This window comes from Photorhabdus machadonis, assembly GCF_052657765.1.
In genome coordinates, this window is record NZ_CP199761.1 from 4035741 (window position 1) to 4093411 (window position 57671).

General features: G+C 43.1%; 58 protein-coding genes, 6 tRNA genes and 8 pseudogenes (2 of these 72 cut by a window edge). 22 read left to right on the forward strand and 50 right to left on the reverse strand.

Annotated elements, in window-relative coordinates; all coding sequences use genetic code 11:
• The 11 genes and pseudogenes from ACUN2T_RS19165 to ACUN2T_RS19215 form a co-directional block, all read right to left on the reverse strand.
• Positions 1-451, reverse strand: a pseudogene (locus ACUN2T_RS19165) (SDR family oxidoreductase); it reaches 125 nt to the left of the window's first position.
• Positions 424-552 (reverse strand): hypothetical protein, encoded by a 129-nt coding sequence (locus ACUN2T_RS19170; RefSeq protein ID WP_445494582.1) that lies wholly within the window; start codon positions 550-552, stop codon positions 424-426. The pseudogene ACUN2T_RS19165 and the gene ACUN2T_RS19170 overlap by 28 nt, the downstream one beginning before the upstream one ends.
• Positions 553-606: 54 nt before the next feature.
• Positions 607-1056 (reverse strand): cupin domain-containing protein, encoded by a 450-nt coding sequence (locus ACUN2T_RS19175; RefSeq protein WP_445494583.1) that lies wholly within the window; start codon positions 1054-1056, stop codon positions 607-609.
• Positions 1057-1161: 105 nt separating this feature from the next.
• Positions 1162-2859 carry an FAD-dependent monooxygenase gene (locus tag ACUN2T_RS19180; protein ID WP_445494584.1) on the reverse strand — a complete coding sequence of 566 codons (1698 nt, stop codon included), beginning with the start codon at positions 2857-2859 and terminating at the stop codon, positions 1162-1164.
• A gap of 56 nt (positions 2860-2915) precedes the next feature.
• Positions 2916-4583 carry an FAD-dependent oxidoreductase gene (locus tag ACUN2T_RS19185; RefSeq protein ID WP_445494585.1) on the reverse strand — a complete coding sequence of 556 codons (1668 nt, stop codon included), beginning with the start codon at positions 4581-4583 and terminating at the stop codon, positions 2916-2918.
• 246 nt (positions 4584-4829) lie between these two features.
• On the reverse strand, positions 4830-5318 hold the full coding sequence (locus ACUN2T_RS19190; protein WP_445494586.1) for a methyltransferase: 489 nt from the start codon (positions 5316-5318) through the stop codon (positions 4830-4832).
• A gap of 21 nt (positions 5319-5339) precedes the next feature.
• Positions 5340-6638 (reverse strand): AMP-binding protein, encoded by a 1299-nt coding sequence (locus ACUN2T_RS19195; protein ID WP_445494587.1) that lies wholly within the window; start codon positions 6636-6638, stop codon positions 5340-5342.
• On the reverse strand, positions 6613-7371 hold the full coding sequence (locus ACUN2T_RS19200; RefSeq protein ID WP_445494588.1) for a TenA family transcriptional regulator: 759 nt from the start codon (positions 7369-7371) through the stop codon (positions 6613-6615). The genes ACUN2T_RS19195 and ACUN2T_RS19200 overlap by 26 nt, the downstream gene beginning before the upstream one ends.
• Positions 7372-7426: 55 nt before the next feature.
• Positions 7427-8215 carry a class I fructose-bisphosphate aldolase gene (locus tag ACUN2T_RS19205; RefSeq protein ID WP_445494589.1) on the reverse strand — a complete coding sequence of 263 codons (789 nt, stop codon included), beginning with the start codon at positions 8213-8215 and terminating at the stop codon, positions 7427-7429.
• A gap of 9 nt (positions 8216-8224) precedes the next feature.
• Complete coding sequence (locus ACUN2T_RS19210) at positions 8225-8605, reverse strand: 3-dehydroquinate synthase II (protein ID WP_445494590.1); 381 nt, start codon at positions 8603-8605, stop codon at positions 8225-8227.
• Positions 8580-9533, reverse strand: coding sequence for a 3-dehydroquinate synthase II (locus tag ACUN2T_RS19215; protein WP_445494591.1), 954 nt, complete (start codon positions 9531-9533; stop codon positions 8580-8582). The genes ACUN2T_RS19210 and ACUN2T_RS19215 overlap by 26 nt, the downstream gene beginning before the upstream one ends.
• Before the next feature lie 479 nt (positions 9534-10012).
• Here ACUN2T_RS19215 and ACUN2T_RS19220 point away from each other — a divergent pair.
• From ACUN2T_RS19220 to ACUN2T_RS19235, 4 genes and pseudogenes are all read left to right on the forward strand, one after another.
• Positions 10013-10746 (forward strand): annotated as a pseudogene (locus ACUN2T_RS19220) (IS982 family transposase); the annotation flags it as partial.
• Positions 10747-11221: 475 nt separating this feature from the next.
• Complete coding sequence (gene ltrA / locus ACUN2T_RS19225) at positions 11222-12571, forward strand: group II intron reverse transcriptase/maturase (protein ID WP_445494378.1); 1350 nt, start codon at positions 11222-11224, stop codon at positions 12569-12571.
• A gap of 25 nt (positions 12572-12596) precedes the next feature.
• Complete coding sequence (locus ACUN2T_RS19230) at positions 12597-13172, forward strand: group II intron maturase-specific domain-containing protein (protein ID WP_323840595.1); 576 nt, start codon at positions 12597-12599, stop codon at positions 13170-13172.
• Positions 13173-13251: 79 nt separating this feature from the next.
• Positions 13252-13419: pseudogene (locus ACUN2T_RS19235) on the forward strand (IS982 family transposase); the annotation flags it as partial.
• Positions 13420-13431: 12 nt separating this feature from the next.
• Here ACUN2T_RS19235 and ACUN2T_RS19240 read toward each other — a convergent pair.
• From ACUN2T_RS19240 to ACUN2T_RS19255, 4 genes and pseudogenes are all read right to left on the reverse strand, one after another.
• Positions 13432-14817 carry an MATE family efflux transporter gene (locus tag ACUN2T_RS19240; RefSeq protein WP_445494592.1) on the reverse strand — a complete coding sequence of 462 codons (1386 nt, stop codon included), beginning with the start codon at positions 14815-14817 and terminating at the stop codon, positions 13432-13434.
• 1227 nt (positions 14818-16044) lie between these two features.
• Positions 16045-16269: pseudogene (locus ACUN2T_RS19245) on the reverse strand (transposase); the annotation flags it as partial.
• Positions 16252-16458, reverse strand: a pseudogene (locus ACUN2T_RS19250) (recombinase family protein); the annotation flags it as partial. The pseudogenes ACUN2T_RS19245 and ACUN2T_RS19250, both read right to left, overlap by 18 nt.
• Positions 16455-16610 carry a hypothetical protein gene (locus ACUN2T_RS19255; RefSeq protein ID WP_445497993.1) on the reverse strand — a complete coding sequence of 52 codons (156 nt, stop codon included), beginning with the start codon at positions 16608-16610 and terminating at the stop codon, positions 16455-16457. The gene ACUN2T_RS19255 and the pseudogene ACUN2T_RS19250, both read right to left, overlap by 4 nt.
• Between ACUN2T_RS19255 and ACUN2T_RS19260 the strand changes: the two genes are divergently transcribed.
• On the forward strand, positions 16545-17399 hold the full coding sequence (locus ACUN2T_RS19260) for a reverse transcriptase domain-containing protein (protein WP_445494593.1): 855 nt from the start codon (positions 16545-16547) through the stop codon (positions 17397-17399). The two genes, ACUN2T_RS19255 and ACUN2T_RS19260, sit on opposite strands and share 66 nt — an antisense overlap.
• A 508-nt stretch (positions 17400-17907) precedes the next feature.
• Positions 17908-18387, forward strand: a complete 480-nt coding sequence (locus ACUN2T_RS19265; RefSeq protein WP_445494594.1) for an Hcp family type VI secretion system effector — start codon at positions 17908-17910, stop codon at positions 18385-18387.
• Positions 18388-18650: 263 nt separating this feature from the next.
• On the opposite strand, the gene ACUN2T_RS19270 is transcribed toward ACUN2T_RS19265, so the two are convergent.
• From ACUN2T_RS19270 to ACUN2T_RS19285, 4 genes are all read right to left on the reverse strand, one after another.
• Positions 18651-19457 (reverse strand): hypothetical protein, encoded by an 807-nt coding sequence (locus tag ACUN2T_RS19270; protein ID WP_445494595.1) that lies wholly within the window; start codon positions 19455-19457, stop codon positions 18651-18653.
• A complete protein-coding gene (locus ACUN2T_RS19275; RefSeq protein ID WP_445494596.1) occupies positions 19432-19632 on the reverse strand; it encodes a hypothetical protein in 201 nt (66 codons plus the stop codon). Before ACUN2T_RS19275 ends, ACUN2T_RS19270 begins: the two co-directional genes overlap by 26 nt.
• A 191-nt stretch (positions 19633-19823) precedes the next feature.
• Positions 19824-20570, reverse strand: coding sequence for a replication initiation protein (locus tag ACUN2T_RS19280; RefSeq protein ID WP_445494597.1), 747 nt, complete (start codon positions 20568-20570; stop codon positions 19824-19826).
• A gap of 952 nt (positions 20571-21522) precedes the next feature.
• A complete protein-coding gene (locus tag ACUN2T_RS19285; RefSeq protein ID WP_445494598.1) occupies positions 21523-22092 on the reverse strand; it encodes a recombinase family protein in 570 nt (189 codons plus the stop codon).
• A 170-nt stretch (positions 22093-22262) separates the two neighbouring features.
• On the opposite strand from ACUN2T_RS19285, the gene ACUN2T_RS19290 reads away from it, so the two are divergent.
• From ACUN2T_RS19290 to ACUN2T_RS19315, 6 genes are all read left to right on the forward strand, one after another.
• Positions 22263-22523 (forward strand): type II toxin-antitoxin system Phd/YefM family antitoxin, encoded by a 261-nt coding sequence (locus ACUN2T_RS19290; protein WP_023043807.1) that lies wholly within the window; start codon positions 22263-22265, stop codon positions 22521-22523.
• A gap of 25 nt (positions 22524-22548) precedes the next feature.
• Positions 22549-22755 carry an arylsulfatase regulator gene (locus ACUN2T_RS19295; protein WP_445494599.1) on the forward strand — a complete coding sequence of 69 codons (207 nt, stop codon included), beginning with the start codon at positions 22549-22551 and terminating at the stop codon, positions 22753-22755.
• Between the two features lie 42 nt (positions 22756-22797).
• Complete coding sequence (locus tag ACUN2T_RS19300; protein WP_445494376.1) at positions 22798-23964, forward strand: ISAs1 family transposase; 1167 nt, start codon at positions 22798-22800, stop codon at positions 23962-23964.
• A gap of 131 nt (positions 23965-24095) precedes the next feature.
• On the forward strand, positions 24096-24410 hold the full coding sequence (locus tag ACUN2T_RS19305; RefSeq protein WP_023043805.1) for a type II toxin-antitoxin system RelE/ParE family toxin: 315 nt from the start codon (positions 24096-24098) through the stop codon (positions 24408-24410).
• A gap of 31 nt (positions 24411-24441) precedes the next feature.
• Positions 24442-24624, forward strand: coding sequence for a hypothetical protein (locus tag ACUN2T_RS19310; RefSeq protein ID WP_445494600.1), 183 nt, complete (start codon positions 24442-24444; stop codon positions 24622-24624).
• A 5-nt stretch (positions 24625-24629) separates the two neighbouring features.
• On the forward strand, positions 24630-25187 hold the full coding sequence (locus ACUN2T_RS19315) for a hypothetical protein (RefSeq protein WP_445494601.1): 558 nt from the start codon (positions 24630-24632) through the stop codon (positions 25185-25187).
• Here ACUN2T_RS19315 and ACUN2T_RS19320 read toward each other — a convergent pair.
• The 3 genes and pseudogenes from ACUN2T_RS19320 to ACUN2T_RS19330 all read right to left on the reverse strand — a co-directional run.
• A pseudogene (locus ACUN2T_RS19320) lies at positions 25149-25310 on the reverse strand (IS982 family transposase); the annotation flags it as partial. The gene ACUN2T_RS19315 and the pseudogene ACUN2T_RS19320 sit on opposite strands and share 39 nt — an antisense overlap.
• An 85-nt stretch (positions 25311-25395) precedes the next feature.
• A complete protein-coding gene (gene ltrA, locus ACUN2T_RS19325) occupies positions 25396-26715 on the reverse strand; it encodes a group II intron reverse transcriptase/maturase (protein WP_149617172.1) in 1320 nt (439 codons plus the stop codon).
• Between the two features lie 474 nt (positions 26716-27189).
• Positions 27190-27924: pseudogene (locus ACUN2T_RS19330) on the reverse strand (IS982 family transposase); the annotation flags it as partial.
• A 330-nt stretch (positions 27925-28254) separates the two neighbouring features.
• Here ACUN2T_RS19330 and ACUN2T_RS19335 point away from each other — a divergent pair.
• Positions 28255-28845, forward strand: a complete 591-nt coding sequence (locus ACUN2T_RS19335) for a LysR substrate-binding domain-containing protein (protein ID WP_445494602.1) — start codon at positions 28255-28257, stop codon at positions 28843-28845.
• A 75-nt stretch (positions 28846-28920) separates the two neighbouring features.
• Here ACUN2T_RS19335 and glnS read toward each other — a convergent pair whose 3' ends face one another.
• Complete coding sequence (glnS, locus tag ACUN2T_RS19340) at positions 28921-30588, reverse strand: glutamine--tRNA ligase (RefSeq protein ID WP_445494603.1); 1668 nt, start codon at positions 30586-30588, stop codon at positions 28921-28923.
• 186 nt (positions 30589-30774) lie between these two features.
• A complete protein-coding gene (gene nagE / locus ACUN2T_RS19345; RefSeq protein WP_445494604.1) occupies positions 30775-32799 on the reverse strand; it encodes an N-acetylglucosamine-specific PTS transporter subunit IIBC in 2025 nt (674 codons plus the stop codon).
• 347 nt (positions 32800-33146) lie between these two features.
• On the opposite strand from nagE, the gene nagB reads away from it, so the two are divergent.
• The 9 genes from nagB to ACUN2T_RS19390 all read left to right on the forward strand — a co-directional run bounded on the left by nagB (position 33147) and on the right by ACUN2T_RS19390 (position 37188).
• Positions 33147-33959, forward strand: coding sequence for a glucosamine-6-phosphate deaminase (gene nagB, locus ACUN2T_RS19350; protein ID WP_445494605.1), 813 nt, complete (start codon positions 33147-33149; stop codon positions 33957-33959).
• 76 nt (positions 33960-34035) lie between these two features.
• Positions 34036-35196: an N-acetylglucosamine-6-phosphate deacetylase gene (gene nagA / locus ACUN2T_RS19355; protein ID WP_445494606.1), complete on the forward strand. Its 1161-nt coding sequence runs from the start codon at positions 34036-34038 to the stop codon at positions 35194-35196.
• 15 nt (positions 35197-35211) lie between these two features.
• Positions 35212-36435, forward strand: coding sequence for a DNA-binding transcriptional regulator NagC (gene nagC, locus ACUN2T_RS19360; RefSeq protein WP_445494607.1), 1224 nt, complete (start codon positions 35212-35214; stop codon positions 36433-36435).
• Between the two features lie 152 nt (positions 36436-36587).
• A tRNA-Met gene (locus tag ACUN2T_RS19365) sits at positions 36588-36664 on the forward strand.
• A gap of 5 nt (positions 36665-36669) precedes the next feature.
• Positions 36670-36754, forward strand: a tRNA-Leu gene (locus ACUN2T_RS19370).
• 29 nt (positions 36755-36783) lie between these two features.
• A tRNA-Gln gene (locus ACUN2T_RS19375) sits at positions 36784-36858 on the forward strand.
• A 44-nt stretch (positions 36859-36902) separates the two neighbouring features.
• A tRNA-Gln gene (locus tag ACUN2T_RS19380) sits at positions 36903-36977 on the forward strand.
• Positions 36978-37032: 55 nt separating this feature from the next.
• Positions 37033-37109: transfer RNA gene (locus ACUN2T_RS19385), tRNA-Met, on the forward strand.
• 4 nt (positions 37110-37113) lie between these two features.
• Positions 37114-37188: transfer RNA gene (locus tag ACUN2T_RS19390), tRNA-Gln, on the forward strand.
• Between the two features lie 203 nt (positions 37189-37391).
• Here ACUN2T_RS19390 and ACUN2T_RS19395 read toward each other — a convergent pair.
• From ACUN2T_RS19395 to gpW, 26 genes and pseudogenes are all read right to left on the reverse strand, one after another.
• Positions 37392-38018: a tail fiber assembly protein gene (locus ACUN2T_RS19395; protein ID WP_445494608.1), complete on the reverse strand. Its 627-nt coding sequence runs from the start codon at positions 38016-38018 to the stop codon at positions 37392-37394.
• A complete protein-coding gene (locus tag ACUN2T_RS19400; protein WP_445497930.1) occupies positions 38018-38818 on the reverse strand; it encodes a phage tail protein in 801 nt (266 codons plus the stop codon). The genes ACUN2T_RS19395 and ACUN2T_RS19400 overlap by 1 nt, the downstream gene beginning before the upstream one ends.
• A gap of 162 nt (positions 38819-38980) precedes the next feature.
• Positions 38981-39283 (reverse strand): annotated as a pseudogene (locus tag ACUN2T_RS19405) (tail fiber protein); the annotation flags it as partial.
• 50 nt (positions 39284-39333) lie between these two features.
• Complete coding sequence (locus ACUN2T_RS19410) at positions 39334-39930, reverse strand: YmfQ family protein (RefSeq protein ID WP_445494061.1); 597 nt, start codon at positions 39928-39930, stop codon at positions 39334-39336.
• Positions 39927-41066, reverse strand: a complete 1140-nt coding sequence (locus ACUN2T_RS19415; protein ID WP_445494060.1) for a baseplate J/gp47 family protein — start codon at positions 41064-41066, stop codon at positions 39927-39929. Before ACUN2T_RS19415 ends, ACUN2T_RS19410 begins: the two co-directional genes overlap by 4 nt.
• Positions 41056-41502 (reverse strand): phage GP46 family protein, encoded by a 447-nt coding sequence (locus ACUN2T_RS19420; RefSeq protein WP_445494059.1) that lies wholly within the window; start codon positions 41500-41502, stop codon positions 41056-41058. Before ACUN2T_RS19420 ends, ACUN2T_RS19415 begins: the two co-directional genes overlap by 11 nt.
• Complete coding sequence (locus ACUN2T_RS19425) at positions 41499-42086, reverse strand: phage baseplate assembly protein domain-containing protein (RefSeq protein WP_445497898.1); 588 nt, start codon at positions 42084-42086, stop codon at positions 41499-41501. Before ACUN2T_RS19425 ends, ACUN2T_RS19420 begins: the two co-directional genes overlap by 4 nt.
• The gene (locus ACUN2T_RS19430) at positions 42086-43162 is read right to left on the reverse strand and encodes a phage baseplate assembly protein (protein ID WP_445494058.1); all 1077 of its coding nucleotides are present in this window, start codon (positions 43160-43162) and stop codon (positions 42086-42088) included. The genes ACUN2T_RS19425 and ACUN2T_RS19430 overlap by 1 nt, the downstream gene beginning before the upstream one ends.
• On the reverse strand, positions 43159-44559 hold the full coding sequence (locus tag ACUN2T_RS19435; RefSeq protein ID WP_445494057.1) for a DNA circularization protein: 1401 nt from the start codon (positions 44557-44559) through the stop codon (positions 43159-43161). Before ACUN2T_RS19435 ends, ACUN2T_RS19430 begins: the two co-directional genes overlap by 4 nt.
• A gap of 88 nt (positions 44560-44647) precedes the next feature.
• Entirely contained in the window at positions 44648-45442 is a 795-nt protein-coding gene (locus ACUN2T_RS19440) for a hypothetical protein (RefSeq protein ID WP_445494056.1), read from the reverse strand.
• Positions 45442-45648, reverse strand: a complete 207-nt coding sequence (locus ACUN2T_RS19445; protein ID WP_445494055.1) for a hypothetical protein — start codon at positions 45646-45648, stop codon at positions 45442-45444. Before ACUN2T_RS19445 ends, ACUN2T_RS19440 begins: the two co-directional genes overlap by 1 nt.
• 229 nt (positions 45649-45877) lie before the next feature.
• Complete coding sequence (locus ACUN2T_RS19450; RefSeq protein WP_445494054.1) at positions 45878-47029, reverse strand: hypothetical protein; 1152 nt, start codon at positions 47027-47029, stop codon at positions 45878-45880.
• A gap of 103 nt (positions 47030-47132) precedes the next feature.
• The gene (locus tag ACUN2T_RS19455; RefSeq protein WP_445494609.1) at positions 47133-49040 is read right to left on the reverse strand and encodes a hypothetical protein; all 1908 of its coding nucleotides are present in this window, start codon (positions 49038-49040) and stop codon (positions 47133-47135) included.
• A gap of 114 nt (positions 49041-49154) precedes the next feature.
• The gene (locus tag ACUN2T_RS19460) at positions 49155-49448 is read right to left on the reverse strand and encodes a phage tail assembly protein (RefSeq protein ID WP_052739458.1); all 294 of its coding nucleotides are present in this window, start codon (positions 49446-49448) and stop codon (positions 49155-49157) included.
• A 14-nt stretch (positions 49449-49462) separates the two neighbouring features.
• Complete coding sequence (locus ACUN2T_RS19465) at positions 49463-49831, reverse strand: phage tail tube protein (protein ID WP_445494051.1); 369 nt, start codon at positions 49829-49831, stop codon at positions 49463-49465.
• Between the two features lie 9 nt (positions 49832-49840).
• The gene (locus tag ACUN2T_RS19470; protein ID WP_445494050.1) at positions 49841-51340 is read right to left on the reverse strand and encodes a phage tail sheath subtilisin-like domain-containing protein; all 1500 of its coding nucleotides are present in this window, start codon (positions 51338-51340) and stop codon (positions 49841-49843) included.
• A complete protein-coding gene (locus ACUN2T_RS19475; RefSeq protein WP_445494049.1) occupies positions 51340-51519 on the reverse strand; it encodes a DUF2635 domain-containing protein in 180 nt (59 codons plus the stop codon). Before ACUN2T_RS19475 ends, ACUN2T_RS19470 begins: the two co-directional genes overlap by 1 nt.
• A 16-nt stretch (positions 51520-51535) precedes the next feature.
• Positions 51536-52081, reverse strand: a complete 546-nt coding sequence (locus tag ACUN2T_RS19480; protein ID WP_445494048.1) for an ATP-binding protein — start codon at positions 52079-52081, stop codon at positions 51536-51538.
• Positions 52078-52422, reverse strand: a complete 345-nt coding sequence (locus ACUN2T_RS19485) for a head-tail joining protein (RefSeq protein ID WP_445494047.1) — start codon at positions 52420-52422, stop codon at positions 52078-52080. Before ACUN2T_RS19485 ends, ACUN2T_RS19480 begins: the two co-directional genes overlap by 4 nt.
• 5 nt (positions 52423-52427) lie before the next feature.
• Positions 52428-52796 (reverse strand): hypothetical protein, encoded by a 369-nt coding sequence (locus ACUN2T_RS19490; RefSeq protein WP_445494046.1) that lies wholly within the window; start codon positions 52794-52796, stop codon positions 52428-52430.
• Between the two features lies 1 nt (position 52797).
• Positions 52798-53856, reverse strand: a complete 1059-nt coding sequence (locus ACUN2T_RS19495; protein WP_445494045.1) for a major capsid protein — start codon at positions 53854-53856, stop codon at positions 52798-52800.
• 107 nt (positions 53857-53963) lie between these two features.
• Positions 53964-54365 (reverse strand): head decoration protein, encoded by a 402-nt coding sequence (locus tag ACUN2T_RS19500; RefSeq protein WP_445494044.1) that lies wholly within the window; start codon positions 54363-54365, stop codon positions 53964-53966.
• Positions 54365-54970, reverse strand: coding sequence for a hypothetical protein (locus ACUN2T_RS19505; protein WP_445494043.1), 606 nt, complete (start codon positions 54968-54970; stop codon positions 54365-54367). Before ACUN2T_RS19505 ends, ACUN2T_RS19500 begins: the two co-directional genes overlap by 1 nt.
• Positions 54971-54973: 3 nt before the next feature.
• Complete coding sequence (locus tag ACUN2T_RS19510; RefSeq protein WP_445497897.1) at positions 54974-55822, reverse strand: S49 family peptidase; 849 nt, start codon at positions 55820-55822, stop codon at positions 54974-54976.
• Positions 55823-55824: 2 nt separating this feature from the next.
• The gene (locus tag ACUN2T_RS19515) at positions 55825-57465 is read right to left on the reverse strand and encodes a phage portal protein (RefSeq protein WP_445494042.1); all 1641 of its coding nucleotides are present in this window, start codon (positions 57463-57465) and stop codon (positions 55825-55827) included.
• A protein-coding gene (gpW, locus tag ACUN2T_RS19520; protein WP_445494041.1) for a gpW family head-tail joining protein crosses the window boundary here: on the reverse strand, positions 57465-57671 show its 3' portion. It continues 57 nt past the right edge of the window; the window shows 207 of its 264 coding nt (coding positions 58-264); the start codon falls outside the window, past its right edge; it ends in the stop codon at positions 57465-57467. Before gpW ends, ACUN2T_RS19515 begins: the two co-directional genes overlap by 1 nt.

The window sequence follows — 57671 nt, forward strand, 5'->3', positions numbered from 1 at the left end:
TTGCGGGACACAGCCTAATATTATTAACCCGAATCTGACTATCTAAAAATTCCGCCGCCAAAGCACGCCCCAGAGCCAATAAAGTGCCTTTACTCGCAGAATAAACCGCACTTGTACCACTCTTACCAATATGACCGCTGACCGAACCGCATCAAATGACGGAAGATGGGTTGGCAAGAAGAGGAAGCAACGATTGCAAGAGGAAAAATGGTCCCTTCAAATTAATAGACATAAGACGATCAAAACTTTCCTCACTTTCTTCTTCTAATTTATGACTCGTCACAATTCCAGCATTGAGAAAAAGAGCGTCAATCCGTGACCAACGCGCTTTAATTGTATCCCTTAAGATAGTTTGTGCCGCAAAAGATCCTGCGTCACTGGATATAACCCAAACATCCTTGCCAAAGAATTTCTGCGCAAAATCTAATGTCTCCGGGTTGTTTCCCGTAATGGCAAATGAGCCCCCTCAGCATGGAATTTTTTTGCCGTTTCAAAACCAATACCGGTAGTTCCTCCGGTAATTAATGTATATTTCCCCGATAATCTAAACATAATAGTGCCATTCCTCTTAAAAAATAGCCTTAATTGATGTATATCCTGCTAAATTTAAAGTTCTTCACGAACCGCCAGCCCCAGGTTTTGCAACATGGGAGCATTCTCACATGCAATATAGAATGCTTCATCAGTGGTACTGCTATTTGTATGTTGATGCCATGCCCATACTGGCACATATATCGCATCACCTGCTTTCCATGAAACATGTTGTTCACCAATGAGTGAATATCCTTTACCATTGACGATATATATTATGGTTTCATAACTATGCCTGTGTTTACGCGTGGATTGTCCAGGCTGTAATCCCCCCAGTGTCATACTGAGAACTTTACTGGGTAAATTAACCATGGCGACCTTATGGTGCCTTTCATTTGAGAAACTCACATCTTGACTGACTTCAGAATTCAGTACATTTTCATGAATTAATTGAGCCGGCTTATCTTCAATTAACTCTCCGGGAACGCTACCGAAATCGCTAGATGAAAAGAAAGTCTTTTTCATTATAATTACCTCTAATATCACACCTTATTTTACAGTTTGCATTCTTTATCTATTTTAAAATGGCATTCAAGATATTTTATCTTAAAAGTATTTTAATCATTGTTTCTACCAAAAGTTTTTATGTTCTTTATTATCCTGACAATACCATGCTATATGCCCATCAGGTCTGACAAGAATACAAGCGGTTTCATCGAAATGACAGCGGCCATAAAAATCACCATAAATATCGTCAACATCTTCACCGGTGCCAATAATATAAGCATTGATTTTACAAACATGTTCTTCGTTGTATTTTTCTACTGCGTTGATCCATTTTCTTCCACCTATCCCGGTAAATAATGAATATTGCCCATGACCAACCAAATTAATTGAAGAGATAATTTTTCCTTTTAGACTTAACCAAACATGTGGAATCCGCGCACCCGGTATAAATGTCGAGTGATACATGAAATGCAGATCGTCACTTTTTTTCCCTTCGTCAACAATATCTCTTCTCAAAATAGCTGCCGATTTATAAAGTTGATTTAATTCAACTCCATGACCGTTAAGCTCATAATTCTTTAATCTGAGTGCCTTATAAAACCGATCTCTTCTCGCTATACCAATAATATCATCATCAGAGGAAAGAAATTCCGCAGTAGATATTGCCCGCTTATCCAGTCCTAATGAAAGACTCAGTTCTTGACTTTCGCTTATGCTCTGTATTGCCCTAGCAACGACGGCTTTACCTATCGGAACTCGCTCTTGACTATACGTTTCTAACAAGGCAGTCCCTGCATATTGTTTAAGAACATAGGCAAGTTTCCAACATAAATTATAAGAATCTTGAATAGATGTATTCGACCCCAGACCATTATTGGGCGGATGACGATGAACTGCATCCCCAACACAAAATATTCGCTGATTAGAATACGTTTCAGCATACATATTATTTACCGTCCAGGTCGATATTGACTTAATATTGATATCCACATCATAATTGCCGATGAGTTTCTTAAGAATATTAACCACATCGTTCTCTGTAATAACCGGTGGAGGTTGAGCTATATCGTAATTCCACACCCACAACCACTCTTTCCACAGGCGTACCATTCTTAATGCCCCAACACCAATTCCGCCAGAAATAGCCTCGTTATTAAAAATGAGAAATAATGCACCAGGCCGATGAGAAACTAAAACAGATAAATCAGCGTCAAAGAAAATATTTATACAACCCGCAAGATTTAACTCTCCTTTCATAGGCAGTTTTGCATCAGAACAAACTTTGCTTTTGGCACCGTCAGCCCCAATGAGATATTTAGTGCGGATTTGATATTCACGTTTTTCTAAACGATCAAACACAATCACTGTAACACCATGCTTATCTTGTATCGCTTTTATGTATTCTGACGAAAATTTTACGTGTGCTCCGTTTTTAACCGCACGACCAATCAATATTAGCTCAAGGTAAGTTTGTGGTATATCGCAGATACTAAACGGGCTAGCTATGGTGTAATCACTTAAACGCTCTGGGTGCGCTCCCCATGATTTTATTCTGGCAATTTCTTTCCCTGCCAATGTATCGCAAAATATACTATTACCCATGATATCATTTAATACAGAACTCGCCATCAACTCATCACCAACACCAAACTCCGATAATATTTCTATTGTTCGCTGATTGGTTATATGTGCGCGAGGTGTATTAGCCAGCCATTGATGTTTCGTGATGACCAGTGTATTAATTCCGTAGGTACTCAGAAACAGGGCCGCTGCTGAACCAGAAGGGCCGCTACCTACGATAAGAACATCCGTCTCAATCATAATATTGTGTTCCGTCTTTAATTAGCATGAGTATCCTATTTATAGGAACTATTTGCTTACTTACCAATAATTCTATCCAGTATCGAGCCTGCGTTGTCAGGCACCTTATCGCCTTTCCAGGCAATATATTGATCAGGTCGTACTAAAAGGAGCCTTGCCTGATATAATTGCCAAGCGTCATAACCAGGAAGATCAATAACCTTTATCGGAATTTTACGTTGATATGCCTGATCTAATAGTTCGGATACATCTGGAAGATGCTCTCCTACTCGAAGCAAACTAAATCCAGTGCCCAAAATATCAAACAGGGATATTCTTGCGCCTAGAACAGGCGTTATCCATAAGTGCGGCAATCGTCCTCCCGGCACATTACTCGGCTGATAATTCAGAAAGTCATCATCCGGTATTGGAGCACTGTTAATGATATGAGGAGAATTATCGTATCGGGCACCCAGTTCAACGCCGATCGAACTAAATTGACTGCGAAATACCTTAAGCTCGGCACCTAATTTTTGGCGAACCAAATCACCAGCAGAATCTGCATTTTCCAGATTTTCAGGTATAGATAACGCTGATACTCGCTGAGTCAAAAAACGGGCGGCAGAGGTATTTCTAAATGCAATTGGACGACGCTCGCTTTCATAAGAATCCATTAACCTATCGCCAGCCCAACCATTTATAGACGCGGCAATTTTCCAGGCTAAATTACTCGTATCGTCGATTCCCGTATTCATTCCGAAACCACCGGTAGGCGCAAATAAATGCGCAGAGTCACCTGCCAAATATATCCGACCGTCAGAAAACCGTTCTGCGACAAGAGCAACGCCACCTTTCCATAGCGAGTTACCCAAGACTGATACTTCCATATCTGTACCTATCCCTGCCTGCGCTATACGAATTAATTCCGCATCATCAATAGTCTGTCCAAATTTACTCTGAGTCACAAATAAAAAATCATCTTTACCATCCAGACTGATAAATAACATTCTCAGCATGGGTGAGATAATATTGTACATCCAGGCCGCTTTATCTTGTAATAATCCCTGATAAATTCCAGGAACACGGATATAACTGGAAATCATGCCGCCAGTCAGAAAACCGGTCTTAGCTTCAACCGTTCCTTCATATGCAATACCCAGTTTGGAGCGAATAAAACTTTGTCCACCATCACATCCGATCATATAGGTTGCATGCCAAACTTCATCAAAATGTTTTCCCTCAATATGCTCCGCATAAAGTTTTACTTCATCTTTATATTGGATAAAATCTCTAACACGCCAGCCATATCTTATTGTGATATTTGGACGACTGCTTGCATGTTGAAGCAAAAACTTTTCAACATACGTTTGATTTACACGTAGTATCGGCTCTGGAACAGAATCTGTCGCAGCAGCATTTTGGACCCTAGACATTTTTTCCATTTCCGACGGCATATCGATGCGTGCCAGCTCCCATGCATTAAGCTTGGTAAAATAGGCTATATCCAGAGGAAACGCTTTCGGCAATCCTAAATCCCGAATAGACTGAGATATACCCAAACGACGATAATGTTCCATAGTGCGGGCACTATGGGTATTGCCTTTAGGATGTAACCGTGTCAATTCATCCAAATTAAAAATAACGGAACGAATACCATATAAATCCAGAAATAAAGCCAACATTAAGCCAACGGGTCCTCCACCAACAATGGCAACTTGCGATACAGAAATATTTTCTGAAGTCAAAATATACTCTCCTTAATAATTACTTATAAAAATAAATATTTTAGATCAAAGATACCAGTTGAAAAATTTTGTATATCTGTGAACTTCCGCCTTTCCCTCTTGCTTCATATAAAACAAAATAGTTATAATCATGCTCCATAAGTAATTCACTAAACGCCGCCTCATTTCCCTGGCTGTTAAACCCAATGAGTATCTTACCCTGTGGATTAATATATTTTTTTGCCTCCTGAAAGAAACGTTTGTGTGTTATATACCCTGGATCATAAAACGCGTGATAAATTTTTTCCTGAAAAGAGTAATTTTCAGGAACAAATAGAAAGTTAGAATTCCAAAAATGACATCAAAACTTTCACCCTCTTCTAATGTGTCAAATAAATCGCCATGTCTTACAGAAACGAAATTATTTACATTATGACGTATTACATTAAACAAGGTATTTTCCACTGCTTCCCCACTAATGTCAGAAGCCACAACCGGATAACACCCCTCCAGTGCCGCTGTGACAGCGGTTACTCCTGCACCACAACCTAATTCCAAAAAAGAGGTATTTTGAATATAAGGAATATTATTAGTGAATATACCCGTGGACTGAAAATGAGTGGGTGGGAATACATTTTTATGAATGTTAAATAACCGTCCCATACATTCAAACTCAGAGATATAGGAAGATTCAGCAAGGATCATTTTTTGTTTTATAGCTTCGACAGCAGGACCTTCATGAGAAACTTTGCTCACAATACTTCACCTTCTTTATAATCAATTATAATTAGCTGATATAGCGTTAACGATTGTTAAAATTCCATTGGGGAGTTGTTTATTTCTCTCATATTCCTCAAGAATTTTAGGGAGAATATCCTTTAATCTGCGTTTCAAAACTTTACCTGTTGCGCCGGTGGGAATTTGTTCGAAGCTATTAACAACGATGATCGCATGTTCTCTAATATAGTATTTCCTCCCGATTTTTTCCAACATAATCTGAATAATTTGTTCTACAATAATATTTACATCCGAAGTTAATTTCTCATTTAATAAAAGTAATATGACTAATTTCGTTTCTCTATTCTTGGCATGAGATAAATCCAATCCAATAATTATTGCATCATAGATACTTTCGATCGTCTGTATCGCTTCTTCAAGTTGAAGTGTATACAAAGAACCACCAGGGGTATGAATAACATCAACCACCCGATCAATTTGATAAAAAACACCGTCTTTGCAATATCCGATATCTCCGGTCAGAAAATATCCATTGCGCCAGGCATCAGAAGTCTTTTGACTCTGTTTCCAATAACCAGACGTGATCGTTGGTGAACATACCGCGAGTAATCCAACACTCCCTGCCGACATTTCATCACCAGAATCCACATCAAGTATTTTAGCTGTCACTATATCAACAAAACGCCCAAGTCTTGCGCATTTTCCCATAAAGAATTGACGATGTTCAAATTTTACCGCTTTAGGTATTCCTGTCGTACCAGAGGTATGGCTCAACATGAGTAATGTTGTATCCATCGGAATGGACGGCCACCAAGAAGGTAAGTCGTATTTAATCCCGGTATTAAAATTTGCAACATTCAGAATTTCACATATATTTCCTGAATTCCGCAAATTCTTGATCAGTGCATTATGACTAAAAGAAAACTCATCTGTTACCAGTTTATTAAAACCGTTCTCTTTGATGTAAGGAATACCAATATCCGGTGGTATCGCCGGATTAATTAAAGCGATTATCGCACCAATACTCGTGACCGTGAGGTAATGCAAAAATGGCCCCATTCCATCTTCTATACAAACAGCAACAACATCTCCGGTTTCAATTCCATTAGCTAAGTACCAACCCGCAAGATCACGTCTAATGCTTGCCAGGGTATTTAAACTAAATTGTTGAATATTGCGTTCACCGGCAATAGTTATGGGTTTATCTGTAAAAATAAAATCCACCGCCGGGGTATGACTTAGCGCTAAACAACGGTCAAGAAAATTACCACTGCCTAACATGTCATCATTACGCAAAATGTCTATATCACGCTCAGATAATAGTGTCGTTATATTCATTCAGATTTATCCTGGTATTACTTTGATATAGCTCATTTAGCATCGCCATGCGAAAACGCACCATCTCTTCACCAACTGCAATAACATCCGCCCTTCGGTGAGGGTTTTCTTCAATCATTCGATCAATAATTTTCCTCATTACTATTGCATGATCTTCGTCCTCCTCAACATGGATTTTGAAGAAATATAATGTGTCGTCAGAAGCCTTTATTGATCGCAATGCATCTAAAATGGGACCATAAACCAAAGGCACAATTGCCTCAGCACCTAAACACAAAGCCGCCAGCCCTCTTAAGGAATCATCACTCCGGCAGTGGCGAAACATAGCATTAATCAATTGCTGAGTACTTTTAAGTATTGCGTCACTTTTAGGAACAGCATTGATAGCTGTCATCGCCTTTTTATATAACTCTGCATGAGATATCTTTGCAGCATCAGTTCCTGTTAGCTCTTCCAGCAAATTATGGGCAAGTGACACAAAATCTTTTTGATCCGCTAAACCGCCCATTAGTGAACACAAATATCGGGTAAAATATTGTGAATAATAATGGTGCTGAATCATAAACTTTCTTAGTAAACTCGGGTTGGCCTGCCCAGAACGACAAGCCACCAGAAATATATTCGAATTAATCTCTTCCAATAACTCTTTAGAAAAAACGTCTTCCCACAGTGGTGATAAGAAATAACCGGCTTCTTTCTTTAGCTCGTTTTGAGTGTTAATAGCGAGTTCCATGATAAACCCTTTTAGTCACATTCAACTGATGAGATCTATGATATACAGGCTATTATCAAGCCAAAGATATTAGCTCTGCGTTTATGCACTCATATAAATTTTTCAGCAAAGATTGCGGATTTAGATTTTGAAAAACATTTCTGCCAACACATAATCCACTAGCCCCAGATGAAATAGCAATTTTTGTATTATCTATCAATGTCTCTTCAGAAGTCTTTTCCCCTCCGGCAAAGAAAATTTTAATATCAGAACTATGAAGGGACACAATGTCTGCAATGGATATTTCCGTGTCAGGAAATCCTATTTTTATGGCATCAGATCCAAGCTCGGTGATAATTCTGATTAAATGGTGAAGCCTTTCCATTTTTATTTCTGGTGATGCGGAAATAACTTTGTTATATAACATTGTTAGTACAGGAAGCCCGGCTTCATGTGCTATATCGGTCACCATTCCTAATATCGATAAATTATGCTCAAAGTTTTTTTCCGTGAAATTTACCTGCATAGAAACAGCGTCTGCGCCAAGCTGAAGAGCAGCCTCTATACTCGCCACCAATATTTTGGTGTCCGGCGATGCTGATATCATCGGCATACCATTAATATGGAGAATGACACCAATTGATGGGTGCAAAGCACCACGTAAAATTAACTTCTCTAATACCCCTTTATGTGCCAAAATAGCACTAACATAGTTATTATTAATCCACGGCTCTACTGCATATACATTCTGTAAACCCAGGATCGGCCCCATCGTTAATCCATAATCAATCGGCACGATCAAGCCTTTATTTGAGTGGGGAAATAACAATCTACTTTCTCTTAGTTTTCTTCCGATATATCCCATGATCGTCACCTATTTCTCGATGATTGATTCGTTAATTTTTATACCAACATGACGACCAGGCTCTGTGATATATCCGAGTACCTTATCTCCCGGTTTAAGTTCAGAGATATTCAAAGGTTTCGCCTCACTAGAGAAAATGCGCACATGCCAATCATCTTGCATCAAAACATTGACTCGTTTGTTCCCCGCAAACCCTGCTTCAATTAACCGAAGCGGTCTCTGCTCGATTTTCACACGACCAACAGTAATATGTCGTACTTCTCCCTTCGAATTAACCGCCATTACCGATGAACCCGCCTTTAATTCACTCATATAATCTGTCTGGTTACCGAAGTTATATACATAGGAATGTATCGCTCCAGCGTTAATACGAAATGGCCTCAATTCCATATACGACAGAAAAAATACTTCTGGACAGCGCAACAGAGCACCTTGTGAGGTACTTGCCCACCAGCATGCCTTCATCCTCACTGAATAACGTGGACGCATCAATACAAGCTCGATAACCCATACCTACAGGATGGCTTTCTGTGATTATTCCTACTTGCAGTTGCAGTGATTCTTTTCGGTTATATGATAAACGATCGATAAAGTCGCTCATGACATCATGTGTATTGGGTGAAAATATAACGCCTTCTGCGCCATATTCCATAACACCATAAGATACAATCGCATCATCTATATCGTTGGGATCTCTGATTTCTTTTAACAAAATAGTCCCGGTAGACTGTAACGATGCAATGACCAGTTCAAGGGGAATATTGGTTGGATCACGAAAAAGAATCCAGAGAAAGTTGAACGCGATGCCTTCATTGATTGTCTTAAGTAAACTTTCTTGATCATCAACATAACTTTCATAGCACGTAACAATAGACTCTTCTTTAAGTTTCCTCAAAGTGATAATGTCACTAGAACAGATACATTTATTTGAATTTGTATCTAAAGATTTGAATAGAGCGAAATGTTCGCTTTCCCGGAATTTAATCAACTCTTCAGATGTTTTAACCCTCAGAATTATTTTCATTCTTTTGGGTATTGCATCAATGAAAGTTGAGATATTATTTGGGTATAAAACTATACCACTATAAAAAGAATTTATTACCCTGATGAAAATGCTGTCATCTGGCCTTTGATCTATCAGCTCTTCCGTATCAAACCAAATCACCAGCCCATTTAAAGCTTCACGTTTGGAACTCTTATTTTTACTTGGATTGTTTAATTTTACAGATGTTATTCTGGCAACTATTTCAGCTGTTTCAACATTGTCGGATGGGATAGTGACTGCTTCCTTTTGCACGCTAATTATATTTTTACTCATATTCATAATCCCCTACAAAATAAAGAATAGTTTTTAATTAGTAATTTTTGTTAATTAATATCAATTTATTATTATCATATCCTCTTTTTTCATATCTATAAAATATCCAAATTGTAATTTTTAATTTCATAGCCTCAAGAATCAGTATAGTGATATTTCACAGAATAAATTGTTTATTATTTTCCTAAAATGAATAAATGTGTAAAAAAACCACACTCCGTTCACTAATACAATAGATAATGGTAATATTCCTCCTGATAATGAAATAAAAACCCACTAATTTACAGATAATCAATATTCAATAGTTATGTAATTAATGTCCGTTCTTCAAGTTTCATTGCTAATCCATTTTTCTGCTGCCAAAGCGCTGTTATCTATATTATTAATATAACCTGAGGTTTGCTTAAGAAGGGAACTAAGTGCCTGAGGCACGATCAAAGTTTTTGTCAAAGAAAACAAAATCGTGGAGATCCTCAGGCATGTTTAATTTAGAAGAACTTTACTGCTGCGTCGATGACTTTTGCCAAAAATTTATTCCTCTCTGGCATCAACAGTTAATTGAACATGGTTTGCTCAAACGTCGCCGCGAAGCTTCCCTTTCTCTCAGTGAAGTCATGACGATACTCATTTTATTCCACATAAGCCATTATCGTGATTTAAAACGTTTTATATTCAGCATGTTAAACACTATCTTCAGGCCGATTTTCCCCGGTTGGTCAGCTACACCCGGATGTTAACCTTGAAGCAAAGGGCGCTCATTCCCCTTTGTGCTTTTCTTTCGTCACGCAAGGCTGAAACCCAGGGGATCGCTTTTATTGATTCAACTAAAATTGCCGTGTGCCACAATCTCCGTATTCCCCGTCATCGCGTATTTCAGGGCGTCGCACAGCGAGGGAAAACGAGTACTGGCTGGTTTTATGGCTTTAAACTTCATCGGGTTATCAATGATTGTGGTGAACTTTTGGCGGTTAAGTTGACCTCAGGAAATAAAGATGATCGTCATCCCGTCAAAGCACTGGTACAAGGGTTAACAGGGTGTTTGTATGGCGATAAAGGGTATTTGTCACAGGCTTTGTGCGATGAACTGGAAGCAGAAGGAATAACGTTAATCACTCATGTCCGTAGTAACATGAAGGCAAAAGCGTTATCTCTCTGGGATAAACTGATGTTAAGAAGGCGATTTTTGATAGAAAGTGTGCCGCAGGCATACAAACTAGCAGCATAGGGAATGCAGCCAGTATGTAGCATAAGCTCAGGAGGAGATGGTGGTCGGCCCACCGAAGTCTGCTGTCGGAAGCTGGCTTCAAACCACCTCAAGCGGCTGTCGTAAAGAGCGGTGGTTGTGAGCGTTGAGGTCAGTTCGGCAGGTAGGGTACAAAGAGACGAGTAAAACCGAACCTATGTGGACGCGTCGTAAAGAAGAGAAGTGACATCAAAACCGGGGGCGTTTCTATCTTCCGGGATAAATCTGTGAGTGGACTCCGAATGCTGCGCAGGTGGTGTCCGGCGTAGAGTAGGCGTGACTTTGTATCGGGCTCTTTCTGGGAACTGCGGGAACCTGTCATCACGATGTAAAGGAAGAAATACAAGTCACTGAATTGACAAGTATGAGAGTACCGAAGCGTGATACAGGGGCGGAGCAAGCCATAGTAGCGATGAAGGACCGTAATGGGTCCAGCGCAAAGGGCTTGCCCCATTGCGCTGATAGCGGGGCAGCAACCACCGGCGACGAAGCCGGTGGGAGGACTGCTGCAAAGTCGGCAAAGCCATTTCCTGTCAGTAAGCGGCAGGTATGGGAAGCGTATAAGCGAGTGAAAGCCAACCGCGGGGCAGCAGGCATTGACGGACAAACACTGACCGGGTTTGATGAGAATGTGACAGACAATCTCTACAAGCTGTGGAACAGACTGGCTTCCGGCAGTTATATGCCCCCGGCGGTCCGGCGTGTGGAAATTCCTAAAGTTGATGGTGGAGTGCGTCCGCTCGGTATTCCTGCCGTGTCGGACCGGATCGCCCAGACGGTTGTTAAGCAGGTTCTCGAACCTGTGCTGGAACCGCTGTTCCATACGGACTCGTATGGTTACCGACCGGGAAAATCTGCCCACCAGGCGATTGCGCAGGCGAGAAAACGTTGCTGGCAGTTTGACTGGGTGGTGGAAGTGGATATTAAAGGCTTCTTTGATAATATCGACCACGCACTATTACTGAAGGCGGTGCGGCATCATACTCAGGAGCGCTGGGTGGTGATGTACATCGAACGTTGGCTGAAAGCACCGGTGCAAATGCCGGATGGAACAATACTGTCACGGGAGCGTGGGACGCCGCAGGGCGGTGTGATTTCCCCCCTGATCTCGAATTTGTTCCTGCACTATGCCTTTGACATGTGGATGCAACGTCAGTTTCCCGGCGTCCTCTTCGAAAGATACGCGGATGATGTGGTATGCCACTGTCAAAGTCAGTTGCAGGCCGAAGCAGTAATAAGTGAACTAGGCCAGCGGTTTGCGCAATGTGGACTGGAGTTGCATCCTCAGAAGACCCGGGTAGTTTATTACAGGGATGCCGATAGACGGGGGAATTACGCAGAGACGCGCTTTGACTTTCTGGGCTATACATTTCGGCCCCGTTTGTCGAAGAATCGTTGGGGTAAGACCTTCGTTAACTTCAGTCCGGCGATAAGTGCCAGGGTAGGGAAAGCAATCCGTCAGGAGATAAGGAGCTGGAAGCTGCAAAATCGCAGTGACAAGTCACTTTACGATCTGGCGCATATGTTTAACGCCAAAATCAGAGGCTGGATAAATTATTACGGTGCATTTTATAAGTCGGCGCTGTACCCAACGCTGAGGCATATCGATCGCAAACTCGTGTTATGGCTGACCCGCAAACATAAGCGTCTCCGTGGCCATAGACGACGAGCCAGCCACTGGCTGGCGAGGGTGGCGCGGAAGGAAACGAAGTTGTTTGCCCACTGGCCGCTACTATGGGGGCGGCTTCAATGGGAAGAGCTGGATGAGCTGAGAGGTTCACGTCCGGTTCCGTGAGCACCTGAGGGGGAGGTTCCCTCGGGTGACTCGACGACTGGTTCACTGCCAGAGTGAAGCGCAGGCCAGAGAAATCTGGCAAATGCTGGAACACCGTTTCAGGGAATGTGGACTGTTACTGCATCCGGACAAAACCCGGATTGCTTACTGTAAGGACGTTGAACGAAAGGGAAAATATGAACAGACCAGTTTTGATTTTCTGGGATATACCTTCAGACCAAGGTTGGTCAAGAATCGTAAAAGAAACAGTTTGTTTGTGAGTTTTACACCGGCAGTCAGCAAAGCGGCCCAAAAAGCCATGAGATTCAAAATCCGTAAGTTGAAGATCCGAATGCGGACAGAACTGAACCTGATACAGATGGCAAACTGGCTAAACCCCATGATAAATGGCTGGTTGAACTATTATGGTCAATTTTGTCGATCGGAACTGTATAAGGTTTTCAGGCAACTCAACAAAGCGCTGGTGCGCTGGGTTAGACGAAAGTTCAAGGCATTGAGCAGACACAAAACCCAAGCCTCAAAACTTCTTCAAAGGATTGCAAAGGAGCATAAGGGGTTGTTTGCCCATTGGCGAGCAGGAATGACAGGCGTGTTTGCTTGATGGGAGCGGTATGAGTCGAGAGGCTCACGTACCGTTCTGCGAGAGGCTGCGGGGGCAGTTCCCGCGGCCTACTCACCCCATCAATGATCAGTTAAAGAATATTTCTCAGATAGAATACTCACGGCACCGTAGCCTACAGGGATTCATGTTGAATGTGTTAGAAGGGCTAATCGTTTATTGTTTCAAAGAGAACAAACCGCCACTGAATATCTCCCGCTCAGAAATGGATAGGTTAGTGACGGCTTAACTATAGGGCAGGTTAATTATTAAACGATTTGCCAGGTGTTTTGCTATGCGCCACATCGGCAGTTTTACGAAAAAACCGCACCATCATCAGAATTGCCCCGAGTAAAAATGTAATAAGGAGGCCAAGATTAATACCTTGCTGGCCTTGTTTTAAAGGAAAAGCCAGCAAATAAGAAAAAGGAAAGCCGAATATCCAGAGCAATCCCATATTAACCCACATCGGATACCAGACGTCTCTCAAACCACGTAATACTGCCATCAGTAAGTTACGCACAGCATCAGCAATTTGAGAAAAAGCAACGATAGCCAGCATGACCTTCGCCACCCCTATAAGGGCCGCATTTTCCTCTGCCCCCAGATTGATATACAAACCGATAATAGCAAGTGGATTTAGCAAATATACAATTGCGATAGCTATCATGCAGCTGAGTACCAGCACCAGACCGACATGACCAATCTTCCTTATCAGATTATATTCACCATTGCCAACCGTATAACTGACCAAAATCGTACAAGCCTGTCCTATTCCCATAGGAATCATTAGAGCAACGGTGGAACACTGGATCAATATCTGTTGAACACTCAAAGCACCCACACCGAGCCAACCGACCATAATGTTAATCGCACTAAAAATCAGTAGTTCGCTGGCAAACTGTATTGTAATAGGAAAACCAATGTGAAAAAAAGCCACCAATCGTGCTGGATCCCATAGTACCCTGAAATCAAACAAATGGTAATTAGTAAAACTTTTAGCAAAGTATAAATAAATAAAAACACCAATCGCGAGAGTCCAGTTAGCAATTGATATACTATAGGCCCAGCCAGCCATTCCCAATGTAGGCAAACCAGCGTAACCATAAATTAAAGCATAGCCAAGCAATATCGTGAAACCCAAATTCAGTGCGCTTAATACCACGACAAGATATCCTTTCTTAATAGGAAAAAACATCTGATGACAACTTGCCAATAGTAAAGAAGGAATTACACTCCATGCCATTGCGCGAAAATAAGGATCAATCAGCGGCACTAACTCAATAGGCTGATGCATCCATACTAGCAATTTCGTTAAGTTCCAGAAGACCAACGAACTAATAACACCGAGAACAATACTAATTAACCAAGCCTGCCGGATTTCCATGCCAATTTCGCGAAGCTTATACTGTCCATAACAACGACTAACAGTGATACCGACCGCTAGCAACGGCGACATGGTAACAACCATTATAGTGCTACTCAATGCAGCTACTAGTGCACTAGCAGCCAACTCTTGCTTGCCAAGATGAGCAATAAACAACATACCGATAAAACCCACAGCGATATAGAGAATGCGTACACTTAAAATTGGTGTAGCTAGTTTCACAATTTCCTTAAAGTAAAAAAAATTATTCTTTGTTTGCATACTTACTCCTAATTCATCACATTTTAATTATTTGCTCCAAGTAACGAACTACGACTGAATTCGCATCCATCAAGGGGAAACTCATACTACACCACTATTCGACTATATTTGCTACGCAGGCCCAACCATTTCTTGATAATAAATTCTGAAACCTCAACAGTGGTACGCCGTCCGATTAAAATGCTCCTACTAGCCGATCGCCCTAAATCCTAAACTATGAATCCTCTATCCCAAAAACCCATAAATAAATTCCTCTAAATAGAGTACATAGACAATAACCCAATACAAGTAATGATTTTTTTACTGACAGTATAGCTACAAACATATATTCGATTTCAGAGAGTCCCGATGATTATCCGCATTTTTTGCCCTCACTATTTCAATAGCTTGGAAAAGATGAATAGTTCACAAAGTTCACTCCTTTACAGGATATGGGGCCTTTCAGCCCATGTTATAACCTGTTACATCGGTCATCCGGTATTTTACTCACCCGATAAATGACTGAATGGTCACCGTGGATAACGTGTTGTGATACCCAATAAGTTGATTTTCCACCACCGTTCTCTTTGGGAGCCTACCCTAGGTAATTGGCAAAATGACGGCTATTTCTGAATTCAGAACCGTTACTCAAGACTTTCATGGTCGATCACACTCCAGGAAATCACTACCGAGTATCTTCCTGTTGTAAATTGAGTTGATGTAAGCTGCTTATCCAATGGTTAAAGCTTTACTGGCTTTTAAAATGGCATGCTACTGCTCCAAATACCTGTCCGTCTAATAGGTGAATCTTCTGTATGTGATGGTTTCACACTATCTGAACTGTCAGAATCTCGGGGATTGCTGCAGTTGGTACTATCAATATTGCATGCAGACTTCAGTCTGTTGGACAACAATATATATGAGGTAGAGTTGCTTGTATCAAAACCAAACTCAGGGAGGGATTCTATTTTGTATAAAAATCAATTGCCATACAGACATTGATAATTTCGCATATTCAATATAATTTTATTAATAGGTTTTGATATTTCTCTTTATGTTTATTGAGTATGTAAAGCGTTATTTTTACCCATAGTAACCACATTAAAAATGTGAGATTTGGCCCTAAAACCAAATTAAATTACTATTGCTAATTGAGTTCGCTTGGTTAGATGGCTGGGTGGCAGTTGACTCACGATAGCGTAATGTGACAAACAACACGAAATAGTTTTTGCTAATATAAATAAGATTTCATAATTGTGCTACACCCATTTTTTGTCTTCCTGGCTTTTGCTGTGATGAAAACGATGCCAAAAAGGCATCAACATAATTCAGTAACTGCCACATAAATTGACAACAATGATTTCGCGTTATTGTCTCATGGAGCAATTGCCATAACCGTTCTATTTTATTTAACCACGGTGAATAGACCGGTAAAAACAACAGGGTAAATTTTGGATGTCGTGCCAACCGGTCCATACTATGAACCACCACGATGTCTCCATCACGCACGAATGACAACAGTGAATCCAGTTATGGCCGCTGAGTATCTTTACCCGATGCTGTATCGACGAAGACTTTATCCACCTGAGTCTGATCCAGTTGCCGCTCTGGGTTCTGGTCAAAGCTACTTACCCGGATATAGCCAATACGTTGACCTTTCATACGCCTCCAATACTGAATGTGTCAGAAAACACGATGCCCTGAGAGTAGCCCGGCAACGATGCTGGCGCACTGACTGGGTGCTGGACGTGGACATCAAGGGGTTCTTCGATAACATCGATCATGAACTCCTGATGAGGGCGGTGCGCAGGCATACGGATTGCAGATGGGTGTTGCTCTACATTGAGCGATGGCTAACCGCGTCGGTGTACATGCCGGATGGAACGGTGCAGATAAGGGATAAGGGGACTCCTCAGGGAGGGGTCATTAGTCCGTTGCTGGCCAATCTGTTCCTGCATTACGCATTCGATATGTGGATGAAACGGGAATTTTCCGTCGTCCGGTTCGAGCGGTACGCTGATGATATAGTCATCCACTGCAAGAGTCATGCGCAGGCAATGATGTTGCGTGGCAAGCTCAGAAAGCGTCTGGCTGAGTGTAAGCTGGAGATGAGCCCGGGTAAGACGAAAGTCGTCTACTGCAAGGACAGGGAAAGAACGGAGACATATCCTGAAATCAGCTTTGACTTTTTGGGCTACACGTTCAGGCCAAGAAAGTCGGTCTCGAAAGAAGGAGAGCTATCGGTGAATTTCCTGCCAGCAATGAGTGCCAGAGCTGCGAAGGCAATCCGGCAGACAGTACGGGGCTGGGATTTGAGTCACAAAACACCGCTGTCGCTGGAAGCAATGGCACGATGGCTCAATCCCATGTTACGAGGCTGGGTCAAGTACTATGGGCGCTTTTATCGGTCAGCAATGGATCGTATAGCCAGTCATGTCGATCTGCACCTTGCTAAATGGGTTACCCGCAAATATAAGCGGGTGCAGGGTAGCCTGGCTCAGGCATATGAATGGTTAGGCAGGATAAGGAGTGTTAAGCCTGGTCTGTTTGCACACTGGGAAATTTGTACGCGGCGCGAACGGTCAACGGCAAGAGCCGGATGACGGGAGACTGTCACGTCCGGTTCCGTGGGAGCGCAGGGGGGAAGTTCCCTTGCGCGACCCGATAACCCCATATACAAGAGAGCATAAAAAACCTTGGGGCATTTATGTGGTAAAGTAGCTAAAGAAGCCACTTTAACGTATAAGTATTCATGGGCCGATAATGGGTAATAGTAATAGTCCGGTTGAATTGCCCACTTTACCGCTAAATAACTCAAGTGCCCCACACTCTTTTACGCTCTCCTCTAGCGAGAGAGCATGAAATTGTGTGGGGCACTACATTGGTGTTTATGCTGCTATAGCTAATGTAGAACCATCAACCGTACTCCGGCTAGCTCATTAATTCTGATGCGGAGAGCATTTAAACGATTGCCCCACGGATTTTTATGCTCTCGTATAGAGATGTGATAAAAAGGATCTTAAGCATATTTTTTATGTTGTTATGATCTCATTACGAATTTTCTTTATGTGTTAAATTAAAATTGAGATTTAAATAAAAAAGGTTACGATTATGTCATATATGATTTATTTAACTTTAAGTGGTAAGAAGCAAGGATTAATATCTGCTGGATGTTCAACACTGGATTCGATAGGAAATCGGTATCAAAAAGGATACGAAGACCAAATACAGATACTAAGTTTAGATCACTCTATGACTAGAGATCAAAATGTTAGTCATCATCCAATACAATTCATAAAACCAATAGATAAATCATCTCCACTATTGGCTATGTCTATAGATTGTAATGAATCACTGAATGCCGCATTTATATTCCTCAGAACAAGTCAAACAGGACAGTTAGAATTGTTCTATGAAGTTAAAATTACAGAAGCCACAATTATTGATGTATCTTGCGTTTATCCAAATTCAATAAATAATAATGAAAAAATACCATATGAAAAAGTACAACTAAAATATAAATCTATTTCATGGAGTCATATAACCGCTGGAACATCAGCTTATAGCATATGGGATGAACGAATTTATTAAAAACAATAACTAAGCATATACAATATGCTTAGTTAAATTTAAATGCAAAATAAATAGTAAATAATAAAATTATAATAATACCTACCAAAGCTAACAACCCCCAATAATTTGGGAAAACAACAAAAACAAAAAGAGACCAAATAAAAGAACATAAAGTTGGAATAAAAGACCATGTTATATAAGAACAAACTCCCTTAAACCATGATGTTATTTCTTTTTTTAACCATCCTTTACTAAACATCTTTCAGCCTCTACCTTACAGTTCAGTTATAACCAATAACGTCCATTATAGCAAAATAAACATCATCTATAGTACTCCCTTTTCCTTTTTGTATTGTTTTAATTCCTTTTTTAAATAAAGGTTCAAAAATAAAATACAACATTTCTATTTTACTAGAATAAAGAGACCAATATAAAACAGGACATTCTCTTTTCAACTTACTCGCAGATACAGCGGCCTTATCAAAATAACCATAAAATTGAAACGCTAAAGTGATAGACATTCCAAGTTTCCTAAAGCCTTCTCTAATAACTGCTTTTTGAATTACTGCTACATAAATAGCTTCTGTTATAGCAGAAACAACAGAGGTCTTTGCCACACCTGATATCTTAAATTTAGCCACTAAATACATCATAGTGGTAGACGAACTAACTAATTTTTCGTGAAGCTTATTTAAAAATGGCTGATTATTTTCATGAGGCTCCAATAATTTACTTACGTAAATATCAACAAATTTCTTTATAACATTATTCTCAAATAAACCTCCTTTAGCTACTGACCACGCAGCGAGAAATATCCGCCCATCTTCTCTATTTAATCTTTGATTTACGTCCTCATAGCCGTCAAAAAAATATGAAGTTCTCCATAAAGCTCTCTGCCCTCCTTTTCCTACGGTATGCATTGTTTCCTGTGCAATTTCTCTCACACCTTCAACTGCTTTTTCCAACCTTAAAGCAAAATCAGCTTGAGCTTCTTTTAAAATTCTTTGCGCTTCTTGTATGGCATTTTCATGTCCTTTATTATCGAACCCCATAATATCCTCATCAATGATTAGTTTTATTTTCTTCAAATTTTAACACTAAATTTCTACCTTTTGAAATTTGCATGTTAATCATCTCAGTTTGAGTTTCTGATAATAGTTTAAAACTAAGCATCATAACCACAGCAAGCTTTTCTTCTGGCATAACTTGACTATTAGATAACAAAATTGCCATTTCTCTCATTAAAATTTCCTTATCATCCATATAATACCTCTATGTTTTATTTTTTAATCGACATAACAAAATGTCTTTATATAAAAAACGCGTATATTAATCAAATAATAATAACAATTTAAAATTAAAAAAAGCTCATTAATAAAGAATGAATGTGATTTGGTAGCATTTTATTTGTCCCAATCTAAAAATGGCAGGAACAGGTAGTTTTCGCCATCAGTTTAGATATCAATTTTCAACTGATCGTCTTTTTGAAACCAAAATTCAAGACGGACTACTTTTCTTCCTCTTTTCAATGGGTTCCATTGAATCATCCAGTTGTCTTTTTCTATTAGTTCTTTAACGGCAGGTTCTATCGTGTATTTTCTTAATAAACCGAATGTTTTTTTATAACTTTCAGGTGTTTCCATTGCATGATAGAAGTCATCCAATGATATGGATAACCATCCGTTATTATCTTTTTTTATGTTCATTTGTTCGAATAATTCAAGCAATCTCCAGGAATGAACAGATCGTAAGGCGCAGGCTTGAGATAATTGATATTTGGTGAAGTTATCCTCTAATTCGCAAAGATATGGTGTGACTTGAAGAGTAAAACTCAGCACTACATGAGCTTCACCCTCATTGTATTTATAAGCTCCTAACCATCTAATTTTCCAAACATCAACATCCGTATCGCTCACCTCATTAACTTTAAATCGAATATATCGATTAAAGAAATTTTCAGCAGCTGCTTTTAATTGTGAATAGGCTTGCTTTATCGGCATTCCGAAGGTATTTGCGTATTCTTGGGCGGTGATTTTCACTGGTGCATATTTTCCGCCCATTTGGGCGATGGCAGCAAAAATAACCCGTTTTTCAGCCAATGAAAGGCTTTGAGCTGCCCTTGTTATGGCATTACTCATAACTATGTTCTTACCTCTTAAATTGACGGTCATAGTTATTGGGGGATCATTTTTTTTACGCATGACTTAACCTTAAAGTAAGAACAATCGGACAACTGTTAGTTTAATTAGCGTACTTACTTTTGTGTAAAAGTAAATGTGTTTTTTATTCTTACTTTTGCCTGTGAGTACTACCCGAAAAACCTTACTTTTAACTCTGTAACATGATGATTTTAATGTATTTCTGGCGTCTAAAAAGGTTTTAAAAAGAATTTAAAAAGCAAATTCCACCCAATTTCTGTGTATAACTTACCTATTTAGGAATTAAAAAATTGCAAAATCTGGTCAGGGCAAAAACTTGTTTTTCATGTTGATCTAATTTGACCAACGAGCGAAAGTGAAGCTGTAGGGATCAAGCAAGGATGTTGCAAGCTATTAGCTTGCTCCTCTGATTCGCCCTTACGGGCTATACTAATAGGTAGTTCCCTCACGTTGTTCGGGCAGAGTGTCGCTTTAACGTTCTTTCGTCTCCGACTACCCGGCTTTCGGATCACTGACAGCCAGCTAAAAGACAGCTTAGCAGGGTGAAGGAAGTGGTCGTACTCCCCAATAAGTCCCCCTTTTGTATCGGCGGATTGACAACAGTGTCCCCAGTCACGCCAAAGAGCCGCCTTCCATGCCCTTTAGGCATAAAACATTCTAACCAAGCAACTAAAGCACCCTTAAAACACGCTGTAATCAATTCTGAGCCATTTTATTGCTTAATCCGAAATCCTACGTCTGCTCACCTATCTCTCAATACGTGGCGATACAGGGCGTTTAAATGTGTGACGATGTAAACATGAAAGGATATGTCACGACACATTGCCGTTTCGACCTCATGATGTCAGATTTATTTATCAGTTTTCTGATAATCAGTTATAATAGAATTCTGACGAAACGGGGGTGATAAATGTGATAACGGTATTAACCACAGATATTTTTGATAATTGCGGGTCCTGTGGAAGAACCCCCAGATCTGTAAACTTTGTGAGAGCTACGAGTTATCAACGTGCTTAAATGTGTTCAAAGCACGGTAGATGGTTGCTTCGCCTAGCTTAAACTCCTTGGCTAACTGACCAATCGTAATGCCGGACTGACGCTTGAGATAAATATCATTTCGTATATCTTCGGTTAACTTAGCGGGGCGCCCGAATCTGACACCATTCTCTTTCGCTTTGGCGATCCCTTCCGCCTGGCGTTCACTGCGTAAGTCATTTTCAAACTCCGCGATGGTGGCCAGCATATTGAACATAAGACGCCCTGTTGAAGTTCGGGTATCTATATTTTGATCCAGAACGACCAAATCAATATTTTCTTGCTGAAAGCGACTAGAAATTTGTGATAAATGATCCACTGAACGTGCAAGCCGGTCTAATTTTGTGACGATCAGAGTATCACCTTCACGCAGGTAATCCATACAGGCTTGGTATTGCGGGCGGTGTGCTGTCCGACCACTGCGTTTTTCCTGATAAAGACGTTCACACTCCGCTTGTCTTAATTTTTCCAGCTGAATGTCTAAACTTTGACCTGTTGAGCTGACCCGCGCATAACCAATTTTTGCCATAACCTATCATTATCCTTTAGACCATTTGATTGAGTACTTATGATAGGACTTTTAAGAGCTATTTCCAGCGACTATTAAAAAGTATACTTTTTAATAGCTTTAAATTTGATCGAGTCGTTCGATTCGTTTATATTGTTTGAATCATGCTATGATTCAATGAGAGGACTATTATGGATGCTCTTTCTGCCAATGAAGCCAAAACCCAGTTTGGCGACATGCTACTCAAAGCACAACGTGCCCCAATCCAAATCAATAAAAACGGAAAACCCGTTGCGGTGGTTATCTCAATGGATGAATACGAAAGTATTGAAACACTCCGGTTAAAATTATTGCAGTCAAGAGCTGAACAGGCCAGAGTTGATATTGAATCCGGTAACACCCTCGATGGCGAAGCTTTTTTTAATGAACTGATATCAGGTCAGTACGATTAGAATTTCACCTATTGAGGAGAAAAAAATGTCTGTAGCCGGACTTAGCGCAGAACAATTACGGTGGGTGAAACGTATACATGACTATGCTGCCCGTTTTCCCCTAACCGAAACCGGTGATGCGCAATTACGGAAAACCTGTTACGACTATATGGATACCTTCAAACAGGTGATAGACAGTGCATCAATTGCCCAGCTGGATGGTATCTGTCAGCAATACAGGGGTTACGCATGAAAATATTTAGTGGATAATTCCTTCGTTTTTAGAGGAACGCTGATGAAAGAATTAGTGGATAATTCCTTCGTTTTTAGAGGAACGCTGATGAAAGAATTAGTGGATGTCTTTTCTGATTTTCCAGATCCACGTTGTCAGGGAAAGGTCAAACACCGTTTTATTGATATCTTAGTGATCGCGGTATGCGCTGTCATTGCTGGGGCTAACGCCTGGACCGATATTGAACAGTACGGCCAGCTAAAAAAGGATTGGCTGAGTTCATTTCTTCCGCTCAAAGGTGGTATTCCCTCACATGATACTTTCCGACGCTGTTTCAGTTTATTAAATCCCGACCTCTTTGAACGTTATTTTTATCAGTGGGTTTCTTGTGACATCTCTTCAGAAAAGCGGACGATCATTACGATTGATGGTAAAAGTTTACGCCATTCGTTTGATAAGAAAATTGAACAAAGCCCACTACATGTGGTGAGTGCATTCTCGGTTGAGAAAGGACTCAGCTTATGTCAGTGTGCAGTAGACGGAAAATCAAACGAAATTAAGGCCATCCCCACATTATTATCGATGCTTTCATTGAAAGGACATCTCGTGACGATGGATGCGATGGGTTGCCAACGCATGATTGCTCAGCAATTACGCGAGAGTGAAGCTGATTATATTTTGTCGCTTAAAGGCAATCAGGGGAAAACTTTTTCGGAAGCTGTTAACTATTTTCAACAACAACAGATAACCCAAAAACCTTATCTTAAACCTGACTATGATGAATTCGATGATAGTCACGGACGTACCGTCAGACGACGCGGGTGGGTTCTGCCGCTGACATCAGAAACAAAATACTTAAGTTCTTGGCCAGATATTCAGGCCCTTCTGGTAACGGAAACGATACGACAAGAACGCTATTCTGACACAGTGACCTCTTATTTTCGTTATTATTTAAGTAGTTGTCATGATTCTCCCGCCTTTCAACTCGGTGCCATAAGAAAACATTGGGCTATAGAAAATAGTTTACACTGGGTACTGGATGTCACTTTTCGAGAAGATGATTCACGGATGAGAGAGCGGATCGCCACAAGAATATTTGCCCAATTACGTAAAATGGCGCTCAATATCGTTAAACGAGATACCAACAGTAAACTGAGTTTAAGTGCCCGTAGGAAATCAGCCGGGTGGGATAATGGCTATATGGAAGCGCTGCTATTTAATCAATTTTAGCCTACCAAAATTTCATGCGTAACCCCTGGTCAGCAATACACCGGTTTTTTCCGGTTCGCCAAACTAATGGAAATGCTGGTTCAGGGTATTGCTGAGGGCATTATCGACGTTCCCAGGGATCATTAACCATCATGGACATATCACACTACCGTTTAACGCCTGATGCCCAGGCCGATCTGATTGAAATTCGCCGTTTTACTGTACAACAATGGGGTGAGGTGCAATCAGAAAAATACCTGTCAGGACTTCAACAAACCTTTCGTTTACTGGCTTCTACCCCTGCACTGGGAAGAGACAGGCCAGACGTCGGATCGGGCGTATTGAGTTTTCCTTATGTCAGTCATGTCATTTATTACCTCATCCACGAACGGCAACCGGTGATATTTGGTGTGCTGCACAAACGAATGGTGCCGGCAAATCATCTGGACGGACGCGAAATGATTTGATTGTCTGGCCTCATTGAATCCGGGACTCACAATGGAAAATATCAAGCGTATTCACTTATTATCCAATACCGAAATCGAAGAACTTTATGCCTGCCCCGAATTCAATGATCACGAACAAATCCTGTATTTTTCCTTAAGCCCGGCAGAACGGGTTGTTCTCGAACAGTTTCGCAATACCCAGATTACAAGAAAAACAGTGAAATCGGCGAACTGATTCCTATGTTGAAAACACATTATGCCAGCGGTAAAAGTCCCTCCGCTTTAAAAATCTGTGATGAGCTGGGATTCACCCTTCCCAAAAGTATGAATATCTACCTGAAGCGGAAACCCTCGGACACCCGAATTGATCCGTATTTATTTGAATTTTTTGTCTATTTAAAGGTTCTCCATGAGATTGAGCGGGGCCGTCTGTATTGCAATGACAGTGTCTCGTACTGTGATATTGATACCGATCTGGTTGACGATGCGCTGGTCGATAACGTTGAAAAGATCGCGGTGGAGTTTGGTTATTCCCGCCTCCCTGTTTACTGTGACCAGCGTCTTGATGAAGCGCTACAGGGACTGAATGAAGCCTGGGAGAGAACGACCCACAATATTCGTGCAAATAACAATCCCGGCTTTTATGTTCGTGAAACCAAAACCGGACAACAACACTGGAGCCTGCGCTATGACAGCGTTGAAAAACTGGACGATGCTTTTTTCAAAAACTTACCCAAAGTCGATATTGCTAATATTACCTCAGCTTCGTTTAAAGATAGCGATCTCATTATCCCGTAGATTCAAGCTCGGTTTTTTAGGCTGGAATGTATAAGCAATAAGACCGGCAGCAACTTCTAACAAAAAACCGAGCTGACTGCGATGCCTTGAATGTTCTATCTGAGAAATATTTTTGAGCTGGTCGACGACCGGGTGAGTAGGCCGCGGGAACTGCCCCCGCAGCCTCTCGCAGAACGGTACGTGAGCCTCTCGACTCATACCGCTCCCATCAAGCAAACACGCCTGTCATTCCTGCTCGCCAATGGGCAAACAACCCCTTATGCTCCTTTGCAATCCTTTGAAGAAGTTTTGAGGCTTGGGTTTTGTGTCTGCTCAATGCCTTGAACTTTCGTCTAACCCAGCGCACCAGCGCTTTGTTGAGTTGCCTGAAAACCTTATACAGTTCCGATCGACAAAATTGACCATAATAGTTCAACCAGCCATTTATCATGGGGTTTAGCCAGTTTGCCATCTGTATCAGGTTCAGTTCTGTCCGCATTCGGATCTTCAACTTACGGATTTTGAATCTCATGGCTTTTTGGGCCGCTTTGCTGACTGCCGGTGTAAAACTCACAAACAAACTGTTTCTTTTACGATTCTTGACCAACCTTGGTCTGAAGGTATATCCCAGAAAATCAAAACTGGTCTGTTCATATTTTCCCTTTCGTTCAACGTCCTTACAGTAAGCAATCCGGGTTTTGTCCGGATGCAGTAACAGTCCACATTCCCTGAAACGGTGTTCCAGCATTTGCCAGATTTCTCTGGCCTGCGCTTCACTCTGGCAGTGAACCAGTCCATCATCTGCATAGCGACACCACTTCATCCGGGGATAATATTTCTGCATCCACTTGTCGAAAACGTAGTGCAGAAATAAATTTGCCAGTATCGGACTAATCACCCCGCCTTGCGGTGTCCCTTTCTCTCGGAATAACACTTCACCATGACATTCCATCTGTGCCGTTAACCAGCGTTCGATGTACAGGCAGATCCACGGGCTGTTTGTGTGTTTCCTCACCGCTTTCATCAGTAAATCATGGGGAATATGGTCAAACAAGCCCTTAATATCGAACTCCAATACCCAATCCTGCTGCCAGCATCGCTGCCTTGTGACTCGGATGGCATCAATTGCCGATTTATTCGGGCGGTAGCCATAAGAATCCGGCAGAAAATGAGGTTCAACAAGCGGTTCGAAATGAAGCCTGACCACCATTTGCGCCACGCGATCCGCTACCGTAGGAATACCCAGTAGGCGTTCACCTCCCGACTTCTTGGGAATAGCGACACCTTTCACCGGAGGTGGATAATAACTGCCCGATGATAAGCGGTTCCAGAGTTTGTACAGATTATCTTTCAGACTGGATTCAAAATCCGCGAGGGTCTGACCATCCACGCCTGCCGCGCCTTGATTGGTTTTAACCAATAACCAGGCACGGTACACATCCCTTTTCTCAATGACAAACGGTTTTGCCTTAACCGCCGTATCTCCTCCTGCCTGACAGTTGGATACCGGGTAAGGCTGCCTGACGTGACCCCTTCGCTCCACATTCATTACAAATATTTCCTCACTACTACGAGTCACTCCGCCCCTGTATCACGCTTCGGTACTCTCATACTTGTCAATTCAGTGACTTGTATTTCTTCCTTTACATCGTGATGACAGGTTCCCGCAGTTCCCAGAAAGAGCCCGATACAAAGTCACGCCTACTCTACGCCGGACACCACCTGCGCAGCATTCGGAGTCCACTCACAGATTTATCCCGGAAGATAGAAACGCCCCCGGTTTTGATGTCACTTCTCTTCTTTACGACGCGTCCACATAGGTTCGGTTTTACTCGTCTCTTTGTACCCTACCTGCCGAACTTTTTTTTGTTCATGCTTTGACCTCAACGCTCACAACCACCGCTCTTTACGACAGCCGCTTGAGGGGGTTTGAAGCCAGCTTCCGACAGCAGACTTCGGTGGGCCGACCACCATCTCCTCCTGAGCTTATGCTACATACTGGCTGCATTCCCTATGCTGCTAGTTTGTATGCCTGCGGCACACTTTCTATCAAAAATCGCCGTCTTAACATCAACCTATCCCAGAGAGATAATGCTTTGGCTTTCATGTTACTCCGGACATTGGTGATTAACGTGACACCTTCCGCTTCTAACTCATCGCATAAAGCCTGGGACAAATACCCTTTATCCCCATACAAACAGCCTGTGAGTCCTTTTGTCAACGCGCTGACTGGCTGACGATCATCCTGGTTTCCTGCGGTGAGTTTCACGGCTAACAATTCACCGCAATCATTGATAACCAAATGAAGTTTAAAGCCATAAAACCAGCCTGTGCTCGTTTTACCTCGTTGTGCCATCCCTTCAAATACGCGATGACGAGGAATACGACGATTGTGACAAACAGCAATTTTGGTGGAATCAATAAAAGCAATTCCTTGAGTTTGTGCCTTACGTGATGAAAGAAAAGCGCATAAAGGAATAAGCGCCCTTTTTTTCAGGGTGAGGATACGCGTATAGCTGACTAATCCGGGGAAATCGGCTGTAAGATATTGTTTTACATGTTCAATATAAAATGTTTTAAAATCACGATAATGACTCATATGAAATAAAATGAGGATCATCATGACTTCACTGAGAGAAAGAGATGCCTCCCGGTGTCGTTTACGTAATCCATGTTCAATGAGTTGTTGATGCCAGAGAGGAATAAATTTTTGGCAAAAGTCATCGACGCAGCAGTAAAGTTCTTCTAAATTAACCATGCCTGAGGGTCTCCACGATTTTGTTTTCTTTAGCAAAAACTTTGATCGTGCCTCAGGCACTTTAGTTCCCTTCCCTTAAGCGAAGCTCAGGTTAGATAAATAGACCTACCATCACTTCTAAAGTGGCTTTTCTGTCACCAATCGTGATCTAAAAAAACCAAGAGGCCCAGATGAATAATTTGAGTGGATTCATGTCGCTGAAGCTCGCAGCTTTGCAGACGCAGCCCGGCAACTCGGACTATCTCCTTCGTCAGTTTAACTGCTGAAGGTTCACTGTTTCTTGAACGCTGCAAACGTATCCTGGATGAGATTTCCTCTGCGGAAAATGAATTGTTGAGTTCCATCTCTGCCCCTCAAGGTCGCCTGCGGGTGAGTTTGCCATTAATCAGTAATCTGATGCTGCCCGTATTATCCGCTTTTGCGACTTGTTATCCACAGATAGAACTGGAGCTGGACTTTAGTGATCGATTAGTTGATGTCATTAGTGAAGGTTGCGACGCTGTGGTTCGTACAGGAGAACTGGATGATTCACGATTGATGAATAAACGTATAGGATCCAGCGGTTTCGTTTATGTTGGCGCTCCCACCTACTTTGCCCAACACGGTAAACCATCACAACCCGAGGACTTATTACATCACACGTGCCTGATGCACCGTTTTCCAACTACAGGTCTTTTAGAGAAGTGGCCGCTGCGCTTGGGAAAATCCGAAGTAGATATACATCTCCAGGCAAAGATGACTAGCAATCATGTCGAAACGCTGCTTCACATGGCGATCCAAGGTCACGGTATCGCCTGTTTGCCTGATTTTACCGTTAAGCAAGCATTGGCTAGCGGTACATTATTAACAGTTTTAGACAAATGGGCGGGTACTTCGAGTACTTTCCGTATCTTATGGCCATCTAACCGCATAGAGAAATAGCAATATTTAGCAAAAAAACTGCACCTCAACTGTTGGCCCCATGTCCAACTCGTTGGGTACAGTTCATCATCTCAATTAGTCCTGAGAAATTTTTGTCCAGGTATCACGCAGACCAACAGTACGGTTAAATACCAGACTTTCTGCACTGGAATAACAACTATCAGCACAGAAATAACCTTCACGCTCAAACTGATACGTTTTTTCTGACTTGGCATTCGCTAAACTTGGCTCAACAAAGCCCTGACGAACCACCAATGATTCTGGGTTAATTGTCGCCAGAAAATCATCCTCTGCACCGGGATTGGGTACGCTGAATAGACGATCATACAGACGGAATTCAGCAGGAACAGCATGAGGCGCACTGATCCAATGAATAACACCTTTCACTTTACGTCCATCAGCCGGATCTTTATTCAGCGTCTGCTCATCATAGCTGCAATAGATTGTCGTGATATTGCCGTCAGCATCTTTTTCAACACGCTCTGCTTTGATGATATATGCGTTACGCAGACGAACTTCTTTACCCAAGACTAAGCGTTTATATTGGCGGTTAGCTTCTTCACGGAAGTCTGCGCGGTCAATATAGATCTCACGGCTGAATGGCACTTTACGGCTGCCCATCTCCGGTTTATTCGGATGATTAGGCATACTCAGCATCTGCTCCCCTTCCGGTCCGTTTTCGATCACCAGCCTGACCGGATCGAGAACAGCCATTGCGCGAGGGGCATTTTCGTTCAAATCATCACGGATACAGGACTCCAATGCGGCTATTTCCACATTATTGTCCTGCTTAGTAACACCAATACGACGGCAGAATTCACGAATGGAAGCGGCAGTATAACCACGACGACGCAAACCTGAGATAGTCGGCATCCGTGGATCATCCCAACCTTCAACAATCTTGTCGGTCACCAATAGGTTCAGCTTACGCTTAGACATCACCGTGTATTCAAGATTCAGACGCGAGAATTCATACTGACGCGGATGGCAATCAATGGTGATGTTATCCAGCACCCAGTCATACAAACGACGATTATCTTGGAATTCCAGGGTACACAGCGAATGTGTAATACCTTCCAGCGCATCAGAAATACAGTGAGTAAAATCGTACATCGGGTAGATGCACCATTTGTTACTAGATTGATGATGTTCTGCAAATTTAATACGGTACAAAACCGGATCGCGCATCACAATAAAAGGTGATGCCATATCAATTTTGGCTCGCAGGCAAGCTTTACCTTCGCCAAATTCACCAGCACGCATTTTCTCAAACAGTGCCAAGTTTTCACCAATACTACGGTCACGATACGGGCTGTTTTTACCTGGCTCTTTCAATGTGCCGCGATATTCACGGATCTCTTCCGGGCACAATTCATCAACATAAGCCAGGCCTTTATTGATCAATTCAATAGCATACTGATACAGCGTATCAAAATAATTGGAAGAGTAGCGAATATCACCACTCCACCCAAAACCTAACCACTGAACGTCATTTTTAATAGAGTCAACGTACTCAACATCTTCTTTAACCGGATTGGTATCGTCAAAACGCAGATTACACTGGCCCTGATAGTCCTCTGCAATCCCAAAGTTCAAGCAAATAGATTTTGCATGACCAATATGCAGATAGCCATTGGGTTCAGGCGGGAAGCGGGTATGTACGGATGTATGTTTACCAATTGCCAAATCTTCATCAATTATTTGACGAATAAAGTTTGTCGGGCGGGCATCTGCCTCACTCATTGTTTTATACCTCAATAATGCCAAAAGCGCGTCACGTAACCGCCTATAATCCAACAAGCAGTGCTGAGAAACAACCGTTTGTTACTGCCAAATGGCGATTCAGGACAAAGTTGAAGCGGAAAACGGGAAAAGTAGTACTCTTCCCGTTTTTTATTTATGGAAAATTTTTACGGACTTGTCTGTTGTTTATCTCAGCACATCAAATAATTTTGTCTGTCCTGCTTTTACCTGGCCTTTTGCCAAGATATTAATACCGATATAATCATCAATATTGCTGACGATAACCGGGCTAATCATAGATTTGGCATTAGCATTCAGATAATCAAGATCCAAATTCAATACAGGATCCCCAACTTTCACCGTTGCCCCTTCATTCACCAACCGTTTAAAACCTTTACCGTTAAGGGAAACCGTATCAATGCCCAAATGTACAATCAGTTCCAAACCTTCATCAGTTTCAATACAGAAAGCATGATTGGTGTCGAAAATTTTCACAATCTTACCGGACACAGGCGCAAGCACAGTATTTGATGTTGGTTTGATCGCAATACCATCACCAACAACTTTACTGGAGAAGGCTTCATCAGGTACGTCTGTTAAATCGATTAACTCACCACTGACCGGAGCCATCAGAGTCAGCAGGATTTTACGTTTACCTTTAAGCTTCGATTTTTGTGCTGTCTGATGTTGATAGCTTGCAGTCGCCGCAGCAACCGGACCTTTTGCCAGAGCATCACGCATAGCACTGGCAATCAGTTCTGCACGAGTACCAACAATAACCTGCACACTCTGTTTATTCAGGCGGATAATACCGGAAGCACCCAAGCGTTTAACCAGATTGTCATTGACCTGATCGACATTTTTTACAGACAGACGTAGACGAGTAATACAAGCATCAATAGCAGTCAGGTTATCTGAACCACCCACTGCGGCAAGATATTGATGAGCTTCATTGTGGATGTTATTAGCGGTTGCTTTACCATTTTTGTCCACATCAACATCATAGCCATCAATTTCACCCTCGGCAGCCAATTCACGCCCTGGCGTCATCAGGTTGAATTTTTTGATAGTAAAACTAAACACGAAATAATACAGGCAGAAGAAGACCAAACCTTGTGGGATTAACATGTACCAATGTGTCGCCAATGGATTACGGGAAGAGAGTACCATATCCACCAAACCGGCACTGAAACCAAACCCCGCAATCCACTGCATTGTCGCTGCGATAAACACTGAAATACCAGTCAAGATCGCGTGCAGCACATAAAGCACTGGCGCAACAAACATGAAGGCAAATTCCAGAGGCTCAGTAATACCGGTGAAAAATGCAGCGAATGAACCCGCAATCATGATACCGGCAATTTTGGCCTTATTTTCGGGACGTGCGCAACGATACATCGCTAATGCCGCACCCGGTAAACCAAACATCATAATAGGGAAGAAACCCGCCTGATAGCGGCCGGTAATACCAACTATTGCGCTACCATCCACTATGGACTTCTGACCACCGAGGAAATTAGGAATATCGTTGATACCCGCAACATCAAACCAGAATACAGAGTTCAGTGCATGATGCAGGCCAACAGGAATCAGCAAGCGGTTAAAGAAAGCATAGATACCAGCACCTGTAGCACCAAGATCTTTAATACTTTCCCCGAAAGTGACCAGTGCATTATAAACCACCGGCCACACATACATCAGGATGAAAGCAACCAGAATCATCAGGAAAGAGATCAGGATGGGGACCAAACGACGACCACTGAAGAATGACAACGCTTTCGGCAGTTCAACACGACTAAAGCGGTTATACAATTCAGCAGACACAACACCCACCAAAATACCAACAAATTGGTTATCAATTTTACTAAAGGCTTTTGGTATATCGTCAACTGGAATACCTTGGATCATCGATACTGCGGCTGGAGAACACAGTGTCGTTACGACTAAAAAACCGACAAAACCTGTCAATGCCGCCGCACCATCCTTATCTTTAGACATGCCATAAGCCACACCAATAGCAAACAACATTGGCATGTTCTTAATAATGGCTTCACCCGATTTAATCAGCAAAGCTGCCAGTGCATTATCCGCTCCCCAGCCTCCCGGGTCGATCCAGTAACCTATCCCCATTAGTATTGCAGCAGCAGGCAGTGTGGCCACTGGTACCATTAATGCTCGCCCCACTCTTTGCAAATAACTCAGAATATTCACCTTGCTCCCCCTTATATCCTCAATTACCGGAGTCTCTTACTGCTTATGACTACATGATGAAAATAAGCAATAAGAATATTTATTCTACCATTTTCAGTGTAGGGAATTTATTTTTCGTCGCAAATTAATTCCGCGCCATATGTGATATGACTCACCATAAACACCAAGGATTTAGCCAAAATGCTAGCTAACACACAAATCTTATTTTATCATTAAAAATATCATACCGTGCAGAGTGTCTCTGCTAATGAAAATGTTTTAGTATTCAAACTATAGATGATTAATTAAGAGAATAATGTATAACTCTATTATTTAACGATGATAATTTCTTGTTTTAAGAGGTAATTATGAGACTGATCCCCCTAACGAATGCAAGTGATGTCGGTAAATGGTCTGCACACTATATCGTTAGTAAAATCAATGCATTTAATCCAACCACCGAGCGCCCTTTTGTTTTGGGGCTGCCAACCGGCAGCACGCCACTGGCAACATACAACGAATTGATTGCTCTGTACAAAGCAGGGAAAATCAGTTTTAAACATGTCGTTACATTCAATATGGATGAATATGTCGGTATCCCCGAAAATCATCCGCAAAGCTACCAGAGTTTTATGCACCATAACTTCTTTGATTACATTGATATTCAAAAGGAGAATATCAATCTGCTCAATGGTAATACTGCTGATATTGATGCAGAATGCCAACGTTATGAAGACAAAATTAAGTCTTATGGTCAGATTCATCTGTTTATGGGTGGCGTGGGTAATGACGGCCATATTGCGTTCAATGAACCAGCATCATCCCTGACTTCCCGTACCCGCATCAAGACGCTGACTGTAGAAACCCGTGCTGCCAACTCCCGCTTCTTTGATAATGATATTAATCAGGTGCCTAAATACGCCTTGACTGTAGGTGTAGGCACTTTGATGGATGCAGAAGAAGTTATGATCCTGGCTACTGGTTTGAATAAAGCCCTGGCAATGCAGGCCGCTATTGAGGGCAATATCAACCATCTATGGACAGTCAGTTGCCTGCAAATGCACCCTAAATCCATCATTGTCTGTGACGAACCAGCAACAATGGAATTGAAAGTAAAAACGGTTAAGTACTTCCATCAATTAGAAGCGGACATTATCAACATATTTGCCAGCAAAAAATAAGAATCCACACAGCCTGGGCTTATCTCAGACGGGTTATCGTCATTATCCTCATCTCCAGATCCCATAGGAGGCTAAAATGTATGCTTTAACCAACTGCATTATATATACCGGTCATGACAGACTGGATAATCATGCAGTTATCATTGCTGGTGGCTTAATTAAACAAGTTTGCCCAACACAAGAGTTACCCGAACAAATTGAAAAACGTGATCTAAATGGTGCAATTCTTTCTCCCGGCTTTATTGACCTGCAAGTTAACGGTTGTGGTGGTGTTCAATTTAATGAACGGCTGGAAGATATTTCAGAAAAAACGCTGGATATCATGCAAAAAGCCAATGAACGCTCAGGCTGTACCAGCTACTTGCCGACTCTGATTACCAGTACAGATCAATTGATGATAGCCTCCGTTGAGGCAATGCGTACCTATCTGAAGCATAATAAGTTTCAGGCTTTGGGCCTGCATCTGGAAGGGCCGTACCTCAATCCGGTCAAAAAAGGCACGCACAATCCAGAAATTATCCGTAAACCTACACCTGAAATGATAAATTTTCTGTGCGACAACGCTGATGTCATTACCAAACTGACTCTTGCACCAGAAATGGTGGAACAGAAATACATTCACCAGTTGATTGAATCAGGGATTGTGGTTTCTGCCGGTCACTCCAATGCCAGTTATGAAGAAGCCCGACAGGGATTTCGGAATGGCATAACCCTCTCAACCCATCTCTATAATGCGATGCCATATATTTCGGGTCGCCAGCCTGGTCTGATTGGCGCTATCTTTGATACACCAGACGTTTATGCGGGTATTATTCCCGACGGTTTTCATGTTTCATGGCCAAACATTCGCAATGCGAAGCGTCTGAAAAAAGATAAGTTGATTCTGGTAACAGATGCCATACTTCCCGCAGGGATGGATACGTCTATCAATAAAATGGCGCATTTCACCTTTGCCGGTAAAACCATATACTATCGAGATGGATTGTGTGTCGATGAAAACGGCACGTTAAGTGGCTCTTCTATCACTATGATAGACGCCGTTAAAAATAGCGTTGAACATGTTGGTATTGCTCTGGATGAAACACTGAGGATGGCAACACTCTATCCAGCCCGTGCAATTGGTGTTGATCAATATCTTGGCACTATTGAAGCCGGTAAAATTGCTAACCTCACCGTTCTCAGTCACGACTTTAAAATCTGCAAGACCATTGTTCACGGAAAAGAAACTGACCTTTGAGGAACAAAATAACCGATGAGTTATAGCCGCACACAAAAGCAAATTGGTAATATTGACCTTGTAAAACAACTTAACGGCGCTGTGGTATACCGGTTAATTGATCAACAAGGGCCAATATCCCGGATTCAAATTGCAGAGCAAAGTCAACTTGCACCCGCCAGTGTGACTAAAATTACTCGTCAGTTACTTGAACGCGGCCTGATTAAAGAAGTCGATCAACAAGCCTCTACCGGAGGCCGCCGCGCAATTTCAATCGTTACAGAAAATCGTAATTTCCATACTATCGGTGTCCGCCTTGGCCGCCATGATGCCACTCTCGCTCTTTATGACATGAGTGGCAAGGCATTGGTTGAAGAGCATTATCCACTGCCTGAAGCCACCCAGCAAAAAGTCGAAAACTTGCTTATCAGCGCAATAGAAAACTTTATTCAACAAAATCAGCGCAGGATCCGTGAATTAATCGCCATTTCAGTTATCCTGCCCGGCTTGGTTGACCCAAATACCGGCATCGTCCGTTATATGCCTCATATTAAAGTGACTAACTGGACTCTGGTCGATAACCTGAAAAAACATTTCAACATGACCTGTTTCGTTGGTCATGATATCCGTAGTTTAGCACTGGCTGAACGCTATTTTGGTGCCACCCGTGATTGTGAAGACTCTATATTGGTACGTATTCATCGGGGGGCAGGTGCCGGGGTGATTATAAACAGCCAGATATTCCTTAACAATAGAGGGAATTTAGGTGAAATTGGTCATATTCAAATTGATCCCCTCGGTGAGCGCTGTCATTGTGGCAATTTTGGCTGTCTGGAAACTATCGCCTCTAACTCAGCCATTGAAGCACGGGTTCAGCATCAATTAAAGCAAGGCTTTCCAAGCCAGCTAACATTGAATAACTGCAATATCAAAGCCATCTGCCAGGCCGCTAATCAGAATGACCCATTAGCATCTGAAGTCATAAAAAATGTCGGCCATTATCTCGGCAAAGCCATCTCTATCGCCATTAATTTATTTAACCCACAGAAAGTTGTTCTGGCGGGGGAAATTACTGAAGCGCACAACGTGCTTTTACCCGCTATTCAACGTTGTATCAATACTCAGGTTTTAAAAGAATTTCGCGAAAATCTGCCAATCGTTGTGTCTGAATTAGTTCACTGTTCCGCTATTGGCGCCTTTGCTCTGACTAAACGTGCTATGCTTAATGGTGTCTTGTTACAACACTTACTTGAAGGGTAATATTCATTTTTTGTTGGTTTTGCCATCAAAATGCTTATAAGCCAAACAAACAAGCGACCTTAAGCAGATTTCAAGAAAAAAGCAGTTGACGCATTTAGCTGATATACGCATAATGCGCCCCGCAACGCCGATGAAGGTAATGCAAAAAGGATGGCTACGTAGCTCAGCTGGTTAGAGCACAGCACTCATAATGCTGGGGTCACAGGTTCGATTCCCGTCGTAGCTACCATCTTTGCGGGAGTGGCGAAATTGGTAGACGCACCAGATTTAGGTTCTGGCGCCGCAAGGTGTGCGAGTTCAAGTCTCGCCTCCCGCACCATTTCTTTCATCAAGTTGTCATCATGTAGATGGGGTATCGCCAAGCGGTAAGGCACCAGGTTTTGATCCTGGCATACCCAGGTTCGAATCCTGGTACCCCAGCCATCATTTGTGATAACACAATGCGTTGTTCAGTGATGACTTTCAGTTGGGGTATCGCCAAGCGGTAAGGCACCAGGTTTTGATCCTGGCATACCCAGGTTCGAATCCTGGTACCCCAGCCATTAGCTGAATGTTATCCACTGGTATTTTGCGATAAAATCTCTTGCATCGTAAAATGGCTACGTAGCTCAGCTGGTTAGAGCACAGCACTCATAATGCTGGGGTCACAGGTTCGATTCCCGTCGTAGCCACCATTTTTGGGGTATCGCCAAGCGGTAAGGCACCGGATTCTGATTCCGGCATTCCCAGGTTCAAATCCTGGTACCCCAGCCAATTAAATCAATGTGTTACGCAAAGTGACGTGTTGAAAAAACATACAGAAAGAATACAAAAAGAATATACAGGTAGAATATATCTTGATGTATAAGCCACTATTAGAAGTGGCTTTTCTGTTTTTTCACCTCAAAAAACCACCCCGTTTAACGCCCATCAATGAGAAAATCTAATCATTTTTAATTCGCAACTCTTCCGTTCCATCACTTCGGCATCTCCGGCCATTCAACATCAGGCGCTTGATTCACATCTACACGAGTGAGTAACACACGATACTTTTTCCATTCGAGTAGAGCTTCTTTATCTGCATCGGTAGCAACCTCTAAGTCAACAGAGTCTTGTAGCAATGAGAGTGTGTTATTTGCTTGTTGTAACAGTGCTGCCTGCTGTTGTTTTGCTTCGTTGATTTGATGAGCTTTGAGTAAGTCTTTATCAACGACCCATTCTTTACCATCCCACTTGTCGTAATCAGTATCAGGCTTTTTGAATGTCAGGGTATCGGGTAACTCCCCGATTTCGGTTATCTCAGTCGATGCTCGTGTTAACGTGTCGTAAGCAATTTTTCCGCGATAGTCCGGTAAGATTTCCCAATACTTGCTGTCTATGCTTCGGCAAACAGCCTCGTCATGGGATTTCGGCAGCTCTGGAGCATCGGAATAGGCACCGGCTGATAAGCTGACACCGAGCATCACATATTCAATATCCGATGCTATGAATTCTCTCGTTATCTGATTCGAGTGATAAACCTTTATCCACCCTGCCTGAATTGCCAAACCATCTTTACCCAATACGGCTGTTTCATGTTCTAAAGAGTATTTTTGTTCTGTCATTATGCTGCTCTCACTATATAGTTAAATGCGATGTTGCGGGGACGGGTTTCTCTTTGATTTTCATATTCTTGAATAATGTTATGCCAGCCACCATTGTTGGTTCCTGTTGCTGCCGAAAATCCAGTTTCTCTGTGTTTACCGTTTTTCCAGTTATCATTATCCCAATATCCGGCGATCGCGGATACCGGCGCTTGCCCGGCTTGATAAGACAAAATCCCACGACCACTATCAACACCTCGCCCATCATCCCAGCCACGAATAAACTCACCACGCAAATCGGGCAGTGTTCCTGATGGGTATGCTGCCGCCAATTGCGGATATAGGGATTTATTGAATGCCTGGCCGTTGCACGTCAGGTAACCTGATGGGGGATTGGGTTGCGGCCACGGGATGGGGGGGCCAACTGGCGTATTAACATCATCTTCCGTCAAAATTCTCTTTTTACCTTTAAATTTTCCATCTCCATCGAAAGCGTAAGTTGATATGTCAAAGTTGCCATAATCGTTGCCATAGCTAAAAGAAATGCCGCGTGCCCAAGATGGTCCATCACTGCCCGGATGAGCGATATGAATTGCTAAGTCTCCAAGATTATCTAATCCATTCGGTCTAAGAAAACCTGAACGGCCAAGATTGCGGGAATTAGGATCATCAAAATAATTTGCTGTTTTAGTTAATATATAGCCTGATGTTTTTGTATTCGTATTTAACTGAATAAATCGACTGTCAGACTCCGGTTTAGAGTACGCCCCCACATCCCCGGCATTCAAACTGACATCCCCAGTCAACACCTTACCGTTCACTTTCCTGCTGCCCGGTACCGCATTATTGGCCTTACTCACCGTCTCCACCAATCCGAGGTTTTTCACAAACGCGTTTTTGTCGGGGATGTCTGCGCCGTTTTGACTCTTTGAGAGCTTAGTGTTGGCGTTGTTGTTGACGTCTGTAATCAATTTCTGAGTTGCAGCCAGTGTATTGCTACTACCGGTTACATCTGTGAGTTGAACAATGCCTTTCTGGGTTAATGAGGCGTCATGGATTTCTACCGCGCTGTTGTCAATTAATCTTTTGATAGCAGCAAAAAGCTGACTGTCATTTTTATTATCTAATTTAATTCCTGCGCCTTGTACTGCATTAATTAATTCACGTTGAACGGTATTAAACCATCCGGCATCTAATAATGTTGGCGCAATACCCGCCGCGACATTGCCATTCGTAAATTCACCGTTTTTATCGGCGGTATTTGTAATATCACCAATTTTTTGCATAGCAAAACCTCACTCATAAGGTGATTAGAAAATAATAAATAAAGGATTATTTAGTTGCTGTAACCGAATTGCAGAATTGTGTGAGATGGACAAAGGTGATTAAATTGACACTCTAACCGTTTATTACCCCACGAACGTAACGGATCACCGCAATAACTCCCACCAGCTACGGCATAGAAAATAGTAGTTTTGGGCGCATTGATACGCCATGTAAACGGCCAGTCTTCACCATTCAAAGTCTCCCCGCAAACTGACTGGCCCGCCCGCGCTTGTCTGTACTCAGTGATCGTAATGGTATAACCCATTGCTGCGGCCAGATTAATAAAAAACTCTTTTGACTGCCCACCATCTCTTAATAATCGCGAGACCACGGTTTTCTGCCTGAGCGGAATAGTATCGACTTCACCAATCCCGCAATCATCCGGCAAACCTAGTGATTTTTCCCACTCCGGTAACATGATAGTGGCAGTCGCCGGAAAAGCCCCTTCAATCAATCCCCATGCGTCTCGATCACTTCGGTAATATGAATGCGCAATCGCTCTTGTTACTGCATTCATAACAGATGAGGGCTGACGAGTCCACGCTAAGCCAGAAGGCAATAGCCCGTTTAACGCTAATGTATAGTTTTCTACACTATATCGACTCATGTATAGATAACCTCCCCTCTTAGCGGTAGCTCCCCGATCCCTAACTTAATATTGCTTGTCGGGTTTGTTATCACAAATCCCGCCGTTCCCGGCACATCAGCAATAGCATATTGCAACTCTGAAATAAGAACTTTCCCGGTTCCATCAGGATTTCCGCTTTCAAAAAATACATTATCAATAGCGTCTGCAATCGCATTCGTCACATCACGACTAACATACGATATACCATTGATTATAATGTCAATTTTCCGCTGAATTGGGGAACAAACCCAGATCAATGCAGTAACCGGCTGCAAAGGGTAGATGTGATCGGCAACTCTTGCTTGATCTCCCGTTGCTGACGTACCGTAATTTTCCAACTTAGAAAATCCATCAGTACCGGTTGGGAAACCACCTTTTCCGTTGTTATCGCACATGATATAGATACCAACGGTACCAGCACCCATCGCTCGCCGGCGAATCCACACACGAGTAACACCCGGCACGGACAAGGCCCACAGCTTGTAATCATCATCTGAACCACCGGACAAAAGTCCCTGATAAGCAAGCAGAATCCGGGAACGAAAATCCTCTTCATTTTCAATATCTGCCCCGCCAAGTATGGGCGTTACAGCTTTTCCCTGAACATCAACACCAGCAATACTCTGATCGAGTGTTAACACTGTCCCCGCGTCAGCATTACCTGCACTTCCGCCACCGGTAACATCATCAGAGATATCAGGCAGAATTGCGGTTATTAATGCATTAGCTGTGCCATCTTGTGCTATACGAACGTCATAAAGCGTTTTGTATTGATAGCCGTCGCCGCGATTTAGTATGGTCCCTGCCGGGATCATCGTACCTTCGGCACCGGTAAACTGGTAATCGTTACAAATTGCCGCATTTGCAGGTTTGCGAAAGACCTTTTTCATTGCTCCCCAACCTGCCAGATGTTCATCAGTTGCAGTGAACGGGGTGGTTTGCAGTGCGATATAGTCAAGATAGCCGTAATGAAGATGAGCCATCCCCGCGTCCATGTCGGCAAGAACGCCCATATTTGAATATCTCAGCAATGTACCAACATCATTTAACTCAGATTGTAAAAAGCTGCGGTTCTGCTCGCGTAATTCAGATAGTGTTTGTCGTTTAAATGGCATTATTTTTTTCCCATACCCAGAAAAATCTCAGGTCTTCGCTTTCTCTTCCGGGGCGCTGATAGCGAATAATCATGTTTAAGCGGCTTGGATAAACGATTTGAGTGTTGATATTTACAGAAGCGACAACGCCATCGTCTAGCATCCATTGCAACGCTTCACGTGCGTAATCTTCCGCCTTAAGCGCTACGGCGGTAGTGAGTTTTTGGCGACGTATCAACCACAATCGCGAACCAATCTGATATTCAGAGCCGACATCACCCCACCAGCCGCGGCGATCCGCTCCGTCAATTTCATCATCACTGCGTGCCTGTCTATCTGTAAATAGACTAACTATCATAGCCGTTTGCAAGTCGTCTCCAGTGACTAAATCCCCGTTTCCCACCAGCCAGTCAGCATGAATCTTATTCACATCCCAATAAGAGGTAATATCACTCATTTCACTGGCGCCCCGGTTTGCTGACTTGTTACTGTTGAGCCACCAGATTCCACACCGGACACTTTATGTGTATGATTATTATAGGAATCACGCAACTGTTTCATTGTTGAAGAGTTACTATTGCAGTTATCAACAATATCACCAGTCACTTTCAAAAGAGGGGTATTACAGAGCACTGATTCACTAGCGTTGATTGTTACCTGAGTGGCGTTATTTACTGTTACCGGCTGTCCTTTTGCTTCAATAGTGATCCCGGATTCAGTCAGCAAGATATGCAATCCCCACTGGTTATAGAGTACGGTTTCACCAGAATTTAAATTCTTATGCCGATATTTTTTATTGTTGCTTGCAATTACTACAGCACTTGAACGATCCCCGCCAAGATAACCAATTACGACATCAGTTCCGGGCGGCAATGCAGACGAGAAGCCAAATTCAGCCATTCTCGCAGTGTTGTCCCGAACCTCAATTGGTGTCTGGTACTGAACAACTTGAATATTTCCGCTATCACGTGAAGTCTCAATTTTGCCAAGTCCCAACATCATCTCAACCCTGCGAGATAACTTTCTGATTGCATCATTCATCATCTGATAGTCTCTCTCAAAATTGCGTAAAATTCGTAGGGTTGTACGGCAAAAGCGGCTGGTGGCATTAAAACTAATTGCGCTTGTGTACCGTTGTCGCCGTTCCGTGTATAAGTGACTTCTGACAATAACCATTGCTCGTTTTCCAAACCGAAAATAGGCATGTGAATAGGGATCAACGTGTTGGGTTGCCACAGCTTACCGCTGCTGTCTCTCCACGAATCGACTGTCACTTTCAGTACTTTTGAACGCCCATACCTGCGGTTCATTTCCCAGTCGATAGACTCTTGCGAGCGCTTTGCTGATATGAGCGTGCTTTCTATGATGGTGACATAGTTCCGATAGCGCATCTTTTTTGCTTCTGGATCACTAGCTGTTGCTAACGTGACGACATCATAACCACTGTCATTACTTGTTTCGTTCAATCCGCTAATAGCAAATGAAAGGCCAGTATATTCAGAAAACCGTTCATTCATTGAGCTATTGTAATCTGACGTTTCGACGTTCTTCCCTTGCTCAACCCCACTTGCTGCTAGCTCTGTGCCTACCCTTGTCATGATTAAATTGCCGTCTGGCAAATCGTAGTAAAGAAGTGCGGCAAAGCGGGTAACACGATCAATCACTTCTTGTGATGACTCGCCCCAATTCAATGTGAATTGAGGGACAATCGGCATATCTTCTACATCAGATGTGACCTGAATGTCGTACCATTGAGCTAATTTTTGCGCAATCTGTAGCGGAGTAGCTTGACTAATAACGTTGTTGGGCCACTTTGCTGAACAGTCTACTAAGTCCTGACATTTCCCCCTACCAGACACTTTTATTTCGTGCTTATTTTTTGAAATAGACGGGTTCCAGCTATCTATATAGCCCGTAACTACCCGATCATCACCCAAAAACACTTCACACTTTTCACCCGGCTCTACAAGTTGCTTCTCATCATTACCGGGGTAGTAGTCCATGAGCATCAAATCAAAATCAGAAGGTAATCGTTCAATACCTCTTGTCACTCTCACACTGTCCCACCCAAATATCCTTCGGCCACCGATCACTAATGACAACTCATCACTCTTCATTGTTTCAGCGCCTTGAATTTTACTGGCATAAATGCCGGGTGAATGGGGGAGACAGCTTGTACAAGCTCATCACTACGCTCAGCATCTTGATAAATTCGGTTAGCAATATTCAAGACTGGTAACACAGAGGGTAAATTAAACTGTGTTAATCTCCCCCTGGCATTTTTCAGCGAGAAACTTTCAATAAATTCATAACGTAGCTGAACAAGATCCCGGAAAACGTCATCAGCCGCCAGATCACCCGCTTTAATAATAGCGTGGTCGATAGACTCACAAACACGCCGCTGAATTGTTGTTGCTTCATCACGATTGGCGGGAATGAGTTCGCTTGCTGTTTTTGCCATTGCTCCAGACGATAGAACGATGATCAACAATGTCGTGGCTTCTGCGACATTCTTATCTACATTGCTCTGCTGGTATTGTGTATTTTTAAAGCTGGCAAGCTTTTCAAATACCCGCACTTTCTCTGTTGTACTGCCTGTTGTATTAATAATTGCATTGATAACTAACTGCACGCCACCCGCCAACCCTTCAATCGAATTAGCGTTATCGAGTTGTGAGAGGGCTTTTGATATGGCTTCTCGCCCCATCACTGCCCCGGACATTTTTTCATTAACCACGCTTTTATAGTTTTCACTGTCATTATTTCGCAGTACAACGCCGGTTGCCCCAGAAACAGAGCCGCCAATCTTGCCGCGACTGTAACGCCCGTAGCGCTTACTACCAAAGGTAGAATTCAACATATCACTGAGATTAGTCACCTCATCGATTGATGACTGCACCATCCTTTCCCAAAAATTAATGGTCTGCTTGATGGTTTTAACAGCCTGGGTGACAGTGCGGATCTCACCTTTTACCATTGATATGAATTTGGCGGCTGTTGTTGTAGCCGTTCTGAGCCAATTGGTATTTACTTTGCTGTCTGCCGCCGTGCTATTTGTAATAGCAAAGACTTTCAGACCAGACTCAATTACTGTAAGCGTGAACTCAAACATCCGGCCATTATCCGCACTTTCATTTACACGCAAGCCGGACTCGGTGACGCTGACAGTTAATTCGCCAAGAGTAGGGTGAATCAGCGTGCCGCTAACTCCCTCTTCACACGCTGCAACCAGATTATTCCGCTGCGTGATCACATCCGGCGCGGAATACACTTTACTGTCTTGAATGATAAAGCCACGAAGAGTAATTTTTCGACTACTGCGCCCCAAGTCTTCAATCCAGGCCGTGTCTCTGTAGGGGTATTCATGCACTGCCTGACGTCTGCCGAAGACGCTTTCACCGGATACGACGGCAAATGGCACTCCTCGGAACGAAGCGGGGCGTAGGTGTTCCGACCACTTCCATTCTTGATCTTTCCCCAAAAATGATGAAATGGCGTCTTTAATCAATGGCATATCACCACCTATGGTTATTTCAGATGTAAAAAAACCGCAGTTAAGCGGCTTGGAAATGAAAAACCCCGTTTGGAGCGAGGTCTATAAATTAATTAACATTCTGCTTTGCGTTTTCTGCTTTCTTCAACTTAAGCTGGAATGCTTCATAAGTTTCAAAATCAAACAAAGAAATAGATTCTATTTGCTCTCGCGGTAAAGCATGGCGGTAATGATGGACAGACAACGGCTCGGACTTCAATGTAATCCGGCGTTCCGCGTAATGTATTGCATAATTATGTTCAACATGAAAAGTCAGCGTATCCTTATCCCTATATCCGCTTAAGAATGGAATAAGTACCACCGTATCCGTATCTAAAGACTCAAATCGTGACTCATCAACCATCCCTACGTAAACCTTCCTTGATTTTAAAGTGACCAACACCAGCAAATCCGCTTCAAGAGATTCAAATAAAATCTTCTCTACTGAGTTAGTTGATGCTATTTCTTTATACAATTTTATTCGCTTTTCAGGGTCCTTCAATTCTTTAGATGCAGCTCTGGCGGATGAAATACATCTAATAATTGTCAATGTTACGATGAAAATCAGAGGTAGCTTAAGGCCCCAAATATCAGAACTGAGAATAGAAAAAGCAAAAGTAAAAGGCGTGTAACTTGCTCCAAGATGCAATGGAGCATTCAACAAAAACATTATGCATGCCAACACCGCCCACAATCCAATCGCTAGAATGATCCCCTGGAGCAGAAAGAGGCTTCCGTGGAGTGCAACATCAAAATAAGCATTCCAGCCAACGGCTTCCTTTTGCTTAAAACGAGAAGGTAAATGGTTACTCGTATAAAAGTAACCACATACCAGAACAACCAGAATAAGAACGGCTCCCAACATTACATTCCACTTATCACTTTTACGTTTGCAAGAAAGGCTTCTTGAGCTTCTTTATTATTTGGATTTAACGATAAGTTTCCATTCTCATCAACCATTATCTTCCTATCATCTGCCGTGGTTTCGTGAGCAGAGGTTTTTGTGATCCGCATTAGAATTTTATCAGGAGGCGCAATAAAGTAACGCATCGCTCTTGCTAATTTAGTCATAGTTCTCTCCTAACATCATGAAATTAAAGTAAATAGATATTTAGCAGTTATCAAATTGCGATATCGCTATTGTGATAATAGTTCGATTACGCCTCTAATTCAACGCATTTAACAACCAAAATTGTATTCTTATTGTTCTGTGATGTATCAAAATGTTTCAGATTTGCCATCCCTGGCTTGGGGTAACCTTTTAAGCTGCCTGTGCGGTAGTGACGCGATCAAAGTGGGGTTATTCCTTGCAAGGCAGATATACCCTCCAAGTATCGACTTCTGTATTTAATTCACAGACCTCTTTACCTTCTGGTGATACCAGATACTGACCATAAACACGCCCCTCACCTTCCTTTATGGCACTCTGTTCAACAATCAAACTTCCTATGTATTTATTATACTCTGGCTTACCTAATAAATTAGACATATTTACAAATGTCAAATCACCATCTGTAATAAACTTTTCTCTTATATTAGAGTAATTATTGTCAAAAGGGATTGTGAAGGCATGTATCGCATTACTTACAGCCCAAGCTGGAACTGAAAAATAAACAATTCCTTTTTCGTAGTTGTAACCTACAATTTTCATGTCAGATAATGTTGTCTTGGGATCTTTTGTGTATCTCTGTCTTATAATATCTTTTTTCCCACGCAACCCATTTTGGGTAACATAAATTACTCTAATGCTACTTTTTGACTCAAATGTTTCGGGGTGCTCCTCTTCAACTGTAACTATGGCTAATGATTCTTTGGGATTTGGGATAATGGCTGTTGTAACTTTCATCCCTTCTCCAGCAACCCATGAAGTTATATCCCTGCCCTGATAACAAACAAGACCATTGACATCATAGGGACGAACTACAGAAGATCCTGTTGATGGAAAAGTAAAACCATCATATTTATCGTTCATGTAAAAATCATGACAATTAATCTTATTTGCAACTATTGAATTATTAGAGTCATCTTCATTTGGTTGATTCGCTAATTCATATGCTTCATAAGGATAAACTTCAATCCCATCATTCTCATCCAATATGATATAATCATTATCATCATTAGTATGAATAATAGCTTTACCTTTATCTAAAACAGTAAATTTAACAACAGATGTAACTTTACCATTAACTTTATTTTCTAGTGTCGAGAATTCGTTTTCATTATAACAAAGCTTACCTTTGTTTTCGTAAATACCGCCAGATTTATTATCACATCCAAGACTGGAATCAGAACTAAGAAGTCCACCCCAAAAAATAACTAATGCTAAAATACCAACCCCGCCGATTAAAGAAGCTATCACAGTAGCTGTTGCTCTGCACCATGTTGGCTTCGAAGAACGCGCAATCACCAGCGAGACTATGAATACTATAAGGACAACCCAAATCTCAGTCATATCTATCCATCACCTATTCAGTTATCCACATCCGTGTGTCATTCATCCACAGCCATTCAAAACATGATAATAATTATATTAAAGAATGGAAGATAAAATGTTCTCAAGGGTACTGCATAGATGTTGTTACCCTACCTCCGGTTTTTGCATTAAATTGCTGCCGTTCTCCGGTCTTACTGTTCACCAGTGTGATTTCAACTTGGAATTTGTTTTCCCCTATGGCTGCCTGAATGGCCTCAGCCATGTTCTGAGCAAGCTCGCTATTATTTGCTTGATTTGCAAAGATGGACACAGGTCTTTTATCCGATTCAGGCAGCGCGGGTTGATTAATCATGCGCTGTTGATTCAGATAATATCTGTCACGCAAACCCTGCCACTTCGGGTCAAAGATAGCAGCGGTTATTGCGTCTGTAATCTCTTTTTGGCTGAATGGCTGTTGTCCGTGATTTTCCTGTTTAATCATAGCTACCATCAGATTTTCAAGCACTTTCGGATCATGCATATCTAACTGTTGATTGGGAAGAAAGCCCGTCTCTTTTGATACGAAATTAATATATGCCTGAGTATTATTTCTATCTATACCTCCGGGTGGTGCATGAGTACTGATTGTGCGATTAACAGTATTCTTTCCTCTGTCACCGTTCAGCATTAACTGACGAGCTAATGCAGAGAGTCCATCGTGACTATTGCCGAACTTAACAAATGTTCCATTTTTTCCTTGTACGTATCCAATACCATTTGGAGCGTCACGCACATTTCCCGGATTTTTAATTCTCAAACCAAATGAATCTTTTACTGGTTTTCCGTAAGGATCTGGATACTTGGGGGGTTCTATTTTCGCCGGTTCTGGGATTTTTTGGGGTTTAGGAATGCCATCTTTTATTTTATCAGCATCATGTTTACGCTTTTCTTTTTCCCATGCCACACCAAATCTATCATCAATCTTTTTCTCTAAATCTTTATCAGGTTCACCCCACTGTAAAGAATATCTTTCTCCAAATGAAAGACTTTTCATGAATTTGATATCGTTTAATGCCCTATCACGTAAATCGCCTTTTTTGTAACCGCTAAAAAGAGTGTCGGAATAGGCTTCCCGCTTTTCTGCCTGTTCCTTCATATAATCATAACCATCTCCTAATGCGAAATTAGCAAACGCAATTTCAGCTTGATTCGCTATTCCCTCAAGACGAGCATCCAAATCATTCTTTTTATCATTATATTGGTTTATTTTATCATTATCAGCTTGTGACCTAGTTAACCCATATCGATCTGACTTATTTAATAGTTCTTGATATATTTCTGGTCCTTTACGTGCCAAAGCCAACCCGTGTTCATCCAGGCCAATTTTTTCAGCAATGGTATTTTGAACATCGGACGGATATTTCTGCATAGCCCTGACGACTTCTGGAAAGGTCTTGTATACATCGATCGTTCCATGCTCATTCTCATAGAGGGGAACCCCCATGCCGGTTAATTGCGCTCTGGCTTCGTCCCGTCTTCCTTGTAATGGGTGGTTTAAAATCCCGTAGAAGCTTTCTACTGATTTTTTAGCATCATCAGCACTAATACCAATTTGCACCATCGCCCCGGCTATTCGAGTGAAATCAGGAACATTCATTGCTGAGTTTTTAGCTGCGACATCAAAATCATAGGCTTCTTTTCCCATATCGTTCATTAACTGAAAGCCTTTCGATATGCCATACGCAGCCATCCCTACACCGCCAACTTTAGCCCCTATCCCCATATATTTAGTTGCAAGCTCGCCAAAATTCTTAAGCGGGGGTACCATATCACCGATATGCTGAACGTTATCTTTTGCATAACGTGACATATCACGTAACTTTGTACCAAGTACATCCACCCCATCTGTTGATTCAGATCCCCCAAATTTCAGGCCCTCTTTAGTCTTTGCCAAGTTGGGATTGAGACTATTCAACTTTGCATTAATTTCATCGATAACTTTCGTGGCGTTCTCGTCAGCATTAATTTCAAAATCAAAGGCGTTAGCCATTGGTTCGCTCCTTACTTATCCGGTTAGCTTGCTCAACCCACCATTCAAGCCGTGATCGGGTTAAGAGCCACGCATCGCGCGGCCCCCAACGATAGTGGAATGTGATGTCAGCGGCTAATTGCTGCCAGCTATCGAGCGCTTCGAGTCCAAAAAACCTAAAAGGAACTCCTGGCATTGGTGAAAATCACTGATAGCCATTTTTTTCAATACTGATTCCGGGATACCCGATACTAAAGAGAGCAATAGACGCATAGCAGCAATTGAATGATTGGATTTGTTCTGCGCTTCATAAAACTGCTCAACCTGAATCAGTACCGGCTCTTTCAAATCAATCTGCTCGTAGCGGACTTTGCCGTCATTGCTTTCAATCGGGGTATTTAATACGATAGTTTTAGTGGTTTCTAACATGCTGATTCTCCAAATTAATTTTCAGTAACCGAAGTGCCTTCCCAGCGCACTTCAAATGTCGCATCTTCGCTTGCGACTTCTTGTGTGTTAACGGTCCACATCCCTTCACCAATAATCGTTTTGCCGTTCGCGAGTTCGGCAACGATAGTGACATTGGTCTGATCATTGAAATCCGACACCGTTGTGCCGCCACTGTCACGGACTTTGCATGAGATAAAACCCGCTTGTGGCTTCTCTTTGTAGCCATGTACGTAGTCCATCCCGGTAAGGGTTTCGCGGGTGACTTTTGAGGGGCTCCATGTGAAGTCTCCCGCAACCATGATCGATATCCCGTCAACTGTGACATAAGCGGTACCCGCCAGCCTGTTTGATGTATTACCCATGTTTACCTCTTAAGCGGCCGGTTGTAAGCGGAATTGATTGAGCAGTGCAAAAACCCGCAACTGATTTATCAATGTACCTGTCCACAGAACATCTATGCGGTTCGGATTCTGCGGATTGATATCGACAATCAGCCCGTTCGCGAAGCTTTTCGAATCCTGTACATAGCCGTTGTATTCCAAAGTACGATATTGCGCGATAAGCTCCGCACGGATGACATTCGGGGTCACAATTGCCGAGCCGGGTGCATAGCGGCTGGCGTCTTTCACCAGCTTCATCCGTGCAAATTTGCTCGTTATCTGTGTGCGGATATAGCGCGTGACGTACATCAGCAAGTACAAGGTTTCCACTTCAAGATAGCTGTCATCGTTATCACCGAAGCTATTTTTCTGATACGTCGTGATGATATTTTCAACCTGAATTGTGCCGTCATCAGCCACAGTAAACGTTGAAATCCCGCTATGTAGAAGATTGTTACGTTCGATTAAGTCAAGCTGGTCCTCTGATCCCGGAGCCAGCACACCATTAATCGGTAATGTCTGCACCGGCCTGCCGGGGTCGTTACGTAAACTTGGGGCGATTGCACCCGTCAAAGCAGCGGCCCAGATGTAGTTAGGCGTCGGGGACTTAGTGACTCCCAATAATGTTTCATGCTGATAATTTCTTTGTTCGCCGAAATTAGCCAGTTCCCCGTATGCTCGATTTATGGCGCCATAAGAATGGCCATAAAGTTGCTGTTCCCACGACCAGCGACCAGTTGTATCAGACAAAAACGCTTTCACATCATCTAATGACGCGGTATCAGTGTACGGATTCGCAATAAAATCGAATGAGCGGTCCTTGAGATTACCCAAAGCATTTTTGAGATCTGGCGCTCCTGCGCCGCCTGCCATCTGAGTGATTTTCAGTTCCATGCCTGCGGGGGTAAACTCACCGCCCGATTGACCCCGATAATTGAGCCGTAAATCGATGCTGTTACCCGCCGAACCTTTGTTTTTGGCGGTTAAAGTCACCGTATCAGCCGAATCGAACGCGACTATCGCTGTGACCGGCAAAGTCACTTTTTTGTTAATTGCGTCTGACAATGCAGTCGCGACTTGCTCGGCTTTATCCGTTGCGACTACAGTGACCTGTACACGCTGACCGCCGATATACAGCGAAATAACCCCGGTATCCGTCGCTGGGCTGGATACTTTTACACTGCCTTTAGCCGCGACCATGTGATCGGCATCACTTAAGGGAAGAACCCAGATTTCAGCCGCCTGATCATTCGCGAAATAGGCTTCAGTCATGGCATGAAGCATTGAGCCGTTACCGAATAAATTAGCGACTTGCGCCGCAGAAGAAATACGCTCCGGGATATCCGGTTTTGCTGTCGATGTACTCAGCATCTGCCCAATGATCAGTGTGCGCTGTGTCGCAATTGCGCTGTTCGCCATCGAATTATCGAACTCAACATAAAACAACGGTGCCCGAATATTGTTGGGCACACGTGAAAAAGGAATGGCCATTATTCATTCTCCTTAATTGCCCTCTTAACTGCTTTTTCGGGCTGACATATTTCAACGTCACCATCTCTTACGCGACGATGCCAAAACAGGCTGTCTTGTACTTCTGTACAACCTTCGGGCAAAAATGTGCCCTTTACGGGATCGCGTACACGCCTCCCGGCAACGGGTTTTACAAACATGGGTTACTCCTGAGAATTAATTTGGAAAATTAACTCGAAAATGAGGTTCGGGGGTGCCGTCAGGCATAGCGATTGTGACGTCGATTTCGTCCAGTTCGGCCGCTTCAATTTCGTAGAAATCTTCCGGGCCCTGATAATATTCGATGTCTAATTCCATAAACAATTGCGCTGTATGGCCTTCCCCAGACGCATCCACATCGATTGTTGAACGTATCTGTTGATATTGTTGCGTTTGACGAGTGAGTTCATAACTGTTGATAACGGCTCGCTCTATCTGTTCGCGTAACCGTTCGAGAGATTCTTCGGCTTTGGCTGCGCCATCGTCTTCCGCCTCACTATCAAGTTCCTGTAACCGGCCGGTAATACGTACCGTCGTAACCGTATTAAACTGGGGTGCGTTACGTCCCAGTGAATTTTTAACATCGATTGGCGTCTGTACCAAAATGACCGGGTACATATCTTCCGTTGTTGACCAGTCTCGCGGGGAGTAAACTCGCGCTTCTGCGTCAGTCTTATGTTTGAGCGCGTCAATGACTAGCGCCCTGATACCTGCCGCGTTCATGATTTCACCCTATTCAGTATTAATTTTGTCCCGCCGTGGCTGTCCGGCTGAACATCTGCCACGGCAAACAAAGTATTGACTGGAACGCCGCCAACTATGCCAACAAATACCCGATCCCCTTTTTTTGGCGGTGCCTGAAACTCAGCATCCCGCACCCCAAGCACGGGAGAAGTTGTATTGATAGTGCTAGTGTCATCCAGTGATTCGACTGTTTGAGTATACGCCCGGTCAAAAATACCGTTTATAAAGTAGGGATTTCCACCAGACGGACGGTATTCAACCCTGTCACCAAACACGTTGTGTAGCGGTTCAAGTAAATGCTGGTCCCAATTGATTCCCATGACAATCAAGCCTCATGACTGATTTTAACGCCGTCATTGACCGTAACAGTCGGGCCATTTTGAATAAGGGCCTGTTGTCGCAGCTTGTTAACGTCAGCAACAACCTCCAGTTCAATCAAGCGAACGGCATCTTCCGGGCTTAGAGTGAGTTGCACGAACTCTTTGTATTCTTTGCCATTGTGTTTAACTGTCTGACCTTTCAGCACAACAACAATTGCCTGATCATCGATAAGGTTTTCGTGCTCGTCGGTGTTGGGAACGGTGGGATCTTCTTTCACCGCTTCAATCTGAGAAACCGGCAGCTCTTGGCCGTCAACCATTAATTCAGGCGGCAAGCCGCCCAATTCGGTTTCTTGTTGTTTATTTTTTGCCATATCACACCACCGTCGCACACAAAGCAGCATTAACCCGGCTTGGAATGACCAACGGCGCGGATTGCATCAAGAGATAACGTTGTGCCGGATCGGGGTTTAACCAGCTTTTTGGCGCATAAGCCAAAGGTCCGTAGTTGAAAGTGGGGTCAAGAATCGCACCAAACGCACGTGTTCCCATCAAATCGGGCCCGCTCATAATAACCGCACCATCTGGCAACATCGGTTTTTCGATGTTATCAACAGGATCAATAAACCAGTCGTTATACAACCAGAGATTGAAGTTGCCCCAAATTCCTTTAAATACCCCGCCTTTTTGAACTGTTGGACCGATATTCACTTGGTTGCCGAATGGGTTCAACGATGGGAAAGTTATCGCGGTATCCTTGATAGACGTATCCAGACGGAATGCTTTCCATGAAGAAGGTGTAAAGACTAAATCCGTTGGTACCGAACCCGATTCTTTCAGAATTAATGTCTGCCATGATTCAATATCATCAGACGGCTGCGTGTTTGTTGCTCCTGCTGCAACCTTCAACGGCCACTTATCCGAACCGCTTAAGGTAATCGTCAGGTTAGATGAACGTCCAAAATCGATCACTGTTGCCGGGAAACCTTCACCGACAACCGTGATTTGTGATTTAACCAAAGCGTTAGCAGCCATCCACTCCAGGCGACGGTTCAAGATGTCGATTTGATCGGACATCTCGAATTGCAGATTCAGCATTTCACGTTCAGCAGCGGTGTACTCGCCCCCAATACGTTCCCCAATTTGACGACGAATAGGCTTACGAAAATCAGGTGCCCTCTTATCTTTTATATATGCGGGTTTAAAAGTGTTGGTCTGGTATTGACGGCTTTCTACTACTTTTCCTTCCACGAGCGGAGAAACAAACGGTGCCATCCGGCGTTTACCCACATCTACATCAATTGATACCTTCTCTGTATCCTCTGTTATTACATTGGGGAAAAATCGATCTAATAGAAAATTTTGACTGGTCATTAGATTCGGGACGACTTGCACTAATACGTTGGTATCGTAAATGCTAATATTATTACTCATGCAATTTCTCTATATGCAATAGCTGGCAGCCGGGGCCACCAGACTGAATTTAAAACGCACGCATCCCTGCCAAGTGATGGCATCGAATGCAATAATGGGGTAAGAGATTAGGCTATCGGAGCCTGAATACTATCGCGTATGAAAATCGCTGAGGGGCGTAATGCAGTTTTCAGATCTTCAAGTGTCCAGCTTGCATCAAAAATGAGTCTGTGTTGGTTGAATTCACCAAGCAGATAAACACCACAAGTCTTTGATTCTGTTGTTGTATCAACATCATCAGCGAGAATGGCAATGGGTTTCTCTCTGCCGTCTGTCGATGTTTTAACGCTTAAAGCATACTCTTTTAATTCAGTGATAAGCCCTAAAACTGTTCCACGCTTCAACAACCCTACTTTTGCAATAGTTACTGTGTCAGTCACTAGCTGCAAAGGGCCGGAGACTAGCTGATCGGGAACAAACATTGTTGATGTCATTCCCGGTGCGAATGGGTTTTGTCCGATTTGTTCCATTATTTTTTACCTTTTGCTGAGTTGTAGAGACGAGTCGCATTAGCAACCAGTGCTTCAACAGAGCCGCTAGCGGGCTGTCGGGCATCAGGCCCTAACCTGACTTGTTGCGCCTGTTGCATGCGCTCATCCAACGAGTTTCGGCGTGAAACAGGTGCTGATCCCGTTAATGCTAAGGTGCTGATAGCTTCACGTGCTGACATGTTAGTATTGAACGCTAAATGCGCGGCCATGTCCGGTCTGCCCGCAGCGTGTTTACTGCCAAAGATTGCAGCACAACGCTTACGTTCGGCTCTGCGACCTTCTTCTTTATCGTCATTCTCTTCGGCGTCCGCATCATCATCGTCATCATCAGCACGGCGAGACTTGGCCTTTTTCCCTTTTTTAGACGATTTATCCTTATCATCTTGGTCATCATCAGCGTCAGGATCGTCTTTATCATCCTCATCGGCGCTGGTATCGTCCTCATCATCTTCGGCGTCTTCTTCGTCGCGGTCCTCTTCTTCGGCACGGCGGGATTTCGCTTTTTTACTTTTTTCTTTGTCATCATCATCTTCTGACGCTGATTTTTTAATGCCCAGCAAATGGGCGAAACTCAACTTAGACATGTGTTAAACTCCTGATTCTCTAAGTAATTTTCGGAATGCAGCATCGGGAGTGATAACCTCGTCTGCAAGACCTAACTTGACACCCTCGGCGGCTAAAAAACAGGCTGCCTGAGTATCGCGAATAGTTTTTTCAGAAATGCCACGGTTGCGGGCAACAGTACTCACAAACAGTTTTCCCATCGCGTCTACATCATCTTGAATCGCGGTGCGGGCCTCATCGGTTAACGGCACATACGGATTGCTTTCAGCTTTACGGTCCCCGTAAGTGATGATTGTCACTTGCAGACCATCCTCTTTAATACGCTGTGACCAGTCACAGTGAATAACGATTACGCCGACTGAACCGACTCCTCCAGTCCGGGGAACACAGATTTTATCGGCGGCACTGGCTAACGCATAAGCAGCGGAGTAAGCACTTTCTGTCAAAATGGCATGAATGGGCTTTGTTCCACGAGCGGCATAAATCTCGTCCACTAAGTCAAAACATCCTGCGACTTCGCCACCCGGCGAATCGATATCTAAACAGATACCAGTTACTTCGGGATCATACAGTGCGGTCAAAAAGGATTGCCTGATACCGTCATACCCGGTCATGCCGCTATAAGGACGTAAAGAACCCAGTTTTTGGACTAATGTTCCCTGTATTGGTATTACCGCAATCCCTTCCACAACGTCATAACCGGCATCGTTTTTAGGGCGTGAAAAACTACCGTCATCGTCCCAATCCGACATGGCGTTAATCCGTGTCATACCGAACCGATCAGTTAGTGCGGCCATTACAATTTCGGCCTTGCGCGGATGCAGCGCCAGCGGAGTGTTAAATAGCCGTTGTGCTAAATGGGGTAAATTAATCATTACTCTACCTTGGGATCTTGAATAGTTTTATCAGCGGGAACATCCAGTTGCGCCCATGACGGCGGTGTTAGTCCGCGCTCTTTGAATGCATCGAGTTCACGCTTACGCTGATCGAGCATCTCCTCCCAGTCCTCCCCGGCGTTTTCTGCGGCTTCCATTTCTAACGTAGATAAACCGGCATCCATCCCAAGAATTGCCCCTTTCTTCTCCGCAACCGGATCAACCCATCCCCGCCCCGGCCCCATCCATTGCGCACGACAATAGGCGGCACGCGCTTCTAAAAAATCAGGTGCGTCAGCTGGTAGCGGTAAATCTTCTATGTCGTGAATTTCTTCGATAAAGGCGGTCAGAATGGGTTGAGCAAAGCCGATTGAGAAATCAGCGCGACGCCGGGTTAACGTTTTCCACGCTTCTAACATGGCTGAACGCGCAGAACTGTAGTTCACATCCGACCAATCTTGCGTCACTTGCTGAGTAGAAAGTCCTGTTGCTGCTGCGATATTGCGCAGCGCCGCACTTTCAAAACCTTCAAAATTGCTATGGGGCCGTGCTGCATTAACAGTCGTAATTTTCTCGCCGGGGTACATAATCGGGATGCGTGCCCCGTTTTGTAATGACAAACGGCGATCATTGTGAAACTCAACACGCCCCTGTTGATACGCGCCTAAATTTTCATCTTCACTTTCACCCAACGCGGCTTCAACTAACGCAGGGTCATACGGGGATTCGATATAAGCGCCGAATATCGCATTGAGTATTGCGGCCTCAAGCTCTGACTGATCATATTTAATGAGCATTTTCAGACGCTGAACAACCGGGGTTAGAATGCCATTGCCCCGGTGCTGTGCGCCGCGTTCATGATCAAAGTCGTGAACCACATGCGGACGCCCCCACTGCGTTTCACGCGGTACACGCTCCCACGTCATCGTTTTTGCACCGCTCCACCAGTCGCCGACATGGGCTTCCCTGATGTGATAGAACACAGGTGCGCCGTCATCGTCTATCTCTACGCCACCGCGAATATGCGGCATATCAAAATTTTGTTGCGGGTTACTGAGCCGGTCAGGGTCTACAATCTGAATGGTCGTTGCATAACGCCCTTTGCCCAACCCAAGTCTATCCAACCTGTATTGCAGCACTGCCAGTGCATCACCATCCAACAGTTTATGCCTGAACCCCAAACGCAGCATTTGGGAAACAGTTTGCTTACGCTCAACATCACAGTAACGGCCCGGATCATTGGCCCAAGAACGCCAGTGCGCCTCAACAACCTTTCCGTACTCGTCAGCCCAAGTTGCATCAAAAGCCTTATTACCAGTCACTAGCGCCAACATTCTGTAATCAGGCTTAATAATGGGCCGGAAATTGGCACCGATAGCATTATCAAGAACCCGGGTTATCGCACCACTAGCCCAACCATCATTACGCGCTAAATCACGTACACGCGAAACAATCCGATCACGATAAATATTAATTTCATTGTCTGGTGACCATAGAGCGGGTTGCCAATTTGCAAGCTGATCACTAGATGAATCAGCGGCGTCATACGGTACACGACTACCGCCGACCAACATAGATAGCTTCGGTCGGGAAGGCGGCAGTGGTTGCCCGTCCGGGCCTAAAATTCTTACTGTATTCATCAGAACCTAAACCTCACCGAGCGACGCGGACGCGGTACAATGCCAAGTTGGGCTTGCAATAATTGAATCAGCGCCATCAGATCAGCTATGCCTGATTGCTGATATGACACTGAGCGGGTCCCATCTCCCTGTGTGTATGAAAACGACACTCCACGGCTGCCCGCAGCTAGTTCAATATAAGCCTGCTGCGCTTTCATCAATGCAGC

Bases quoted from the DNA above. Each gene is read 5' to 3' on its own strand.
- ACUN2T_RS19175 (WP_445494583.1), bottom strand. From the start codon at position 1,056: ATGAAAAAGACTTTCTTTTCATCTAGCGATTTCGGTAGCGTTCCCGGA.
- ACUN2T_RS19455 (WP_445494609.1), bottom strand. From the start codon at position 49,040: ATGGCTAACGCCTTTGATTTTGAAATTAATGCTGACGAGAACGCCACG.
- ACUN2T_RS19430 (WP_445494058.1), bottom strand. From the start codon at position 43,162: ATGAAGAGTGATGAGTTGTCATTAGTGATCGGTGGCCGAAGGATATTT.
- ACUN2T_RS19495 (WP_445494045.1), bottom strand. From the start codon at position 53,856: ATGAGTAATAATATTAGCATTTACGATACCAACGTATTAGTGCAAGTC.
- ACUN2T_RS19410 (WP_445494061.1), bottom strand. From the start codon at position 39,930: ATGAGTCGATATAGTGTAGAAAACTATACATTAGCGTTAAACGGGCTA.
- ACUN2T_RS19200 (WP_445494588.1), bottom strand. From the start codon at position 7,371: ATGGAACTCGCTATTAACACTCAAAACGAGCTAAAGAAAGAAGCCGGT.
- ACUN2T_RS19435 (WP_445494057.1), bottom strand. From the start codon at position 44,559: ATGCCATTGATTAAAGACGCCATTTCATCATTTTTGGGGAAAGATCAA.
- ltrA (WP_149617172.1), bottom strand. From the start codon at position 26,715: ATGAATGTGGAGCGAAGGGGTCACGTCAGGCAGCCTTACCCGGTATCC.
- ACUN2T_RS19310 (WP_445494600.1), top strand. From the start codon at position 24,442: ATGGAAAATATCAAGCGTATTCACTTATTATCCAATACCGAAATCGAA.
- ACUN2T_RS19170 (WP_445494582.1), bottom strand. From the start codon at position 552: ATGTTTAGATTATCGGGGAAATATACATTAATTACCGGAGGAACTACC.
- ACUN2T_RS19265 (WP_445494594.1), top strand. From the start codon at position 17,908: ATGTCATATATGATTTATTTAACTTTAAGTGGTAAGAAGCAAGGATTA.
- ACUN2T_RS19295 (WP_445494599.1), top strand. From the start codon at position 22,549: ATGTCTGTAGCCGGACTTAGCGCAGAACAATTACGGTGGGTGAAACGT.
- ACUN2T_RS19300 (WP_445494376.1), top strand. From the start codon at position 22,798: ATGAAAGAATTAGTGGATAATTCCTTCGTTTTTAGAGGAACGCTGATG.
- ACUN2T_RS19305 (WP_023043805.1), top strand. From the start codon at position 24,096: ATGGACATATCACACTACCGTTTAACGCCTGATGCCCAGGCCGATCTG.
- ACUN2T_RS19500 (WP_445494044.1), bottom strand. From the start codon at position 54,365: ATGGAACAAATCGGACAAAACCCATTCGCACCGGGAATGACATCAACA.
- ACUN2T_RS19205 (WP_445494589.1), bottom strand. From the start codon at position 8,215: ATGGGATATATCGGAAGAAAACTAAGAGAAAGTAGATTGTTATTTCCC.
- ACUN2T_RS19315 (WP_445494601.1), top strand. From the start codon at position 24,630: ATGTTGAAAACACATTATGCCAGCGGTAAAAGTCCCTCCGCTTTAAAA.
- ACUN2T_RS19490 (WP_445494046.1), bottom strand. From the start codon at position 52,796: ATGGCAAAAAATAAACAACAAGAAACCGAATTGGGCGGCTTGCCGCCT.
- ACUN2T_RS19255 (WP_445497993.1), bottom strand. From the start codon at position 16,610: ATGCCTGCGCACCGCCCTCATCAGGAGTTCATGATCGATGTTATCGAA.
- glnS (WP_445494603.1), bottom strand. From the start codon at position 30,588: ATGAGTGAGGCAGATGCCCGCCCGACAAACTTTATTCGTCAAATAATT.
- ACUN2T_RS19280 (WP_445494597.1), bottom strand. From the start codon at position 20,570: ATGCGTAAAAAAAATGATCCCCCAATAACTATGACCGTCAATTTAAGA.
- ACUN2T_RS19485 (WP_445494047.1), bottom strand. From the start codon at position 52,422: ATGGGAATCAATTGGGACCAGCATTTACTTGAACCGCTACACAACGTG.
- ACUN2T_RS19480 (WP_445494048.1), bottom strand. From the start codon at position 52,081: ATGAACGCGGCAGGTATCAGGGCGCTAGTCATTGACGCGCTCAAACAT.
- ACUN2T_RS19420 (WP_445494059.1), bottom strand. From the start codon at position 41,502: ATGAGTGATATTACCTCTTATTGGGATGTGAATAAGATTCATGCTGAC.
- ACUN2T_RS19415 (WP_445494060.1), bottom strand. From the start codon at position 41,066: ATGCCATTTAAACGACAAACACTATCTGAATTACGCGAGCAGAACCGC.
- ACUN2T_RS19290 (WP_023043807.1), top strand. From the start codon at position 22,263: ATGGATGCTCTTTCTGCCAATGAAGCCAAAACCCAGTTTGGCGACATG.
- ACUN2T_RS19460 (WP_052739458.1), bottom strand. From the start codon at position 49,448: ATGTTAGAAACCACTAAAACTATCGTATTAAATACCCCGATTGAAAGC.
- ACUN2T_RS19470 (WP_445494050.1), bottom strand. From the start codon at position 51,340: ATGGCCATTCCTTTTTCACGTGTGCCCAACAATATTCGGGCACCGTTG.
- ACUN2T_RS19445 (WP_445494055.1), bottom strand. From the start codon at position 45,648: ATGACTAAATTAGCAAGAGCGATGCGTTACTTTATTGCGCCTCCTGAT.
- ACUN2T_RS19195 (WP_445494587.1), bottom strand. From the start codon at position 6,638: ATGAATATAACGACACTATTATCTGAGCGTGATATAGACATTTTGCGT.
- ACUN2T_RS19210 (WP_445494590.1), bottom strand. From the start codon at position 8,605: ATGGAATTGAGGCCATTTCGTATTAACGCTGGAGCGATACATTCCTAT.
- ACUN2T_RS19450 (WP_445494054.1), bottom strand. From the start codon at position 47,029: ATGACTGAGATTTGGGTTGTCCTTATAGTATTCATAGTCTCGCTGGTG.
- nagA (WP_445494606.1), top strand. From the start codon at position 34,036: ATGTATGCTTTAACCAACTGCATTATATATACCGGTCATGACAGACTG.
- ACUN2T_RS19240 (WP_445494592.1), bottom strand. From the start codon at position 14,817: ATGCAAACAAAGAATAATTTTTTTTACTTTAAGGAAATTGTGAAACTA.
- ACUN2T_RS19505 (WP_445494043.1), bottom strand. From the start codon at position 54,970: ATGTCTAAGTTGAGTTTCGCCCATTTGCTGGGCATTAAAAAATCAGCG.
- ACUN2T_RS19395 (WP_445494608.1), bottom strand. From the start codon at position 38,018: ATGACAGAACAAAAATACTCTTTAGAACATGAAACAGCCGTATTGGGT.
- ACUN2T_RS19275 (WP_445494596.1), bottom strand. From the start codon at position 19,632: ATGGATGATAAGGAAATTTTAATGAGAGAAATGGCAATTTTGTTATCT.
- ACUN2T_RS19180 (WP_445494584.1), bottom strand. From the start codon at position 2,859: ATGATTGAGACGGATGTTCTTATCGTAGGTAGCGGCCCTTCTGGTTCA.
- ACUN2T_RS19475 (WP_445494049.1), bottom strand. From the start codon at position 51,519: ATGTTTGTAAAACCCGTTGCCGGGAGGCGTGTACGCGATCCCGTAAAG.
- ACUN2T_RS19465 (WP_445494051.1), bottom strand. From the start codon at position 49,831: ATGGGTAATACATCAAACAGGCTGGCGGGTACCGCTTATGTCACAGTT.
- ACUN2T_RS19515 (WP_445494042.1), bottom strand. From the start codon at position 57,465: ATGAATACAGTAAGAATTTTAGGCCCGGACGGGCAACCACTGCCGCCT.
- ACUN2T_RS19285 (WP_445494598.1), bottom strand. From the start codon at position 22,092: ATGGCAAAAATTGGTTATGCGCGGGTCAGCTCAACAGGTCAAAGTTTA.
- nagB (WP_445494605.1), top strand. From the start codon at position 33,147: ATGAGACTGATCCCCCTAACGAATGCAAGTGATGTCGGTAAATGGTCT.
- nagC (WP_445494607.1), top strand. From the start codon at position 35,212: ATGAGTTATAGCCGCACACAAAAGCAAATTGGTAATATTGACCTTGTA.
- ACUN2T_RS19215 (WP_445494591.1), bottom strand. From the start codon at position 9,533: ATGAGTAAAAATATAATTAGCGTGCAAAAGGAAGCAGTCACTATCCCA.
- ACUN2T_RS19440 (WP_445494056.1), bottom strand. From the start codon at position 45,442: ATGTTGGGAGCCGTTCTTATTCTGGTTGTTCTGGTATGTGGTTACTTT.
- ACUN2T_RS19425 (WP_445497898.1), bottom strand. From the start codon at position 42,086: ATGAATGATGCAATCAGAAAGTTATCTCGCAGGGTTGAGATGATGTTG.